General features: G+C 67.0%; 54 protein-coding genes (1 of these 54 running past the window's edge). 23 read left to right on the forward strand and 31 right to left on the reverse strand.

Annotation, left to right across the window (positions count from 1 at the left end; translation table 11 throughout):
• The first annotated feature begins 548 nt into the window (after positions 1-548).
• Positions 549-1526 (forward strand): PEP-CTERM sorting domain-containing protein, encoded by a 978-nt coding sequence (locus ACTIFF_RS16025; protein WP_439537728.1) that lies wholly within the window; start codon positions 549-551, stop codon positions 1524-1526.
• 68 nt (positions 1527-1594) lie between these two features.
• Here the strand turns inward: ACTIFF_RS16025 and ACTIFF_RS16030 are convergent, their stop codons facing one another.
• Positions 1595-2080: a MarR family winged helix-turn-helix transcriptional regulator gene (locus ACTIFF_RS16030; protein ID WP_439537729.1), complete on the reverse strand. Its 486-nt coding sequence runs from the start codon at positions 2078-2080 to the stop codon at positions 1595-1597.
• A 198-nt stretch (positions 2081-2278) separates the two neighbouring features.
• Here ACTIFF_RS16030 and proC point away from each other — a divergent pair, with 198 nt between their 5' ends.
• Positions 2279-3091, forward strand: a complete 813-nt coding sequence (gene proC / locus ACTIFF_RS16035) for a pyrroline-5-carboxylate reductase (RefSeq protein ID WP_439537730.1) — start codon at positions 2279-2281, stop codon at positions 3089-3091.
• Between the two features lie 54 nt (positions 3092-3145).
• Positions 3146-3712 (forward strand): YggT family protein, encoded by a 567-nt coding sequence (locus ACTIFF_RS16040; RefSeq protein ID WP_439537731.1) that lies wholly within the window; start codon positions 3146-3148, stop codon positions 3710-3712.
• Positions 3713-3805: 93 nt separating this feature from the next.
• On the opposite strand, the gene ACTIFF_RS16045 is transcribed toward ACTIFF_RS16040, so the two are convergent.
• Genes ACTIFF_RS16045 through ACTIFF_RS16065 form a run of 5 tightly spaced genes read right to left on the reverse strand, consistent with a single transcriptional unit; the run spans position 3806 to position 7617 of the window.
• The gene (locus ACTIFF_RS16045; RefSeq protein ID WP_439537732.1) at positions 3806-5104 is read right to left on the reverse strand and encodes a dihydroorotase; all 1299 of its coding nucleotides are present in this window, start codon (positions 5102-5104) and stop codon (positions 3806-3808) included.
• A gap of 46 nt (positions 5105-5150) precedes the next feature.
• Complete coding sequence (locus ACTIFF_RS16050; protein ID WP_257097959.1) at positions 5151-6119, reverse strand: aspartate carbamoyltransferase catalytic subunit; 969 nt, start codon at positions 6117-6119, stop codon at positions 5151-5153.
• A gap of 2 nt (positions 6120-6121) precedes the next feature.
• Entirely contained in the window at positions 6122-6613 is a 492-nt protein-coding gene (gene pyrR, locus ACTIFF_RS16055) for a bifunctional pyr operon transcriptional regulator/uracil phosphoribosyltransferase PyrR (protein ID WP_439537733.1), read from the reverse strand.
• Positions 6600-7046 (reverse strand): Holliday junction resolvase RuvX, encoded by a 447-nt coding sequence (gene ruvX, locus ACTIFF_RS16060; RefSeq protein ID WP_439537734.1) that lies wholly within the window; start codon positions 7044-7046, stop codon positions 6600-6602. Before ruvX ends, pyrR begins: the two co-directional genes overlap by 14 nt.
• On the reverse strand, positions 7039-7617 hold the full coding sequence (locus ACTIFF_RS16065; RefSeq protein ID WP_257097963.1) for a YqgE/AlgH family protein: 579 nt from the start codon (positions 7615-7617) through the stop codon (positions 7039-7041). The genes ruvX and ACTIFF_RS16065 overlap by 8 nt, the downstream gene beginning before the upstream one ends.
• An 87-nt stretch (positions 7618-7704) precedes the next feature.
• Here ACTIFF_RS16065 and ACTIFF_RS16070 point away from each other — a divergent pair, with 87 nt between their 5' ends.
• Positions 7705-9147 carry a cryptochrome/photolyase family protein gene (locus ACTIFF_RS16070; RefSeq protein WP_439537735.1) on the forward strand — a complete coding sequence of 481 codons (1443 nt, stop codon included), beginning with the start codon at positions 7705-7707 and terminating at the stop codon, positions 9145-9147.
• A gap of 138 nt (positions 9148-9285) precedes the next feature.
• On the opposite strand, the gene ACTIFF_RS16075 is transcribed toward ACTIFF_RS16070, so the two are convergent.
• The gene (locus tag ACTIFF_RS16075; protein WP_439537736.1) at positions 9286-10053 is read right to left on the reverse strand and encodes a BPSS1780 family membrane protein; all 768 of its coding nucleotides are present in this window, start codon (positions 10051-10053) and stop codon (positions 9286-9288) included.
• Between the two features lie 198 nt (positions 10054-10251).
• Here ACTIFF_RS16075 and ACTIFF_RS16080 point away from each other — a divergent pair, with 198 nt between their 5' ends.
• The 3 genes from ACTIFF_RS16080 (at position 10252) to ACTIFF_RS16090 (ending at position 12140) form a co-directional block, all read left to right on the forward strand.
• Positions 10252-10617, forward strand: a complete 366-nt coding sequence (locus ACTIFF_RS16080; protein WP_439537737.1) for a hypothetical protein — start codon at positions 10252-10254, stop codon at positions 10615-10617.
• Between the two features lie 75 nt (positions 10618-10692).
• Positions 10693-11205 carry an acyl-CoA thioesterase gene (locus tag ACTIFF_RS16085; protein WP_439537738.1) on the forward strand — a complete coding sequence of 171 codons (513 nt, stop codon included), beginning with the start codon at positions 10693-10695 and terminating at the stop codon, positions 11203-11205.
• Complete coding sequence (locus tag ACTIFF_RS16090) at positions 11202-12140, forward strand: MBL fold metallo-hydrolase (RefSeq protein WP_439537739.1); 939 nt, start codon at positions 11202-11204, stop codon at positions 12138-12140. Before ACTIFF_RS16085 ends, ACTIFF_RS16090 begins: the two co-directional genes overlap by 4 nt.
• A 33-nt stretch (positions 12141-12173) precedes the next feature.
• Here ACTIFF_RS16090 and ACTIFF_RS16095 read toward each other — a convergent pair whose 3' ends face one another.
• Positions 12174-12347, reverse strand: a complete 174-nt coding sequence (locus ACTIFF_RS16095; RefSeq protein ID WP_439537740.1) for a hypothetical protein — start codon at positions 12345-12347, stop codon at positions 12174-12176.
• Positions 12348-12524: a hypothetical protein gene (locus ACTIFF_RS16100; protein ID WP_439537741.1), complete on the reverse strand. Its 177-nt coding sequence runs from the start codon at positions 12522-12524 to the stop codon at positions 12348-12350.
• A 146-nt stretch (positions 12525-12670) separates the two neighbouring features.
• Here ACTIFF_RS16100 and ACTIFF_RS16105 point away from each other — a divergent pair, with 146 nt between their 5' ends.
• Positions 12671-13990, forward strand: coding sequence for a short-chain fatty acid transporter (locus tag ACTIFF_RS16105; protein WP_439537742.1), 1320 nt, complete (start codon positions 12671-12673; stop codon positions 13988-13990).
• Between the two features lie 112 nt (positions 13991-14102).
• On the opposite strand, the gene ACTIFF_RS16110 is transcribed toward ACTIFF_RS16105, so the two are convergent.
• From ACTIFF_RS16110 to ACTIFF_RS16135, 6 genes are all read right to left on the reverse strand, one after another.
• The gene (locus ACTIFF_RS16110) at positions 14103-14546 is read right to left on the reverse strand and encodes an OsmC family protein (protein WP_439537743.1); all 444 of its coding nucleotides are present in this window, start codon (positions 14544-14546) and stop codon (positions 14103-14105) included.
• 52 nt (positions 14547-14598) lie between these two features.
• Positions 14599-15669 carry a flavodoxin family protein gene (locus ACTIFF_RS16115; protein ID WP_439537744.1) on the reverse strand — a complete coding sequence of 357 codons (1071 nt, stop codon included), beginning with the start codon at positions 15667-15669 and terminating at the stop codon, positions 14599-14601.
• Positions 15670-16186: 517 nt separating this feature from the next.
• A complete protein-coding gene (locus ACTIFF_RS16120) occupies positions 16187-16657 on the reverse strand; it encodes a DM13 domain-containing protein (protein WP_439537745.1) in 471 nt (156 codons plus the stop codon).
• A gap of 71 nt (positions 16658-16728) precedes the next feature.
• The gene (locus tag ACTIFF_RS16125; protein ID WP_439537746.1) at positions 16729-17067 is read right to left on the reverse strand and encodes an ATP-binding protein; all 339 of its coding nucleotides are present in this window, start codon (positions 17065-17067) and stop codon (positions 16729-16731) included.
• Positions 16959-18026, reverse strand: a complete 1068-nt coding sequence (locus ACTIFF_RS16130; RefSeq protein ID WP_439537747.1) for a sensor histidine kinase N-terminal domain-containing protein — start codon at positions 18024-18026, stop codon at positions 16959-16961. The genes ACTIFF_RS16125 and ACTIFF_RS16130 overlap by 109 nt, the downstream gene beginning before the upstream one ends.
• Positions 18016-18687, reverse strand: a complete 672-nt coding sequence (locus tag ACTIFF_RS16135) for a response regulator (protein WP_439537748.1) — start codon at positions 18685-18687, stop codon at positions 18016-18018. Before ACTIFF_RS16135 ends, ACTIFF_RS16130 begins: the two co-directional genes overlap by 11 nt.
• Positions 18688-18933: 246 nt before the next feature.
• On the opposite strand from ACTIFF_RS16135, the gene ACTIFF_RS16140 reads away from it, so the two are divergent.
• Positions 18934-20100 (forward strand): TolC family protein, encoded by a 1167-nt coding sequence (locus ACTIFF_RS16140; protein WP_439537749.1) that lies wholly within the window; start codon positions 18934-18936, stop codon positions 20098-20100.
• Between the two features lie 19 nt (positions 20101-20119).
• Here ACTIFF_RS16140 and ACTIFF_RS16145 read toward each other — a convergent pair whose 3' ends face one another.
• The 8 genes from ACTIFF_RS16145 to ACTIFF_RS16180 all read right to left on the reverse strand — a co-directional run bounded on the left by ACTIFF_RS16145 (position 20120) and on the right by ACTIFF_RS16180 (position 28785).
• Positions 20120-22039 carry a B12-binding domain-containing radical SAM protein gene (locus ACTIFF_RS16145; RefSeq protein ID WP_439537750.1) on the reverse strand — a complete coding sequence of 640 codons (1920 nt, stop codon included), beginning with the start codon at positions 22037-22039 and terminating at the stop codon, positions 20120-20122.
• A gap of 223 nt (positions 22040-22262) precedes the next feature.
• Positions 22263-22847, reverse strand: coding sequence for a PqiC family protein (locus ACTIFF_RS16150; RefSeq protein WP_439537751.1), 585 nt, complete (start codon positions 22845-22847; stop codon positions 22263-22265).
• Complete coding sequence (locus ACTIFF_RS16155) at positions 22844-24481, reverse strand: intermembrane transport protein PqiB (RefSeq protein ID WP_439537752.1); 1638 nt, start codon at positions 24479-24481, stop codon at positions 22844-22846. Before ACTIFF_RS16155 ends, ACTIFF_RS16150 begins: the two co-directional genes overlap by 4 nt.
• A complete protein-coding gene (locus ACTIFF_RS16160; RefSeq protein ID WP_439537753.1) occupies positions 24474-25118 on the reverse strand; it encodes a paraquat-inducible protein A in 645 nt (214 codons plus the stop codon). Before ACTIFF_RS16160 ends, ACTIFF_RS16155 begins: the two co-directional genes overlap by 8 nt.
• Positions 25119-25132: 14 nt before the next feature.
• Positions 25133-25792, reverse strand: coding sequence for a paraquat-inducible protein A (locus ACTIFF_RS16165; RefSeq protein WP_439537754.1), 660 nt, complete (start codon positions 25790-25792; stop codon positions 25133-25135).
• Between the two features lie 72 nt (positions 25793-25864).
• A complete protein-coding gene (locus ACTIFF_RS16170) occupies positions 25865-26329 on the reverse strand; it encodes a TerB family tellurite resistance protein (protein WP_439537755.1) in 465 nt (154 codons plus the stop codon).
• Positions 26330-26427: 98 nt separating this feature from the next.
• Positions 26428-27204 carry an MOSC domain-containing protein gene (locus ACTIFF_RS16175; protein WP_439537756.1) on the reverse strand — a complete coding sequence of 259 codons (777 nt, stop codon included), beginning with the start codon at positions 27202-27204 and terminating at the stop codon, positions 26428-26430.
• Positions 27205-27309: 105 nt separating this feature from the next.
• Positions 27310-28785, reverse strand: a complete 1476-nt coding sequence (locus ACTIFF_RS16180; RefSeq protein ID WP_439537757.1) for a putative nucleotidyltransferase substrate binding domain-containing protein — start codon at positions 28783-28785, stop codon at positions 27310-27312.
• A 125-nt stretch (positions 28786-28910) separates the two neighbouring features.
• On the opposite strand from ACTIFF_RS16180, the gene ACTIFF_RS16185 reads away from it, so the two are divergent.
• From ACTIFF_RS16185 to ACTIFF_RS16195, 3 genes are read left to right on the forward strand one after another with little or no spacing between them, the layout of a single operon-like run.
• Positions 28911-29249 (forward strand): ArsR/SmtB family transcription factor, encoded by a 339-nt coding sequence (locus ACTIFF_RS16185; protein ID WP_439537758.1) that lies wholly within the window; start codon positions 28911-28913, stop codon positions 29247-29249.
• The gene (locus ACTIFF_RS16190; RefSeq protein WP_439537759.1) at positions 29246-29680 is read left to right on the forward strand and encodes a YeeE/YedE family protein; all 435 of its coding nucleotides are present in this window, start codon (positions 29246-29248) and stop codon (positions 29678-29680) included. The genes ACTIFF_RS16185 and ACTIFF_RS16190 overlap by 4 nt, the downstream gene beginning before the upstream one ends.
• Position 29681: 1 nt before the next feature.
• Complete coding sequence (locus tag ACTIFF_RS16195; RefSeq protein WP_439537760.1) at positions 29682-30098, forward strand: DUF6691 family protein; 417 nt, start codon at positions 29682-29684, stop codon at positions 30096-30098.
• Here ACTIFF_RS16195 and ACTIFF_RS16200 read toward each other — a convergent pair.
• The 4 genes from ACTIFF_RS16200 to gcvT form a co-directional block, all read right to left on the reverse strand.
• Complete coding sequence (locus ACTIFF_RS16200) at positions 30079-31320, reverse strand: NAD(P)H-dependent flavin oxidoreductase (protein ID WP_439537761.1); 1242 nt, start codon at positions 31318-31320, stop codon at positions 30079-30081. The two genes, ACTIFF_RS16195 and ACTIFF_RS16200, sit on opposite strands and share 20 nt — an antisense overlap.
• A gap of 105 nt (positions 31321-31425) precedes the next feature.
• Entirely contained in the window at positions 31426-33003 is a 1578-nt protein-coding gene (locus ACTIFF_RS16205) for a choice-of-anchor I family protein (protein ID WP_439537762.1), read from the reverse strand.
• 336 nt (positions 33004-33339) lie between these two features.
• Positions 33340-36240: an aminomethyl-transferring glycine dehydrogenase gene (gene gcvP, locus ACTIFF_RS16210; protein WP_439537763.1), complete on the reverse strand. Its 2901-nt coding sequence runs from the start codon at positions 36238-36240 to the stop codon at positions 33340-33342.
• Between the two features lie 126 nt (positions 36241-36366).
• Positions 36367-37491, reverse strand: coding sequence for a glycine cleavage system aminomethyltransferase GcvT (gene gcvT / locus ACTIFF_RS16215; RefSeq protein WP_439537764.1), 1125 nt, complete (start codon positions 37489-37491; stop codon positions 36367-36369).
• Positions 37492-37666: 175 nt separating this feature from the next.
• Between gcvT and ACTIFF_RS16220 the strand changes: the two genes are divergently transcribed.
• Genes ACTIFF_RS16220 through ACTIFF_RS16245 form a run of 6 tightly spaced genes read left to right on the forward strand, consistent with a single transcriptional unit; the run spans position 37667 to position 44876 of the window.
• Entirely contained in the window at positions 37667-38377 is a 711-nt protein-coding gene (locus tag ACTIFF_RS16220; RefSeq protein ID WP_439537765.1) for a TetR/AcrR family transcriptional regulator, read from the forward strand.
• Positions 38370-39407, forward strand: a complete 1038-nt coding sequence (locus tag ACTIFF_RS16225) for an efflux RND transporter periplasmic adaptor subunit (protein ID WP_439537766.1) — start codon at positions 38370-38372, stop codon at positions 39405-39407. Before ACTIFF_RS16220 ends, ACTIFF_RS16225 begins: the two co-directional genes overlap by 8 nt.
• Positions 39404-42535 (forward strand): efflux RND transporter permease subunit, encoded by a 3132-nt coding sequence (locus tag ACTIFF_RS16230; protein WP_439537767.1) that lies wholly within the window; start codon positions 39404-39406, stop codon positions 42533-42535. The genes ACTIFF_RS16225 and ACTIFF_RS16230 overlap by 4 nt, the downstream gene beginning before the upstream one ends.
• Before the next feature lie 17 nt (positions 42536-42552).
• Positions 42553-43206 (forward strand): protein-L-isoaspartate O-methyltransferase family protein, encoded by a 654-nt coding sequence (locus ACTIFF_RS16235; RefSeq protein WP_257079889.1) that lies wholly within the window; start codon positions 42553-42555, stop codon positions 43204-43206.
• 10 nt (positions 43207-43216) lie between these two features.
• Positions 43217-43540: a rhodanese-like domain-containing protein gene (locus tag ACTIFF_RS16240; protein WP_069039138.1), complete on the forward strand. Its 324-nt coding sequence runs from the start codon at positions 43217-43219 to the stop codon at positions 43538-43540.
• Between the two features lie 4 nt (positions 43541-43544).
• On the forward strand, positions 43545-44876 hold the full coding sequence (locus ACTIFF_RS16245; protein ID WP_439537768.1) for a TolC family outer membrane protein: 1332 nt from the start codon (positions 43545-43547) through the stop codon (positions 44874-44876).
• Between the two features lie 22 nt (positions 44877-44898).
• Here ACTIFF_RS16245 and ACTIFF_RS16250 read toward each other — a convergent pair whose 3' ends face one another.
• From ACTIFF_RS16250 to ACTIFF_RS16265, 4 genes are all read right to left on the reverse strand, one after another.
• A complete protein-coding gene (locus tag ACTIFF_RS16250; RefSeq protein WP_439537769.1) occupies positions 44899-45285 on the reverse strand; it encodes a hypothetical protein in 387 nt (128 codons plus the stop codon).
• A gap of 2 nt (positions 45286-45287) precedes the next feature.
• Positions 45288-47417, reverse strand: a complete 2130-nt coding sequence (locus ACTIFF_RS16255; protein WP_439537770.1) for a protein kinase domain-containing protein — start codon at positions 47415-47417, stop codon at positions 45288-45290.
• Positions 47418-47419: 2 nt separating this feature from the next.
• On the reverse strand, positions 47420-48292 hold the full coding sequence (locus tag ACTIFF_RS16260) for a c-type heme family protein (protein ID WP_439537771.1): 873 nt from the start codon (positions 48290-48292) through the stop codon (positions 47420-47422).
• A gap of 191 nt (positions 48293-48483) precedes the next feature.
• Positions 48484-48870 carry a YkvA family protein gene (locus tag ACTIFF_RS16265; protein WP_306475711.1) on the reverse strand — a complete coding sequence of 129 codons (387 nt, stop codon included), beginning with the start codon at positions 48868-48870 and terminating at the stop codon, positions 48484-48486.
• A 568-nt stretch (positions 48871-49438) separates the two neighbouring features.
• Here ACTIFF_RS16265 and ACTIFF_RS16270 point away from each other — a divergent pair.
• The 5 genes from ACTIFF_RS16270 to ACTIFF_RS16290 form a co-directional block, all read left to right on the forward strand.
• Positions 49439-51382, forward strand: coding sequence for an AMP-dependent synthetase/ligase (locus tag ACTIFF_RS16270; protein WP_439537772.1), 1944 nt, complete (start codon positions 49439-49441; stop codon positions 51380-51382).
• Positions 51383-51510: 128 nt separating this feature from the next.
• Positions 51511-52302 carry an ABC transporter ATP-binding protein gene (locus ACTIFF_RS16275; protein WP_439537807.1) on the forward strand — a complete coding sequence of 264 codons (792 nt, stop codon included), beginning with the start codon at positions 51511-51513 and terminating at the stop codon, positions 52300-52302.
• A gap of 22 nt (positions 52303-52324) precedes the next feature.
• Positions 52325-53218 carry a branched-chain amino acid ABC transporter permease gene (locus tag ACTIFF_RS16280; RefSeq protein ID WP_439537773.1) on the forward strand — a complete coding sequence of 298 codons (894 nt, stop codon included), beginning with the start codon at positions 52325-52327 and terminating at the stop codon, positions 53216-53218.
• A 30-nt stretch (positions 53219-53248) separates the two neighbouring features.
• Positions 53249-54316: a branched-chain amino acid ABC transporter permease gene (locus ACTIFF_RS16285; protein WP_439537774.1), complete on the forward strand. Its 1068-nt coding sequence runs from the start codon at positions 53249-53251 to the stop codon at positions 54314-54316.
• A gap of 39 nt (positions 54317-54355) precedes the next feature.
• A protein-coding gene (locus ACTIFF_RS16290) for an ABC transporter substrate-binding protein (protein ID WP_439537775.1) crosses the window boundary here: on the forward strand, positions 54356-55604 show its 5' portion. It continues 104 nt past the right edge of the window; only the first 1249 of its 1353 coding nucleotides appear in the window; its start codon is at positions 54356-54358; its stop codon lies beyond the right edge, outside the window.

Genomic DNA, 55604 nt, shown 5'->3' on the forward strand with positions numbered 1-55604 from the left:
TGCTGTGGGAGCCTGCTGTGGGAGCTTGCTGTGGGAGCCTGCTGTGGGAGCCTGCTGTGGGAGCCTGCTGTGGGAGCGGCGGCCTCGCCGCGATGCGCGCGCTGATCATCGACCATCGCTGCACCGATCGCGGCGAGGCCGCCGCTCCGACAGGTCGACGCTGCCACAGGAGTCACTCCAGCATGACGTCAGTCCGGCAATGGCGCCGCGACTTGCATAGCGCTGATGATATGTCGGTTTTTTTTACACAACGCGCTCATCAAGCCAGTTCGACACTCCCGCGCAGGGAGATCACAGCCGACGCCGTTCGACGCCCAATTCGAAAGTCATACGAGTATGGCATTGCTCACACATGCGTCAACGCGATAACCCATTCTCGCCACTAGAGATTCCTGCGCCGCCGCGTTGATCCCGGCAGTCGCACACTGGACGGGCAGGGCCCGCCGAACCGTGGCAACCCAACCCTTCCTGTACGAAGGAATACCGCTTGCTACCAGCGTCTCCGGGCGAAAACGTTCATCGCCATTCAGACTCGGAGATCACCAAAAATGAAAAAACGGGGTCATCAGTTCCTCGCGCTTGCGCTGTCCTGTAGCAGCTTTGCCGCCGTGGCGGCCGACCAGCTTGTGTGGTCGGAAACCTTTCAGCGGTTCACGCCGACATTCCAGACCGTCGGTTCGATCAACACGGCAACCGTACCGGGCGGCACGTCCAGCGCGCTGGTGACCGACCCGACCCGCGTCAAGGGGCCGAATGGCGTCGAGTTCGTCGGCGGACGCATCTGGTGGCCGGATCAGCAGTTGAACCGCGTCGTGTCCTCGCTGCCCGACGGTTCGGATCTGAAGTCATACAATGTTTCCGGCGCCTACGACATCGATGTGCAGGGCGGACTGCTGTATGTGACGCGGCAGAACTCGGGCGACATCCTGACGCTCGACCCGTCGCTGCAATTCCCGCCCGCCGATGTGTTCAAGAGCGGGCTGACGTCACCGTTCGCGATCGACGTGACCGCCGACAGCGTGTTCTGGAGTCAGGTGGGTACATCGAACCGCCTGATGCGCTCGAACCTCGACGGCTCGAACGTGCAGACGCTGCTGACCGGCCTGAACTCGTACGACTTCGAAGTCACCGCCAGCCACATCTACCTGACGACGACCGATGGCTTCGTGAAGCGCAGCAACCTCGACGGCAGCGACCTCACCACGCTGGCCAGCGGGCTGGGCTTCCTGAATGGCATCGATGTCACCGCCGACACGATTTACGTTTCGGCGCTGCAGGCCCTTTTCACAACACCGCAAGGCAACACCACATTGGGCGCCGGTCGCATCCTCAGCATGACGCTCGATGGCAGCGGTGTGGTGGAAGTGGTCCGGGCGCAACAGGATTTCGACCCGAACCTGCCGTTCAGCCCGTCACAGATGCGCGGTGTGGCGGTGCTCGCGGTGCCCGAGCCGTCGTCGTACGCAATGCTGCTGGCGGGACTGGCGCTGACCGGTTTCGCGGCGCGGCGGGTACGGCGGGACTGAATCAGTCTGCTGAAATGAAAAGGGGTCGCGAATGCGGCCCCTTTTCATTCATGCGCCGGCCGGCGTGCTCAGTTGCCGGCCACCGCATCGAGGTGGCGCGTCAGCGCCGAGCGCACGCCCTGCAATGCGGACACCAGTTCGGACAGTTCGCGCGCCGAACAGCCGGTGGCTGGACCGAGCACGGCCGGAATCTCACGGGCGCGCCGGCACGTGTCGTGGCCGGTTTCGGTCAGGTTCAGTTCGACCAGTCGTTCGTCGGCCGTCGACCGGCGACGGGTGATCAGCCCTGCGGTTTCCATGCGCTTGAGCAGCGGCGTCAAAGTACCTGAGTCGAGGAACAGCTGTTCGCCCAGCGCCGACACGCTCAGCGGCCGGTCGGCGTCGCCGAGTGCCAGCAACACGACGTATTGCGGATAGGTCAGGCCGAGCTCGTTGAGCAGCGGCTTGAAGGCTTTGGTCATCGTCAGCGATGACGAGTACAGCGTGAAGCACAGCTGCGCCGTGACCGGCGTGAGATCCATCGCTTCGGGAAGGGCGTCGGTTTTCGGTGGCATCGCCCAATCGTAGCAGCAATCAAATTGAGCCCAGCAACTTGTGGTGCACTGCATGATCGGCGCGACGTTCCGCTGCAAGCCGTCCGCGGACCCAGGCACGGCAACGACGTTTCGCCGCCTTGCCGGGGCCGGTTACCATAGCGCGCGGCGGCCCCGGGCAGGTGGCCCGGCGGGCCGCATTCACTTACGGGGCGGGCAATGCAGATCACTTTCATCGGCGGCGGCAACATGGCCAGTGCGCTGATTGGCGGCTGGATCAGGCGCGGTGGCGACACGGCGGGCATCAGCGTGGTCGAACCGCAGGCCGAGGCACGCGCCCGGCTGGCACGCGAATTCGGCGTACGGGCGGTTGAAGCGCCGGACGCGGCTGCGCTGCGCTGCGACCTGATCGTGCTGGCGGTCAAGCCGCAGCAGATGCGCGAGGTGTGCGCCGGGCTCGCGCCAGGGCTCGACCACCAGACCGTGCTGAGCATCGCGGCGGGCCTGCGCGCGGCAGACCTGTCGCGCTGGCTCGGCGGCTACGCGCGCATCGTGCGCGCCATGCCGAACACGCCGGCACTGATCGGTCAGGGCGTGACCGGCCTGTACGCCGACGCCGCGGTCAGCGACCGCGAGCGCGCCCAGGCGGAACAAGTGCTGGCCGCCGTCGGTACCACGGTGTGGGTGGCGGAAGAACACCTGATCGACGCGGTGACCGCCCTGTCGGGCAGCGGTCCGGCTTATGTATTCCACTTCATCGAAGCCATGGTGCGCGGCGGCGAGGCGCTCGGCCTGAGCGCCGATCAGGCGCACCGGCTCGCGGTCGCCACCTTCACCGGCGCCGCCGCGCTGGCGGCGCAAAGCCCGGAATCGCCCGGCACCCTGCGCGAACGCGTCACGTCGAAGGGCGGCACGACCGAAGCCGCGCTGAAGTCGATGGCCGCCGACGGTGTGGCAGACTCGATCGTGCGCGCACTCGCCGCGGCGGCGGCACGCGGCGCCGAGCTGGGTGACCAGCTGGGTGCGCAATAGGCGCCGACCGCGGCCCGATCCTCTTTCCTTGCTGAATCACCTCACCACGAATCCATGCTGACCGACCTGATCCTGCTCGTCCTCAACGCCGTCGCCGGCTTCGTCACCACATTGCTGCTCGCCCGTTTCTACATGCAGTGGGCGCGTGTCAGCTTCCGCAACCAGCTGGGCCAGTTCGTCATCCAGACAACAGACTGGGCCGTGCTGCCTGCGCGCAAGGTGATTCCCGCAGTGTTCGGCCTCGACATGGCGACCTTCGTCGTGGCCTGGCTGCTGCAGGTCGCGCTGCTGCTGCTGGCGGCCACGCTGCAAGGCGGCCTCGGTGCAGACAACCTGATTCCGCTGATCTTCCTGCGCGGGCTGTTCGAAGTGGCGCGCCTGTCGGTGTGGTTCCTGATCATCGCGCTGCTCGTTTCGGCGGTGCTGAGCTGGGTGTCGCCCGGCAACCCTCTGGGCGGCATCCTGGGTGCCGTGACGCGGCCCTTCCTGCAGCCGATCCAGCGCGTCGTACCCCCGATCGCCAACGTCGACCTGTCACCGCTGGTGCTCATCCTGCTGCTGCAGATCGTGCTCTACCTGATCGATGCGGCATCGCGACAAATCTTCGCACTGGTCATGTGACGCGGACGAACCCCGGCGGCATTCAAGCGGGGCGCGGGCACAGCGGGATTCATTGGGCTTCGCTGATGCATTTCGGGCGGCGCCTGGCCGCCTCTACCGGGCGGCCTTGTCGTTCGCGGGCGTCTCGTACACCACCTGACCGGACACCAGCGTCGCACACACCTTGCCGAGCAGCTCCCGACCGATGAACGGCGTGTTGCGGCCCTGACTGCGCAGCGTCGCGCGGCTGATCATCACGGGCGCATCGGGGTCGAAGATGCACACGTCGGCGGCGCTGCCGATGCGCAGGTGTCCGGCGTCCAGCCCGAGCACGCGTGCGGCGTCCGACGTGATGCGGGCGAGTGCCAGCCGCAGCGGCAGATGCATTTCGCGCGCCCATGACAGCGTCAGCGGCAGCAGCAGTTCCAGCCCCGTGGTGCCCGGTTCGGCTTCGGCGAACGGCACCTGCTTGGCGTCGTCATCGACCGGCGTGTGGTCGGAACACAGCGCGTCGATGCGGCCGTCGGCCAGCGCGGCGCGCAATGCCTCGCGGTCGAACTGCGCGCGCAGCGGCGGAATGGTGCGGCACTGCGGGTCGAAGTAGCCGATGTCGACATCGCACAGGTGCAGCGAGTGGATGGCGACGTCGCAGCTCACCTTCAGCCCGTCGAGCCGTGCCTGATCGATCAGCATCAGCCCGGCCCGGCTGGAAATGCGCGCCAGATGCAGGCGACAGCCGGTGGCGCGGGCCAGTTGCAGCATCTGTCCGATGGCCAGCGTTTCGGCGAGTATCGGTATGCCGGTCAGGCCGAGCCGAGCGGCCACTTCGCCTTCGTGCGCCACGCCATCGGACGACAGGTGCAGATCGGTCGGCTGCAGCCATACGGTGTAGCCGAACGTGGCGGCGTACTGCATGGCGCGGAACAGCACCTGCGTGTCGGCCACCGGCACATTGGCCTGGCTGAACGCAATGCAGCCGGCGTCGAACAGCTCGCCCATTTCGGTGAGCCGCTGACCTTTCAGACCCATGGTCAGCGCGCCGTGCGGATACACATGCGCGAGGTTGAGCATGCGTGCGCGGTGCTTCAGCATTTCCACCAGCCCCGGCTCGTCCAGCACCGGGTCGGTGTCCGGCGGGCAGGCCAGACTGGTGATGCCGCCGGCGACCGCAGCGGCCATTTCGGATTCCAGCGTGGCGCGGTACTCCAGCCCCGGCTCGCGCAGCCGCGCGCACAGGTCGATCAGGCCCGGCGCGACGATGCGCCCGGTGGCGTCGATCACGCGGTTGGCGTGGAAGCCGTCCGGCGCGTCGCCCAGCGCCACCACCTTGCCGGCGGCGATGTACAGGTCGGTCGGCGCATCGATGTCCTGCGCCGGGTCGATCAGGTGACCGCCCTTGATGTGGATCTTCATGCGTTGACTCCGGCGGAGGTCTGTCGAAATGAGTCGAGGGGTGCCATCACGCTTCAACAGACCCCAGCATCGCCATGACGGCCATCCGCACGGCGATGCCGAAAGTGACCTGCGGCAGAATGACGGCCTGCCGGCCGTCGGCCACCGCCGAGTCGATTTCGACGCCGCGGTTCATCGGCCCCGGGTGCAGCACGATGGCGTCCGGCTTGGCCAGCGCCAGCTTTTCCTGCGTCAGGCCGAAGAACTTGAAGTATTCCTGCGGGCTGGGCAGCAGCGAGCCCTGCATGCGTTCGTTCTGCAGCCGCAGCATCATCACGACATCGACGCCGCGCAGACCTTCCGCCATGTCGTGGAAGACGCGACAGCCGAGCCGGTCGATGTCGGCTGGCAGCAGCGTTTTCGGCGCGATGGCGCGCAGGTCGGGCACGCCCAGCGTGGTCAGTGCGTGGATCTGGCTGCGCGCCACTCGCGAATGCAGGATGTCGCCGACGACGGCCACCGACAGCTGCGTGAAGTCGCGCTTGTAGTGGCGGATGGTGTACATGTCGAGCAGGCCCTGCGTCGGGTGCGCGTGCCGCCCATCGCCGGCGTTGATCACGTGAATGTGGTCGCGGCCGGTCGCTTCGAGGTGCTGGGCGATCAGGTAGGGCGCGCCGCTGGAGGCGTGGCGTACGACGAACATGTCGGCCTGCATCGCGGCGAGGTTGTCCACCGTGTCGAGCAGGGTTTCGCCCTTGTTGGTCGAACTGGTGGCGATGTTCAGGTTGATCACATCGGCCGACAGGCGCTTGGCGGCGATTTCGAAGGTGGTGCGCGTGCGCGTGCTGTTTTCGAAAAACAGGTTGAAAACGCTTTTGCCGCGCAGCAGCGGCAGCTTCTTCACCTCGCGTTCGGCCACCACCGTGAACGGCTCGGCCGTATCGAGAATGCGCGTGATGACGTCGCGCGGCAGGCCTTCCGTGGTCAGCAGATGCTGCAGTTCGCCGTGCCGGTTCAGTTGCGGGTTGCGCGCCATGGTCAGCTCCCGGTCAGTCGCAGCGAGAGGGTGTCGCCGTCCTGCGCCAGTTTCACGCGCTGCCCGGACGGCAGGTCGAGCGTCGCGGCGCAGTAGGTCGGCGCCACCGGCAGTTCGCGCCCGCCGCGATCGACCAGCACGGCCAGTTCGACCCGCAGCGGACGGCCGTAGTCGAACAGTTCGTTCAGCGCGGCGCGCACCGTGCGGCCGGTGTGCAGCACGTCGTCGACCAGTATCAGGTGCCGGCCTTCGACCTCGAAGGGCAGCGCCGACGAGCGGGTGTCGCGCGCCAGACCGCGCTTGGCGTAGTCGTCGCGGTAGAAGCTCACGTCGAGCGAGCCGGTCGGCTGGGCCAGACCCAGCAGGGCGTGCAGTCGTTGCGCCAGCCACACGCCGCCGGTGTGCAGGCCGACCAGCGCCGTGTCGGCGCCGACCCGCGGGCGAATCTGGTCGGCCAGCACGACCAGCAGGTGTTCTGCGTCAGGCAGTGACATCGAAATAGTCCTTGAGGATGAGCTGGGCCGCGTGTGCGTCCAGTTTCTGCTTGCGGCTGCGCCAGTCGCGCACGCCGCCTTCGTCGCGCAACTGGCTGTCCGCTTCGGCCGAGGTGTAGCGCTCGTCCTGCAGCACGACCGGCAGGCGGTAGCGCCCTTCGAGCTGGCGCGCAAAGCGTTCGGCGCGCACCGTCATGTCGTGCGGCACGCCGTCGGGCGACAGTGGCAGACCGACCACCAGCGTGACCGGTTTCCATTCGTCGAGCAGTCGACCGACGGCCGACCAGCGGGCGTCGTTGGTTTCGGCATCGAAGGTGAGCAGCGGACTGGCGCTGCGCAGTTCGCATTCGCCCACGGCAACGCCGATGCGTTTTTCGCCGAAGTCGAACGCCAGCACGGTACCGCGCGCAGGAAGACCACCCGGTTCAGGCATGCCCGGCCACGTCGGACAGCGACGCGAAATCGACGCCGAGCAGCTGCATCGCGGCGACCAGACGTTCTTCCGGCGGCAGGTCGAAGATGATGCCGCTGTCGGCGCGCACCGTGAGCCAGGCGTTCTGCGCCATTTCCCATTCGATCTGGCCCGCCTGCCAGCCGGCATAGCCGAGCGTGACCAGCACATCGTCCGGCTCGATTTCGCTGCCCAGCGCCTGCAGCACGTCGCGCGACGAGGTCAGGCCCAGCCCGTTGCCGACATCGATGGTGGATTGCCATTCGCCGACCGGGCGGTGCAGCACGAAGCCGCGGTCGGTCTGCACCGGGCCGCCGAAGTAGACCGGCTGGCCCTGGAAGCGCGGCGATTCGAGCGTGAGTTCGATGCGCTCGAACAGGTCTTCGAGCGACATGTCGATCGGCCGGTTGACGATGACGCCGAGCGCGCCCTGGTCGTTGTGCTCGCACACCAGCGTGAGCGTGCGGGCGAAATTCTTATCCGCCATGGCGGGCATGGCGATCAGGAAGTGGCCGGTGAGATTGACCGTGGAAGTCGGTGCGTGCGCGTGCATGGCGGGATTTTATCCGTGTTGTGCGTTTGTCGCAGAACCTGTGCGACCCTCGCGACTCGAAAACGCGATCGAATCGTGGAGGTGGGTGTGGCAAAGAGTTCGTCCCGGCTGGTGTGGTTCCGTCGCGACCTGCGGGTGGATGACCACGCCGCGCTGTATTACGCGCTGCGCGAAGGCGGCCCGGTGTGGTGCGCATTCGTGTTCGACACCGAAATACTGGACGAACTGCTGCGCGAAGGCTGGCGCGCCGACCGGCGGGTCGAATTCATCCACGCCGCGATCGTGGAGCTGGATGCGGCCCTGCGCGACCTCGGTGGCGGCCTCATCGTGCGCCACGGTCGCGCGCGCGACCTGGTGCCCGCGCTGGCGCGCGAGCTGGGTGTGGACACCGTGGTCTGCAACCGCGACTACGAGCCGGCGGCACGGCTGCGCGACGCCGAGGTCAGCGCTGAACTGGCGCGGCACGGCATCGGCTTCGAACAGTACAAGGATCAGGTCATTTTCGAGTGCGACGAAGTGCTGACGCTGGCGCACAAGCCGTTCTCGGTATTCACGCCGTACAAGAACGCCTGGCTGAAGAAGCTCACGTCGTATCAGCTTCAGGCCTATCCGGTACGCCGTCACGCGGCCGCATTCGCTGCGGCGCCGACCGCCGCCATGCCGTCGCTGTCCGACATCGGGTTCGAGCCGACCAATCTGGCGACGCTGAAGCTGCCCATCGGGGCGTCCGGCGCCGAAACGCTGTTCGATGAATTTCTCGACCGCATCGACCGCTACAAGCAGACGCGCGACTTTCCGGCGGCCAAGGGACCGAGCTATCTGTCGGTGCATCTGCGCTTCGGCACGATATCGGTGCGCCGGTTGGCACGCGAGGCGCATGCGCGCGGTGGCGCCGGTGCCGAAGGCTGGCTGAACGAACTGATCTGGCGCGATTTCTATTTCCAGATCCTGTGGCACAACCCGCACGTGCTCAACGGCAGCTTCCGGCCCGAATTCGATGCGGTGCGCTGGGTGGACGACGAGGCGCGCTTCGCCGCGTGGTGCGAAGGACGCACCGGTTATCCGCTGGTCGATGCGGCGCAGCGCCAGCTGGCGCAGACCGGCTACATGCACAACCGGCTGCGCATGGTCAGCGCGTCCTTCCTGACCAAGGATCTGGGCATTTCCTGGCGGCGCGGCGAGCACTGGTTCGCGCGCACGCTGAACGACTTCGATCTGGCGGCCAACAACGGCGGCTGGCAGTGGGCGGCATCGACCGGCTGCGACGCCCAGCCCTGGTTCCGCATCTTCAACCCGGTCACGCAGTCGGAGAAATTCGACGCTGATGGCCAGTTCATCCGCCGCTACTGCCCGGAACTCGCGAAGTTCGACCGCAAGCGCATCCACGCGCCCTGGCTGGCGACGGCGCTGGAACAGCAGATGGCGGGCTGTGTGATCGGCCGCGACTACCCGGCGCCGGTGGTGGACCACGCAGCGGCGCGCGAGGCGACGCTGGAACGGTTCAAGGCAGTGAAGGGGGGCGTGGCGTAGCGGGGGCTTGTTGGGCATCGCTGCGCTCACCCCAACCTACGGGTGACTTGGCGCGGGTGTTGTTGGGCATCGCTTCGCTCACCCCAACCTACAGGTTTGGCAGGCAGGTCAGGCGGTGCGACAGTCCTGAACGACGCCTCAGTCCTGCCGGAACACGTCGCGATAGCTCGCGTAGATCGCGCCGAAGGTGACCGGCAGGAGTACCAGCCAGCCCAGCATGGCCGGGATCGACGCCAGTACGACGAGCACGATGTAGATCAGCGCGAACACCAGAAAGGCCGGCGCGTTGCGCAGGCAGGCGTAGAAGCTGACGCGCATCGCTTCGATGGCGGTCATGCGGTGGAACATCACCAGCGCGGGCGCGAACCACACGGCCATCAGCACGGGCGCCATCAGCATCACGGCAATCACCAGCAGCAACGAGGTTGCGGCCGACACGACCAGCAGCGCGGCGAATGCAGCAAGCCCGGCCAGCCCGGCGACGATGGCCGACATCAACAGCACGAACAGTGTCACCGCGAGCATCGCGCCCAGATACCAGCCACCCAGCGCGAGCAGCGGATTGACCCGTTCTCCGAAGCCGGCCCACAGATGCGCCAGCTCGAACGGTTCGCCGCGCGACAGCGCGCGGCAACCGTGCATGATGCCGCCCAGCGTCACCATCGCCAGCAAGGTCGCCGCGATGGTGCCGAACAGCGGCACCACATTGAGCGCCACCAGCCCGACCGTCCAGATGACGGTGATGACGATCCACAGGCCGGGCGCGGCCAGGAAACACTGCCAGCCCTGACGCAGCCATTCCACGCCGCGGCCGGCCGGCAGGCCCTGCGACTCGGGCGCCGTGACGTCCGGTACGACGACCGGCTGCGGCGCCGGCTCGAAGGGGTTGTGGCCTGAGCTGTTCATGGACAACATGATTCCACATCCGCGCGCTGTGTCGTGCGCCGGCTGTCGCGCGCCGTCCACACCGACGCGCTGCACCGGCAGGACCTCACACGATGCACGCGCTTGCAACGGGCGCGCGGCCCATGTTCCACTAGACTTCAGAAGTGTTCGCCGACGCTGCAGCGGGTCTGTCGCGCCGCGCCCCTCCGGGAGACCTTCATGAAACTGACCACCTTGTGCGCCGTGTCGGCGCTGCTCACGTCGTCCGCCGCGCTGGCCGGCGGCATGGGCCACGTGCCCGTCACGCCGATCGGCGGCGACCCGTACGGACCGGACACCGGTATCGGCGGTGCCGGACCGGGCGGCATGATCGGCCAGCATCCGCGCGACCTGATCCGGCCGAATGCGCGCAGCCGCACGACCCACATCTATCCGACACTGCGTGGCACGCAGATCCGCGACTATTCGCGACCGGGTGTGCGCATCGAGGAAGATGCCTACGGCACCCGCGTGTATCCCACCGCGCCGTACGGCAATGTGCGCGACTACCGTCAGCCCGGCTGGCGCATCGAACAGGACCGCTGATCCGCAGCCGCCCCGCCCGGCGGCGCTTCCTTCAACCTCACGACACGCCGGCCGCGCAGCCGGCGCCCTCCCCCGATGACCGAACTTCCGAAACACGAACTGACCATGACGGTGCTGATGACACCCGACATGGCGAACTTCTCCGGCAATGTGCACGGTGGATCGCTGCTCAAGCTGCTCGATCAGGTGGCCTACGCCTGTGCGGCGCGTTTTGCACAGAGCTATGTGGTGACGCTGTCGGTCGATCAGGTCATCTTCCGCAGCCCGATCCACGTCGGCGAACTGGTCACCTTCCTCGCGTCGGTCAATTTCACCGGTTCCACGTCGATGGAAGTCGGCGTCAAGGTGATGACGGAGAACATCCGCGAACACACGACGCGTCACACCAACACCTGCTATCTGACCATGGTGGCGATGGACGAGGCGCGCCGCCCGTGCCGCGTGCCCCCGCTGACACCGGCCACGCCTGAGCAGCGGCGACGCCAGACCGCCGCCAAGGTGCGCCGGCAGATGCGGCTGGAATTCGACCAGCGCTTCCATGAACTGATGCAGGCCGAACAGGCGAAAGCCGGCGAGGTGAACGAATGATCGATTACGAGCACGATGTATCCGCCATCGATGCTGCGCTGATCCGGCATGGCATGGCGTCCATCCACCTGCTGCGCGCCGGTGACGAGGCGGCGCTGGTCGACTGCGGCACCGGCCATTCGCTGCCCAATGTGCTGGCCGCGCTGGCGCACAAGGGCATCGCCGCCGAACAGCTGCGCTACATCATCCTGACCCACGTGCATCTGGACCACGCCAGCGGCGCCGGTGCCGCGATGCGCGCGTTTCCGAACGCGCAGCTGGTGGTGCATCCGCGCGGCGCACGCCACATGATCGATCCGTCGAAACTGATTGCCGGCGCCACCGAGGTCTACGGCACGCAGGCGATGGACGACATGTATGGCGACATCCTGCCGGTCGACGCCACGCGCGTGATCGAAACGCATGACGGTTACATGCTCGACTTCAACGGCCGCACACTCGAATTCATCGACACGCCGGGCCACGCGAAGCACCATCACTGCATCTGGGACGCGCGCGCCCGCGGCTGGTTCACCGGCGACACCTTCGGTCTGGCCTACCCGGAATGCACGGTCGATGGCCGCGCCTTCATCTTCCCGACCACGTCGCCGGTGCAGTTCGATCCGGTCGCGATGCGCGCGTCGGTCGAGCGTCTGCTGTCGCGGCAGCCGGAGGCGATGTTCCTGACCCACTACGGCAAGGTGACCGGCGTACCGGCGCTGGGCCGCGCGCTGCTGTCGCGCATCGACGCCCACGTGGCGATCGCCAGGGCGGCCGACAGTGCCGGCGACGGCCGCAAGCAGGCGCTGCTGGCCGCGCTGACCGCCTATCTGATGGACGAACTGCGCGCCCACGGCAGCCCGCTCACACGTGACGAGGCGATGGCCGTGTGGGGGCTGGACATCGAACTCAACGCGCAGGGTCTCGAGGTGTGGCTCGACACTGCACAGGCCTGATGGCGTGCACTTGATCCCCGCTTGGCGCGGCGATCAGTCGTCGCGCTCGAAATGACGCTGCCAGCGCGCGCACCCCTCGCGGATCATCGTCAGCTTGTCGTCGCGCAGACCCGCCAGATCGGCTTCGTCCAGCCAGCCCTCCGCGCGCAGCAGCAGCACAAAAAGGGAAATCAGTTCCGAGTATCGGAATTCGTACTTCCTGCCCATTTAGCCATCCCGCTCGGCCAGAAACCGGTAGACCGCCCACATGTCATGCTGCGTCGCAGCCGCCGCGGCGCGCGCCTTGAAATCCGCCAGCAGCGATGCCTCTTCGCGGGCCAGCGCCGTGTCGAACGCCTGTCGCGCGATCTTCCTCTCGCTGTTCGACCAGGTGATGCGGTCCATGCAGCATGCTCCTCTCCGGATCGGGAAGGCCTCGACGTCACACCGGTGACGACTGGGCTATCCTCGCGCTGCGCGGCATGTCTGCGCACGCCGACCGCCCGCCCGCCCTCGATGGCCGGCGCAAAAAATATAAACAGGAGACTTCCATGCTGCAACGTGTCACGTCGCTGTCCGTCCGGCTGGTCGAAAGATGGCTGCCCGATCCGTTCGTGCTGGTGCTGCTGCTGACGCTGCTCGTGTTCGCAGCCGGCATCGGTGTCGAGGGACAGTCGCCAGTGGCGATGCTTGAGCACTGGGGCAAGGGCTTCTGGAACCTGCTGCAGTTTTCGATGCAGATGGTGCTGATACTGGTGACCGGCTGGGTGCTGGCGACGACGCTGTTCTTCCGCCGCATTCTCGAGGCGATCGCAAAGCTGGCGCACACGCCGGGGCAGGCCATCCTGCTGGTGAGCGTGGTGTCGCTGGTGGCAAGCTGGCTCAACTGGGGTTTCGGCCTGGTCATCGGCGCGATGTTCGCGCGCCAGCTGGCGCGCGGCGTGACGGGCGTCGACTACCGTCTGCTGATCGCCAGCGCCTACAGCGGCTTCGTCATCTGGCATGGCGGCCTGTCGGGCTCGGTGCCGCTCACGCTCGCCACCGCCGACCACTTCCTTGCCGCCCGCACCGGTGTCATCGCCACCGGCGACACGATCTTCTCGACCTTCAACCTGCTCATCGTGCTGGCGCTGTTCATCTGCGTGCCGATACTGAACCGGCTGATGATGCCGCGACCCGAAGACACGGTGACGGTCGATCCGGCGCTGCTGATCGACGTCGAATTCGTGCCCGACACCACCACCGACACGCCGGCCGCGCGGCTTGACAACAGCATCCTTCTGGCGCAGTCGGTCGGCATCATGGGCCTGGTGTTCTCCGGCTATTACTTTCTGGTCAGCGCCGGCACCCTGAACCTGAACATCGTCAATTTCATGTTCCTGTTCCTCGGCATCATGCTGCACGGCCGACCCAGCCGGTTTCTGGCGGCGATCGGCGACGCTGCGCGCGGTTCGGGCGGCATCATCGTGCAGTTTCCGTTCTATGCCGGCCTGATGGGCATGATCGTCGGTTCGGGCCTCGCGGTGACGATGTCGAATGTGTTCGTTGCCGTGTCGACCGATGCCACCCTGCCGCTGTTTGCCTTCCTCAGCGCCGGCCTGGTCAACATCTTTGTACCGTCCGGCGGTGGTCAGTGGGCAGTACAGGGGCCGATCATGGTCGAGGCCGCCGCCAGCATGGGCGCCGATCTGCCGCGAGTGGCGATGGCGGTGGCCTGGGGCGACGCATGGACCAACCTGATCCAGCCCTTCTGGGCCCTGCCCGCGCTGGCCATCGCAGGACTGCGCGCGAAGGACATCATGGGCTACTGCCTGATCACGCTGTTCATGTCGGGCGTGGTGATCGGCCTCGGGCTGACATTCATGCCGTGACGAAGCGGCCGGAGGATCCGCATCACGCGATGACTTCCGCATGCCGAAGCGACGGTGATCGGCGAAGGTGGCGCGACGACGAAGTCTGCGCCCATCGCCGAGTGAGCAGCGCTCAGCCGCTTGACCGCAAGGTGGCCAGCAAGGTGATTTCAGGCACGCTGCCGAGTGCCTTCGACAACGGGCAGTCCCGTTTTGCCGCCTGTGCGATCCCCTGGAACCGGGTCTCGTCAAGGCCGGGCACGGAAGCTTCCAGCGTCAGGGCGATGCGGTCGATCACGAAACCGTCTCCGGCGACGCTCAGGCGCACGCTCGCACGGGTGTCGAGCAGGGTCGTGCCGAAGCCGGCCTTGTCGCAGGCAAACGAGAAGGCCATCGTGAAGCAGGCTGCGTGCGCGGCGCCGAGCAGCTCTTCCGGATTCGTGCCCTGGCGGTCGTCCTCGAAGCGGCTCGCGAATCCGTATGGATACGCCTTGAGCGCGCCTGTTTGCGTGCTGACCTGGCCCTTGCCCTGCTTGCCCCGGCCTTCCCAGTGAATGTGCGCAGTCTTGTCGTTCATCGTGATTCCTTTCGGTGGGTGATCGGTGATCGGGGCGATCGCTGCGGCCTCGTCACTTCAGACGCGGCGCGAGCAGGGATTTGTCGGGCTGACTCAGGCGTCCGGCGCGCAGCTCCGTTACCGCGGCTGCAACGGACCTTGCAACGTTGCGCACTTCTTCCTGCACCGCCAGATCCTCGTCGAGCGCAGCGTGGCTTTCGCAGTACAACCCGTAGTAACCGATGTAGCGGTCGAGCTTTGCTGTCGAGCCGGCATCGATGAGGCCCATCCATTCGAGCCAGTCAGTCAGATTGCGACGATGGTCTTCGACGCCTGCGACGTCGCCGTGGACCACCACGCCGAACGTACGCCCCGCCAGGTGTTTGGGATAGGCCCAACCTGACTGCTCGAGCTGTCTGGCTTCGTCCAGATGCTTGCCGTGCGTCGTGGTCGGGTCCGCATTGCCGCCGTCCGCGCACACCATGCGGTCCATCATCAGTTTCAGCGGGCTCGGCGCCTGATACCAATAGGTCGGCGCCAGCAGAATCACACCGTGCGCCGCAACCCATTTCTCATAGATATCGGCCATCCAGTCGTCGGCCTGGGCCAGTGCATGGTTGGGGTAACATGTGCAAGGCCAGTGGCACAACGGCATCGCGCTCGACACGCAGCCCTTGCAGGGATAGATGTTGCGTCCGTACTCCGACGTCACCAGACTCAGGTCGAGCACATCGGTGTCGACACCGGCCGCGTTGAGCACCTGCTGCGCAATGCCGGTCAGTCGCCAGGTTTTCGACACCTCTCCCGGACAGGTGCCGTCGTTGCGTGCGCTGCCGCAGACCAGCAGTACGCGCGACCGGGCGGCACTGTCCTGCCAGCGCGCCTGTGCGTCCTGCAAACGCCGGCGTGTATCGAGCCATTGCACGGAAAGCTCGTAGGCCGGATCGGCAAAGTCACTGCCGGCAGGCGTCGTGACGGGTGCTTTGCGCCCATCGCGCAGTGCCTGCCAGGCAATCTCCTCGAGGCGTGCGATGGCTGCGCGCTCACCGGCGAACGCCGGGTCGTAGAAACGCACTTCGAAACGGTCGTGGAACTGTTCGCGCGTCAAGGCTGCGGGCGCCTGCCCCTTGCGGATAGCGGTCATGTCGATGCTTCACTCCGGCTGCCGATCGAAGATGGGGGCCGCGCGCCGGCCGCCCTGCCATGCGTCGCGCAGCGACTTGTTCCTGCCACACCGGTCACCCGAAAGCGTCGGATGATCAAGGCGAACAACTGCAACGCTGTAGGCGATCCTTGCAGCCATGAAGGGCGCCGTCTGTGTGTCAGCGTACCGATCCGTCGGAGGCCCGGCATCCCCTGGCGTGCCGGTGAGGTCGTACAGCGCCCTGCGGCGAATGGCGGAGCCTGGACGCGGATGTGACTTTCTGACGGGCTGGCTCAAAGGCCGGCCGGTGAGTGGCTCGACGCCTGAGGGGTCTGCATTGATCCGGAGGCAACGGGAAGCATGCGCAGTCCGCGCGCACCGGTGCCGAGCGCACCCGCGAAGAAGTGCCGGCTAACCCGATGCTGGAGCAGCGCAGCGCCGAACCCGCCGAGCATGGTCCCGCCCGGCCTGATCCTGTCGGGGACGGTCGTCGGCGACCCTGCGGTCGCACAGCCGTCTATCGATAGCGCGCCGCCGTGATGAACTGGCCGAATGTTTCGCACCACACGATGACTGTCGTGTAGCGCGTGACGTCGATCGAGGGTGGCACCTCGACGACGAAATTGTCGAAGGTGCGCACGTCGCCGACGCGCACCATGGCCGGCTTCAGGCGCGCGAAATCAGCTTCGGTCTCGACGAATTCCGGCGACAGGTAGAGCTTGTAGTCCGGCCCGGGTGCCAGCCGGCCGGTCAGCGCGATGCGCTCGCCTCCGATCGACACCGTACCTTCGCCCCAGTGCAGCAGATCGCTGTCCTTCAGGTCGCGCCGGAACTGGCCGGTGAACATCGCACCTCCCGCGGCAGACGCGGCTTCGGCCGCGGTCGGTGGCGGGGGTGCCGTCAGGATGGGCAGGGCATAGATGCCCAGCGCGAAGCCGATGCCGAGCATGGCGGCATGGGACGCGGCAAGCAGGACAACAGGTTTCATGGGCTCGGAGCGTAACGCAACAGGACGGTCAGTGATTGCCGAAAAGGGACCGGACGCGCGGTCGATTGCTGTCAGGTGCCCGCGCACGTCGGCGCAGGCAGAAAGATGTCCACCCGGAGGCCGCCAAGTGTCGCGCAGTCGAGCAGGTCGAGGCGACCACCGTGGGCGAACGCGATTTCGCGCGCAATGGCGAGCCCCAGTCCACTGCCCTCCCGGCGCTCGCCCTTGCCCCGGCCGAAGCGCCCGAGCACGAGCATTCGCTGGGCCGGTGCGATGCCCGGACCGCTGTCGCGGACGCTGATCAGCGCACCCTGCTCGTGTGCGTCGGTCCGGATGACCACCTCGCCGCCGGACGGCGTGTAGCGCAATGCGTTGTCGATGATGTTCGCCAGCATTTCCGGCAGCAGCACGCGGTCGCCGTGCAGCAGGGGCAGGTCGGACGCGGATTCCATCCGCACGTCGGTGCCGCAGGCGACAGCGGTCGGAATCGCTGCGGCGACCACATCCTCGACAAGCGCGCACTGGCCGCTTCCAGATCGCGCATCACCTGCTCGCGCTGCGCCCCGTCGGGCGTGCGCAAGGCCAGCTCGGCCAGGGCCCGCAACACGGTGACCGGCGTACGCAGCTGATGGGTTGCATCGGCAATGAAGCGTCGCTGGGCATCGATCGTGCGACCCAGCCGGGCCATCAGCTCATTGATCACATGGACCTGGTCATACACTTCCGCCGGCAGGTCGGTTTCGTCGATCGGGCCGAGATCGGCGTGGCTGCGCTGGGCAATCGAGCGACTGATGCGATGCAGCGGCGCAATACCCCGGCCCACGCCGTACCAGAGCAGCAGGATCAGGCCGGCCACGAACACGGCCTGCGGCGCGAGCATGTACGCGGTGGCTTCCTGCGCCATCACTTCCCGCTTCTTCAGCGTTTCGGCGACGCGTACGAACAGGTCCTGCTCCGGCTGTTCGCTGCGCACCACGAACTGGGCCAGGCGCACCCGCTGACCCTCCACGCTGCCGTCGTAGATGACGGTTCCGCCGCCGGCGTCGGCCGGATTGCCGGGCAGGACATGACTGCCGGCCAACGCACGCCCACTGCGGTCGGTGACGCTGTAATAGACGGTATCGATCTCGTCGAACACCAGCATCTGCCGTGCAGCCGGTGGCAGATCGACATCGACGCCGCCACGTTCCGGCCGGATGCGGCCCGCCAGCGTACGCACCGTGTCTTCCAGTGCGCGGTCGTAAGCCAGATTGGCGAAGTGCAGCACGATGCCGTGGGTGGCCCAGATCCACAGTGCGGTCAGCGCGAGCACCGGTGGCAGCAGCCAGCGCAGAAGACGCAGTCTGAGCGGGGTGCGTTCAGGGCGCATCCGGCTTCTCCAGCAGATAGCCCAGGCCGTGCAGCGTGCGGATGCGGATGCCATGCGGTTCGAGTTTTCGCCGCAGGCGGTGGATGTAGACCTCGATTGCGTTCAGGCCCAGTTCGCTGTCCCAGTCGCTCAGCTTGCGCACCAGACGCGACTTGATGACGGCTTCGCCGGCACGCTGCATCAGCGCATCGAGTATCGCGGCTTCACGTGCAGACAGATCAAGCGGGGTACCGCCGGCACTGGCCTGACGGGTCGCCGGGTCGAACTCCAGCGCACCGTGGATCAGGCGACTGGCGCTGCCGCCGGTCCGGCGGATCAGCGCGGCGATGCGCGCTTCCAGTTCCGGCAGTGCGAAGGGTTTCGTCAGGTAGTCGTCGGCGCCATGCCGCAGTCCCTGAACGCGCTGATCGACACTGTCGCGCGCCGACAGCACCAGCACCGGCGTGCGATTGCCGCGCTCGCGCAGCTGCGCCAGCAGGCGCATGCCGTCGGTGTCGGGCAGACCCAGATCCAGCACCATCAGCGCATGGTCGCTCACCTGCAGCGCGGCGAGCGCGCTGCAGCCGTCGCCGACGGCGTCCACGGCATAGCCGGACAGCTTGAGTGCATGGGTCAGCGTACTGCGCAAGGCGCTGTCGTCTTCCACTACCAGAACGCGCATACCCCTCCCGTGTCGGATCCGCCCGCCGCCGCCGCTGCAGCAACGACACAAGGCGGGCGGCTGAAAGAACTTTGTAAGGCCTCGGCGGCTAGCCTCGGGTTCCTCATTCGTGTCACACCCCGCGCATTGGACACCATCGCAGTCCCATCGACTTTTGCCGGCGCAGCAACCGGTTCGACCCTGCGTCGCGCGCGCGCAATCGTGGCGACTGCCGCGCTGGCACTTGTGCTGTCCGCATCCTGCGCCATGGCAGCCGCCACGCCGCTGGATCTGCGTACCACGCTGCGCATGGCACGCGATGCCGAATTGCGCAGTGCGCTGGATTCGGCCGCGGTCGCGGTGGTCGAAGCGGAGCAGCGCAGCGCGCGCGCCTGGCCGAATCCGGTCGTGAGCTACGGTCAGTTGCGGCCCGGTCGCGCGAGCACCATGTTCGACGGATCGCGCCAGCAGGATGTCGCCGTAGAGCTGCCCCTGCTGCTCGGTGGCAAGCGCGCGGCGCGGATCGATGCCGCGAGCAGTGCACTCGACGCGGCGCTCGCACGCAAGGCCGTCGCCCGGCTGGAACGTGCTTCCGAAGCGGGTCTGGCGTTTGTCGCCCTGCAGGCCGCCCAGGCCAGGCGTGCCGCCGTGGTCGATGCGGAAAGTACGCTCGCCAAGCTGTCCGGGCGCCTGCGCCTGACCGACAGTCGGGCGCAGGCCTACCGAGACTTCCGGCTCGACTTCGAATCCGCCGACTGGCGGGCCGAACTGTCGGCCGCCGATGCCGAACTGGCGGCCGCACAGCAGCGACTGGCCGACATGGTGGATATCGACGACTGGCGCAGCGTCGTTGTCGAACCGCTGCAGCCGCTCGCAGCGCCCGCCGACGCTCGAGCACCGGCGGAGCATCTGGCCATCCGCGCCGCCCGACTCGACGAATCCGCCGCTCAGGCCGCGATCCGTTCCGCGCGTGCTGAACGCTTTCCGCAGGTGTCGGTCGCGCTGGTGCGCAGCTGGACCCACGACCCCTATGGCACTGCGGATGGCGTGGGCATGTCGATCGAGCTGCCCCTCTTCGATTCGCGCAGCGGCGCCGTCGACCGTGCCAGCGCCCTCGCAGCGGGTGCGCGACTGCGGCGCCAGCTGCTCGAAGTCGAAACCGATACGGATATCCGCAGCCAGCAGACCGAGGTGGACCTGCGGCTGGCGGCGCTCGGGTCGTTTGATGCCGAAGTGGCGCCACGCCTCGCCGCACTGTCGCAGCTTGCCGGAGACGCCTATGCGGAGGCGCACACCAGTCTGGCCGATGTGCTCGACGCGGTACGCACGCAGCAGCGGGCACGACTCCGCCGCATCGAGCTGGAAGCCGGTCTGGTGCGCGCACAACTGCGCCTGCTGGTGGCACGCGGCGAATTGTCCCGCCTCGCCGACTGAATCTGCCACGCGCCGCGGGTCAGCCCAGTGCGCGCTCGATGAAGTGTCGCGGTACACGCGCCTTGGGCGTGCGGTCGGCGAACCAGCTGCGCACGTCCTCGTCCAGTCCGATGCCGTGCATGTAGTTGTACAGCGCCTTGTTGAGCGCGATGCCCAGCGCGTCGTGGTCGGTACCGACCGGGTCGACGAAGCCGACGTCGTTCTTCGCAAAGGTGACCGGCGGCAATGGCAGCAGTGTGACGCCGTAGTCCTCCGGATGGAGACCGACCGGCGAATGCACGGTGCACACGAAGCGGTGGAAGAAGCCGGACTGGATGCAGCCGGCGGCGAACAGCTGGCGCACGTACTCGAGCGCATCCACCGTGTCCTGCACGGTCTGGGTTGGAAAGCCGTACATCAGATAGGCATGCACCAGGATGCCGGCATCGGCGAATCCCTTGGTGACGCGCGCCACCTGATCGACCGACACGCCCTTCTTCATCAGCTTCAGCAGCCGGTCGCTGGCCACTTCCAGCCCGCCGGAAATCGCGATGCAGCCGCTGTCGGCCAGCTCCAGGCAGAGCTCGGGCGTGAAGGACTTTTCGAAGCGGATATTGCCCCACCATGAAATGCTGACGTCACGCCGTTTCAGTTCGGCGGCGAAGGCGCGCAGCGATTTCGGCGGTGCGGCTTCATCGACCAGATGGAAGCCGGTCTGGCCGGTTTCGGCGACGATGGCCTGCACGCGGTCGACCAGCGTGGTCGCACTGGCGGCGTCGTAGCGCGAAATGTAATCGAGACTCACGTCGCAGAAGCTGCACTTCTTCCAGTAGCAGCCGTGCGCCACGGTGAGCTTGTTCCAGCGTCCGTCCGACCACAGCCGGTGCATCGGATTGAGCATATCCAGCAGCGACAGGTAGCGGTCGAGCGGCAGGCCGTCCCAGGTCGGCGTACCGACGTCGTCGAAGGCGATGTCGGGCTCGACGAAATTGACGTACTGCACCGCACCGGTGGCATTGCGCACGAAGGTGCGCACCAGCCGCTGCGCGGAACGCCGGCCGGCCAGATGATCGAGCAGTGCGAGCAGCGGGCGCTCGCCGGCGTCAAGCATCACGTAGTCGAAGAAGTCGAACACGCGCGGCTCGGCCAGCTCGCGCAGTTCGGTATTCACGTAGCCACCGCCCAGTACGGTGACGATGGAGGCGTCATGCGCCTTGATCGTCTGCGCGATGCGGAAGGCGGCATACACCGCACCCGGAAAGGGCACCGACAGCAGCACGATGCGCGGTGCGTGACGCTCGATCGCGGCGAGTGCGAGCCGCTGCAGCGCACCGTCGATCAGCGTCGGCGGCGCGGCCAGCGCCGCCGCCAGCGGGTCGAAGGTGGGCTGGCTCTGCGCCAGCGATTCGGCGTAGCGCACGAATTCGAATCGGTCGTCGACCGCCAGCCGGATCGCGTCGGCGACGTCGTTCAGATAGAGCGTGGCGAAGTGGCGGGCGCGGTCCTGCACGCCAAGCGCGCCGAACGCCCAGCCCAGCGGGTCGCCACCGCCCTCGTCGATATAGATGTCCAACGATTCGAAACGCGGCCCCTCGGGCAGGAAGCCGCGCGAGGCGATGCGATGCGCCAGCGTCGGATCGCGCCCCTGCAGGAAACCGAGGGTGGCGGCCATCGTCGCGGCGTAGCGATCGAACTGCACGAAGAAGCTCGTCAGGCTGGGCGAGCAATCACGATCCGGCAGCGCGGCGACGGCGTCGCGCACGGCGCGCAGGCCGTCGGCCGACAGCAGATCGAGCACCAGCGCAAGCGCCAGGTCCTCCTGTACCGCGTCGATACCCTGCGCGCGCAGAAAGCCCGTCAGGTAGGCGGTGGACGGATAGGGCGTGTTGAGCTGGGTCATCGGCGGGATGACGGACAGCACGCGCGGGCGGGTGAATTCAGGGGAATGCGTGGCAGTCATGGTCGATGGGCGCCGCAACAGACGGCGCCGGCGCAGGGTAACCGAAGCCCGACGGCGCGGGAATGGGCGGCGCGGCGCTCACTGCAGCCTGCGGTCGGCTTGTCGCGGGGGCTTGTGGGGCATCGCTGCGCTCAGCCCAACCTACAAAGGGAGGGGGCGGTCACGCAGGTTGGGGTGAGCGCTGCGATGCCCAACGAACAGGCCCGCGCAGGCATCCGCTCGTTCAACGTGCCGGCGTGACCGCCGGGACCGACTGTGCGATGTCGCGGGCAAGTGCGTCGATGAGTCGGCCGTGGGCGGCAGCGAGGGCTTCGTAGCTGGCTGTACCGATGGTTTCGCTGACGGTGAAGCGGCGGCTCGCGATATCGCGGCCGTCGCGGCGCAGGGTCCATACGGCGTCCAGCGTCACGCGCTCGAACCCGTCGGCATCGAGGCGCAGTACATCGATCGGCAGCGTGTAGTCGGGCCGGGCGATGCTTGACTGCGGCACGGCGACGACGCGCGCAAGACCGCGCTCGCGGGCCAGCGCGGCGGCCAGCCGGCGGCCCATTTCCGCCTTCAGCGAGCCAGCCCAGCGATGGCCGTCGGCCGGTTCGCTGCGCGTGCCGTCGATCCGGCGCACGATCTGCAGCCGGTCCACCGCTTCGGGCAGGCCGATGGGGCCGACGACGATGCTGGGCGCATCGGCTTGCACCGACGCCGGCGCGGCCACGGCGCCCAGCGTGTAGTAGCGCACCGGCGGCGAACTGCCGCAGCCCGCCAGCGCCAGCGTGGCGGCGATCCAGCACAGGGAGCGAAGATGGATCACGGTTTCTCCTCGGGCTTTCCGCGCAGCAGCGCTTCGGGGTGGCGTTCCAGCGTGTCGGTCAGGTGGCGCAGCGACTGCGCCGCGCGCGACAGTTCCTGCAGGCTGTCGCGCAGGTCCTGCTGCAGCGGCGCGTCGCTCGACAGCAGATGGCGCGTATCGGCGATCGCCGCGCGCGCCTCGGCCATCGTGCGCTGCGTTTCGGTCACGGCGGCGCTCACTTCGTTCGACGCAAGGCCGTCGAGCCGCTGCATCAGCTGATCGGTGCGCTCGACCGCGCGCGCCAGCCCGGCGATCGCGGCACGGGTCTCCTGTGCGATGTCGTCCAGCGGCAGGCGGTCGAACTTGCCGGCGATGCGCGACAGCGTGGCCTGCAGTTCGTCCAGGCTGCCGCGCTGGGTCGGCAGCTGCGGCGGTCGGGCAGCCCAGTCGACCTTCTGCTTGCCTGCCGGCGGGAAGAAATCCATCGCCACATAGAGCTGGCCGGTCACCAGATTGCCGTTGCGCAACTGTGCGCGCAGACCGCGCGCCACCAGCCGGTCGACGAAGGTGCGGAAGGCGGCTTCGTCGAAATCGTCCTCCGGCTTGCCGCCCGCGCGCGGACGCATGCGGCCGGGGAACACCGCGATATCGACCAGCAGGCCGACATCGGCGGTATCGAGATCGACATCGGGTTCGAGCGCAATCACTTCGCCGATCTGGGTGCCGCGGAAATCGACCGGCGCGCCGACCGACAGGCCACGCACGCTTTCGGTGAAGCGCAGCCGCACGATCTGGGCGTCCGATCCGGGCTGCTTCAGGGCTTCGGCGCGCGTGCCGAACAGCTTGAAATCGAGCCCGGCGGGCGCCGGCTCGGCATCGCCATCGTCCGGCGTTTCGAACGCCAGCCCGCCGGCCAGGATGGAGGTGGCCGATTCGGTGTTGATCTGCAGTCCCTCTGCGCCGAGCTTCACGTCGATGCCGCTGGCGTTCCAGAATCGGCTGTCGGTGGTCACATAGCGGTCGTACGGCGACTTGATGAACACCTGGATGTCGAGGTGCTGACCGGTGTCGTCGAGCTTGAAGCCGGTGACCTGGCCGGCCGGAATGCGGCGGAAGTAGATCGGCGTTCCGACATCGATCGAACCCAGTGTTTCGGCGTGCAGCGCAAAGGCGCGCCCGGGCACGTCCAGCGTGATGACCGGCGCCTCGTCCAGCGCGACGAAGCGGCGACCGGGTTCGGTCGACTTGCCGGCGTCCATGCCGACATAGGCGCCGGACAGCAAGGTGCCCAGACCGGTCACCGCGCTGCCCGATACGCGCGCGCTGACCACCCAGAAGCGCGTATCCGCCACCAGCAGCCGGTTCGCTTCACGCACCAGCTGCGCCGTGGCGATGACGTGTGCGCCGTCGTCGGCCAGCGCCACCGCACTGATCTGGCCGACATCGACGTCCTTGTACTTGATGCGCGTCTTGCCCGGCTCCAGCCCGGCGCCGCTGGCGAACTGGATCGTGATGGTCGGCCCCTGTTCGTACCAGGCGCGCGCCGCGAGGAACACGCCGATCAGCAGCGCGACCAGCGGAATGATCCAGACCAGCGGGATGCGGAAGCGGCGCGGCGCGTCGACCGTGGCGGTCGGCAGTTCGGGTTCAGTCATGGTGTGCAGTGTGGGGGTCGGCAGACCTGCCGGCCAGCGGGTCCCAGATCAGTCGCGGATCGAAGCTCATGGCGGCGAACATCGTGAGCACCACGACGGCGCCGAAGGCGATGGCACCCGGGCCGGCTTCTATCGTCGCCAGTCCGCGGAAGCTCACCAGCGCGACCAGCATCGTGATCACGTAGATGTCGAGCATCGACCAGCGGCCGACGAATTCGACCAGCCGGTACAGCCGGGTGCGCTGCAGCAGGTTCTGCGTCGAGCGGCGCTGCACCGACAGCGTCAGATACGCCAGCGCGATGATCTTCAGCAGCGGCACCATCACGCTGGCGAAGAAAACCACCGCCGCCAGCGGCCATGAACCCGACTGCCACAGGAAGACGATGCCGCTCATGATCGTGTCCTGCTGGCTGCCGAGCAGCGATGTGGTGGTCATGACCGGCAGCAGGTTGGCCGGCAGGAACATGACGATCGATGCGATCAGCAGCGCCCAGGTGGTCGACACGCTGGCCGGCTTGCGCAGGTGCATCGGCGCGCGGCAGCGCGGACAGCGCAGGTTGTGCGCCGTGCCTTCGGGCGGGCGCGCCAGCTGACCGCACACATGGCAGCTCAAGAGCCCCGCCTCGCGGGCGGTCATCAGCGCGCGCCCACTCACCGGCTCGCCACCAGGGCGTCTTCCGCTTCGTCGAGCAGCGGGGTCTGCCACAGCAGACGCGTGTCGAAGGCCCGGCCGGCAAAGGTGAGCGCGAGGATGAGTGCAGCCGTGGCCCAGAACGCGGTACCGAGGATGACCGTCGCCAGATGCGACAGCTTGACCAGCGACACGAGCATGCCGAGCAGGAACACCTCGACCATGCCCCAGGGCTTGAGCGAACGCACGAGCCGGAAGAAGGGCGCCATGCGCGGTGTCACGCGCCCCAGCCGCAGCGGCACCAGCACGAGCAGGATCATCACCAGTTCGAGCAGCGGAAACAGGATGGCGGTGCCGAACACGAGCGCAGCGACCGGCATCATGCCGTCGCGCCACAGCACCTGCACCGCTTCGAACAGCGTCACCGCGACCACACGACCCTGCATGTCGAGGCCGACCAGCGGCCAGGCGTTCGCGATCACGTACAGCACCAGCGCCGTCAGCGTGAGCGCCAGCGTGCGGTCGAGGCTGTCCGGCGGGTTGCGTGCAAGAAAGGCGTCGCAGCGCACGCAGCGCGCGGTCTGCCCGGGCAGCAGTGCCGGCTCGGTCTGCAGCAGGTCGCACTCGTGGCAGGCGACCAGGTCGGCAGGCAGTTTCAGGTGCGCGGCGGGTGCGGGCATGACCGGTGGTGTCAGGAAGAACCGCGATTCTGCGGTGCCGCGCAGACCGGTGCAATGACCCTGGCGTGGCAATCAGGCGGCCGCCGCCGCGTCGCGCGCTCGCAGCTTGGCGGTGATGTAGTCGGCGTGCGGGATGTAGAGCAGATCGGCCACCTTGCGCATCACGTGCGATTCATGGGCGTGCAGGTGGCCGTCGGCGTAGGCGACCTGCCACATCAGCTCGACGATGTGCACCTTGCGCTCGGCGTCGAAGGCCTGATTGATCAGCGCCGTGAAGCGCTGATAGTCGTAGGCCTCGCGCGCCGCGGTGGTCGCCAGCTCGATCAGGCGCTCGATTTCGTCGTCGGTCAGGGCGAACTTGCCGCGCAGTGCGGTCATGGCCGCGGCGCGCTCGGCGTCGCCGATGTCCGGGTCGGCGCGCATCACTTCGACCAGCAGCACCGCGGTGGCCAGCTGCAGCTGGTGTTCGGTGGCGGCGGCGTCAAGCGGGGCCGGTGCGGCAAAACTGTCGAACAGGTCTTTCAGGGTACGGAGCATCGTGTCCTTCGTCGGCGGAGCGCGGGCGCACCGTGCGCCCGCGTCACAGCGGACCGGTGAAAGCCGGTCGGCGTTCCCGCTGCGGCTGTGCCCGGATGTTACGGCAGCGGCGTCACGACGGCACCCGGCGCGAGCGTGCCGCCGTCGAGCACCTGCAGATAGACGCCCAGTTCGCGGTGGCCGTAGCGCTCCATCATCGTCGCCGGCAGCGTCATGTCGCGCTCGGCGGTCACCGGATTCACGTTGGTCGCGCTGCAGCGCGGCGTGCGCATGACGACCCGCGCGCGCACCTCACCCACCGTGACCTCGCGGTCCAGCCAGGTTGATTCCTCCCACGGCTCACCGCCGTCCATATAGATGTTGGCGCGAAAGCGCATCGGGTCGATGTCCGTACCGAGCGCCGCGCCGACTTCGCGCACCGTGGCCAGATTGATCAACGACACGGCATTCATCATGCCGTGCGACAGCACGCTGACGTCGGTGAAGCGGAAGCCCTCGCCGCTGACGAAGGCCGGCGGGCCTTCCAGCCGCGCGTTGATGTGCTGCGCGATGAAGCGCGCCAGTCCGCAGCAGGCGGCCGGGTCATCGACATCGATGCGCAGATGGCGTCCGTCGGGTGCGCTGACGTGCAGGCAGTTGCCGGCGTCGTCGTAGCGCGTGGCCAGCGACGCAAGTGCGGCGTGATCCATCAGCGCGATGAAATCGGTTTTCGGACGCGGCGCATAACTGCCGGCGTCAAAGGTCCAGCTGCCGTTGGTGAGCGCCCACTGGCGGTCGAGCGGCACGCCTTCGCCGGTGCGCAGCGCGATTTCACCGAGCGGTTCGGCCGACAGACCCTTGACCGGATACCGGTACAACTGACGAACGGTTCTCATGGCAACTCCAGCTTGAAAGGTTGGCTGGATGCTCGGTCCTGCGTGCCGCGGCGGCAATAAGTCGTTTGCCGGAGGCGGGGCCGGAACGACGCGCGACCGGCGGGTTCAGAAGCGGCCGGCCTGATAGCGCTGGCCGAGCACGCTCTGCAGCGTCTGCACGACACCGAACGCGTTCTTCAGCTGGCCGCGTTCGAAATTCGACAGTTCGTCCGGCTTCAGGAAGTTGTCGGCGCCGGCGCCGCCTGCCAGCTGGCGAGCCTGATGCTGGATGCGCAGCGTGGCGATGTATTCGAGCGCGTCGCGCAGGTCGTGCGCGCTCTGTTCGCTGATTTCGCCGCTGGCCGCGGCGACGGCCAGCCGGTCATGCGTGTTCACCGCGGCGTGCCCGCCGGCCAGCGCATAGACCCGCGCCAGATCGACGATGGGCACGATGCCGCTGTGCTTCAGATCCAGCGTGCCCCGGTGTTCGCCAGAGCGCAGCGTCGACATGCGGTTGAACAGGCCGAGCGGCGGCTGGTGCTTCAACGCATTGCCCACCATGTAGGCGAGGAAGATGCGGTTGCCGCGCGTGCGCGCCAGCACGTCCTCGCGCAGCGTGTCGAGCAGCGCGGTCTGTCCGTGGATGGCGCGCAGGTCGAAAAACACGCAGGTGAGCATCAGCGCCTTGGGTTCCGGCTCCGCCGTCCATTTGCGGAAGTACTGCGCCCAGCGCGCCTTCGGCTGCCGCCACGGATCGGTCATCGCCATCATTTCGCCCGGACAGTGGATGTAGCCGCAGGCGGCCAGACCGTCGCACACGAAGGTGGCCAGCGCGCGGAAGTAATCACCGTGCGCGACCGGATCGTAGGCGTCGTCGATGACCAGACAGTTGTCCTGGTCCGATTTCGCCGTCTGTTCGTTGCGCGCCTGTGATCCGGCGGCCACCCACACGTAACCGACCGGTGGCGGACCGAATTGCGCTTCGCCCAGTTGCAGCAGACGGCAGGTCAGGGCATCGGTGATGGCGGTGATGATGTGACCGGTGCTGTATGCCGTGGCGCCGGCGCCGGCCAGACTTTGCTGCAGGGCGCGCACCTGCAGGGCGGCCTCGGCCAGCCCCTCGACGCTCGTCTGCTTGTAGATGTCGCCCGCCAGATGCACCGCCGACAGATTCTGCTGCGCGCTGACGTCGGTCGCCGTGATCATGCCGACCACGCTGTCGCCGTCCATCACGGGCACGTGGTGGATGTTGTGGCGCGCCATCAGCAGCAGGGCGTCGAAGGCCGGCTTGCGCACATCCATGGTCAGCGGATCGAGCGTGGCGATGTCAAGCACCGGCCGCGCGCTGTCCAGCCCCTGCGCGACGACGCGGTTGCGCAGATCGCGGTCGGTCACCACGCCGATCAGCCGGCCCGCTTCGACCACCAGCACCGACGACACGCGCTGCGCGCTCATCTGCGTCGCCGCATCGCGGATGGTGGTCGCGGGCGACACGGTGATCGGCGCGCGCCGGACCAGACTGCGCACCGGCGTGGTGATCAGGTTCAGGTGCGGGTCGCTGCTGTGCGCGACATCGGGCAGGGCGGGGAGATCGGATGTCATCGGACGGGTCATCGGTTCGTGAGGAGGCCGCAACACGCATCATCGCGCTGAACGGCCGCTTGCGCGACCGCACTGCCTCATTTCAATTTACTTCAATATAATTTATTTGATGATATATTGTCTGGATGGACAGCACATCCGACACGACCATCGATCTCGACACGCTGCGCGCCGCCGCCGGCCGTGCCTGCGCACTGCTGCGCGTGCTGGCGCATGATGACCGGCTGATCCTGCTGTGCCAGCTGGCGCAGGGCGAACACTCGGTGGGCGAACTCGAAACGCGGCTCGGCATTGCGCAACCGACGCTGTCGCAGCAGCTGGGCGTATTGCGACGCGAAGGGCTGGTCAACACGCGGCGCGACGGCAAGCACATCCATTACCGCATCGCCAGCGACGACGCACTGGCGCTGATGCACACCCTGCACGCGCGCTTCTGCGCCGCGCCACACGGAGAACACACATGAACATCGCCTGGGACACCTTCACGCCCTGGACCTCGCTGGCCGGCGGCGCGCTGATCGGCCTCGCGGCCGCGCTGCTGATTCTGGGCAGCGGCCGCATCGCCGGCATCAGCGGCATCGTGGGCGGGCTGTTCAGGCCGGCTGCGGGTGACACGGGCTGGCGGATCGCGTTCGTCGTCGGCCTGCTCGCGGCGCCGCTGGTGTGGGGGCTGTTCGCCACCCTGCCCGCCGTGCAGTCCGACGCCGGCACCGCGACGCTGGTCATCGCCGGCCTGCTGGTCGGCGTCGGCACCCGTTACGGCTCGGGCTGCACCAGCGGTCATGGCGTGTGCGGGCTGTCGCGCCTGTCGCCGCGTTCTCTGGCGGCCACGCTGGCCTTCATGGGCGCCGGTTTCGTCACCGTATATCTCGTCCGTCATCTCGCGGGAGCCTGACATGAAAACCTTCATCGCCCTGCTCTCCGGACTCGTGCTGGGCATCGGCCTGCTGCTGTCCGGCATGGCCAATCCGGCCAAGGTGATCGCCTTCCTCGACCTCGCCGGTGCGTGGGACCCGTCGTTGGCGCTGGTCATGGGCGGCGCCATTGCGGTGGCCTTCCCCGCCTTCACGTGGGCGAAGTCACGGTCCGTCGCCTGGTCGGGCGACCGGCTGCAGCTGCCGACCGCGCGCCAGATCGACGCGCCGCTGGTGCTCGGCAGTCTGACCTTCGGGGTCGGCTGGGGCTTGGCCGGGTACTGCCCGGGACCGGCACTGGTGTCGCTCGGCATGGCGTCGCAGCCGGCCATCGTGTTCGTCGTTGCAATGGGGGTCGGCATGGCGGCCCACGCCCTGCTCACGCGGCCAAAGGCGTAAGCAGATAGTCGATCAGCGTGCGCACGCTGACGATGCGCTGGCCGAAAGGCAGCGCGCCGCGGCCGCGGAAGAACAGGCCGGTCTTCAGGTCACCCCGCAAGGCGGCGGCCAGTTGGTGGTCGATGCAGAACTGGCCCCAGCCGACCAGACCGTCGCGCAGACCGCACTGCGCCAGGCAATCGAAGTGCTTGGCGCAGCGCGAGCGCTGATGCACCACGGCCTGCGTGCGCGCCAGCACCGCCAGATATTTCTGCAACCAGGGCGTGCGCACGGCGCGCGCCGGCAAGCCGGCCACGCTGGTGAATTCGACCAGATCGTCGTCGCCAGCGTCGGCCAGAACATGCTTGAAGGCGTCCGAGGCGTCGCATTCTTCGGTCACGGCGAAAGCGGTGCCGAACTGCACCGCCGCTGCACCCAGCGACTGCATGCGCCGGATGTCGTCATGCGTGCGCAGGCCGCCGGCCACGATCAGCGGCACGCGGCCTTCCAGACCGGCGCTGCGCAGCCAGGCCAGGGTTTCCGGCAGCACACGCTCGAAATCGAAGCGCTCGTTCGACACGTCGGCCACCTTGGCAGCACCGAGATGACCGCCGGCCCAGCCCGGGTGTTCGAGCACGATGGCATCGGGCACGCGCTGCTTGCGTTCCCACTTGCGTACCAGCAGCTGCACGCCGCGCGCATCCGACAGGATGGGGATCAGTGCCGCCGAGGGGTGCTCGCGCGCGAGGTCGGGCAGGTCGAGCGGAAGACCGGCGCCCACCACCACGGCGTCGATGCCGCATTCGAGCGCGCAGCGCACCTGCGCCGCATAGTCGCTCACTGCCCGCATCACGTTCACCGCCAGCAGGCCGCGCGTGCCGGCGATCTGTCGCGCCGCACGGATTTCGCGCGACAGCGCTTCGAGATTGCTGGCGTTGATGTCGGTCTTCGCGCGCTCGCCCGACAGGCCGCGCGTGCGTTCCATCAGATCCGGGTGCAGCCGGCGCAGGTCAACGGACGAAAGCGTGCCGACGGCGCCCAGTGCGGCGACATGGCCGGCGAGCCGGTGCGCCGATACGCCCACGCCCATGCCGCCCTGCACGATGGGCAGCAGAATGCGACCGGCGAGCTTCAGCGGCGCAAGACCGCTGTTGCGCAGGCGCTCAGCGGGTGATCCGGACGGGAGCGGTGCAGCCGTAACGGCTGCGGGAGGCGGGAGGACTGCAGTCGGCGTTTCTGTCATGGCAAAGCGGAGCGGCGGCAAATGGGCTGCGCCACCTTAACCGCCTGCCCGCCGCCCGGGCTTGACCTTGCTCAAGCCCGGGTGCCGAGGTGTGACAGGCGTGTTTCAGCCGCGACGACGGCGCGCGGCGAGACCGATCAGGCCCAGACCGGCCAGCAGCATGGCGTAGGTTTCGGGTTCCGGCACCGGCGTGATCGAGAACAGCGAGGTGGTGCCCGTCCCTTCGTTGGCCGTGGCCAGGAAGTAGCGGCCGCCGAACTCGTACGCAGTCAGACCTTCCACGGCGTTCGATTCCGCATCGACGATGAAATCGACGAAAGTGGCTGCGGTCGGGTTGGTCACGTCATAGATCGCAATCACGCTGTCGAACGTACGTTCGAAGCCGATGAAGGCCAGCGTGCGGTCACCCAGTTCGAGCACCGTGACACCTTCGGGTTCGACACCCTTGTTGTCGCTGCGGCCGTCGTCGATCAGTGCGCGCAGTGCCGGATCGGCGAACAACAGCGCTTCGAGCTGGTTGCCGCTGTCGAACACCTGATTGCCGTTCTCGTCGAGGATGGAGAAGGAGCGGCCGCCGAACACGTGGATCTGGTCGTAGTCACCGTCGCCATCCAGATCGCCACCGGATGTCGTGACGGTCAGCCGGCCGAGATTGCTGTCCGCCTTGAGCGCGGCGGCATCCGGGAAGGCCGTCGGATCGAGCACATAGCTGGCGGAGCCCACGCGCACTTCCTCGTTGAATTCGCCATCGACGAAATCTGTCAGATTGCGCGAATCACCCTCGTTGGCGGTGATGTAATAAGTCTTGCCACCTGACGCGTACGAGGCGATCGCGTCCGGCATGTACATGCCGAACACCGGCGCATTGCGGTAGTTGCCGGCGATCGACGTTCTGGGAGAGGTGATGTCGCGATCCGTGGTGTCGAGTTCGTTGCCCGGCAGGCTGTGATCCTTCAAGCCAAGCGAAGTGACCGACACGATCTGCTGCGACATGAGGTCGATCTTGGCGACCGCATTGGCTTCCTGCAGCGTCACCATGGCGAACTGGCCGTCCTTCGACAGGGCGATGTACTCCGGCTCCCAGTCGATCGACGGCTTCGCGCCCGGCGACACGATGCGGCCGAGCCCGGTGGTGCCGTCATAGCCGCTGAAGCCCAGCGTGGTGACCGAATCCTTCGTGGTGTCGATGATGCTGATCGAGCCGCGTGCCTCGATGGTGGCGAAACCCGGGCGGGCCAGCGGCTCGCCTTCGTTGGCGGTCATGATGCGGCCGTCGGCGGTGAAGGTGACCATGTCGGGCAGCGCGCCCACCAGATAGCTCTGCTGGAAGCTGCGGCTCGTGGTGTCGAAGGTCAGCACCGAGCCGGCGTCGGTCTTGATCGGCGCTGCAACGGCGAAGGCGGCCACACCATTGCGGATGGCCACACTGTTCAGTTCGCCGAAGGCGGTGGTGTCGATGTGCTGCACGAAGCTGCCGGTGGCGGCATTCAGGATGTCCACACCCTTGAGCCCGGCCACCCACAGCTCGTTGTTCAGGCTGTCGAAAGCGAGGATTTCCGACGTCTGGCCCGCGACGCTGGTGCCGGCACCGTGCTCGAAGGTCCACAGCTTTTCCCAGCCGGCCGCCTGCACGACCGGCACGAACAGTGCCGCAATCGCCGCGGCTGCACTCTTTCTGACCATTATTGATTCTCCTGTTGTCAGCGGGCCGGCAGTCCGGCCGCATTGACCCGACACGACAACAGGGGAAGGTTGCAGACGTGTTACAGCACTGTCACGTCACTGAAATTTACATTCATTCGTGCGCGAACCGGATCGCGCCATGTGGGTTCCGGCAGCAGGAGCGGCACTGTGGGAGCGGCGATCCACTGCTGGCCCTGCATGGCCAGCCGGCTCTGCGGGCGGCGAGCAGTGCTCGCCGAAACCCCCGCTCCGCCCTCGCCGCGATACGCACTTTGCAATGTGACCATCGCGGCACTGATCGCGGCGAGGCCGCCGCTCCCACAAAAACCTCACCGGTCAGCTGGCCGCCTCGTACTCCGACATCGGCGGGCAGGTGCACACGAGGTTGCGGTCGCCGGCGACGTTGTCGACGCGCGCGACCGGCGGCCAGTACTTGTCGCGGTCGATCGACGGGTGCGGGAAGAAGGCTTCGCGGCGGCCGTAGGGGCGGTTCCACTGGTCGGCGATCAGCAGCTCGTGGGTGTGCGGCGCGTGCTTGAGCAGATTGTCTTCGCGGTCGGCGCGGCCGGCTTCGATTTCGGCGATTTCGGCGCGGATGTGGATCATCGCGTCGCAGAAGCGGTCGATTTCGGCGCGGTTCTCGCTCTCGGTCGGCTCGATCATCATCGTGCCCGGCACCGGGAAGGACACGGTCGGCGCGTGGAAGCCGTAGTCCATCAGACGCTTGGCGACGTCCTCCACCGTGATGCCGCAGGCGTCCTTGATGGCGCGCAGGTCGATGATGCATTCGTGCGCCACGCGGCCATGCTTGCCGCTGTACAGGATGGGGTAGTGCGGCGCCAGCCGGTGCGCGATGTAGTTGGCGTTCAGGATGGCGACCTGGGTGGCGCGGCGCAGGCCGGCCGCCCCCATCAGTGCGATGTAGGCCCACACGATGGGCAGGATGCTGGCCGAACCCCACGGTGCGGCCGATACCGTGCCGATGGTGCCGTCCGCCCCCGCCACCGGGTTGACGCCCTGCACCACCGGATGGTCGGGCAGGAAGGGCGCGAGGTGCGGCGCCACGCCGATCGGCCCCATGCCGGGCCCGCCGCCGCCGTGCGGAATGCAGAAGGTCTTGTGCAGGTTCAGGTGGCACACGTCGAAACCGATGTCGCCCGGACGCACCAGCCCGACCATGGCGTTCATGTTGGCGCCATCCATATAGACTTGGCCACCGTGCGCGTGGATCAGCGCGCAGATGTCGCGCACGCCTTCTTCGAACACGCCGTGCGTGGACGGGTAGGTCATCATCAGCGCGGCCAGCCGATCGGCATGCTGTTCGGCCTTGGCTTTCAGGTCGGCGGCGTCGATATTGCCGAGCGCGTCGCAGGCGACCACGACCACCTCCATGCCGGCCAGCACCGCGCTGGCCGGATTGGTGCCGTGCGCCGACGCCGGGATCAGGCACACGTTGCGATGCAGGTCGCCGCGCGTGCGGTGGTATTTGCGGATCACCAGCAGGCCGGCGTATTCGCCCTGCGAGCCGGCGTTCGGCTGGAACGACATCGCGGCGAAGCCGGTGATTTCGCACAGCCGCTCTTCCAGTTCCTCGAACAGTTGCTGATAGCCCTGCGCCTGTTCCAGCGGCACGAAGGGATGCAGTGCGGCGAACAGCCGGTAGGTGACCGGCGTCATTTCGGTGGTCGAATTGAGCTTCATCGTGCACGAGCCGAGCGGAATCATCGCCCGGTCGAGCGCGATGTCGCGCGTGGCCAGCCGGCGCAGGTAACGCATCATTTCCGTTTCGGAGTGATAGCGGTTGAACACCGGGTGGCTCAGGATGGCGCTGTCGCGCTGCAATGCTGAAGGAATGCAGTCGATCACGCGCGCATCGAGCTGCGCCAGGTCGAGCAGCGCATCGGCGCGCGTCGCGAACACCGCCAGCAGATTCTTCAGCTCGCTGCGACGCGACGTTTCGTCGAAGGTGGCCGACAGGTGGTCGGCATCGATCACGTGCAGGTTGAAGCCCGCGGCGCGGGCGCGCGCCGATATGCGGCGTGCGAGCCCGGGCACGCGTACCTGCACCGTGTCGAAGAAGCAGTCATGCACGACGTCGAAGCCGAGTTCGCGCAGGCCGAGCGCAAAAATCGTCGCCATGCGGTGCACCCGGTCGGCAATCGTGCGCAGGCCTTTCGGGCCGTGGTACACCGCATAGAACGCGGCGATCACCGCCAGCAGCACCTGTGCGGTGCAGATGTTGCTGTTCGCCTTCTCGCGCCGGATGTGCTGTTCGCGCGTCTGCAGCGCCATGCGCAGCGCCGGCTTGCCGAGGGCGTCGGTCGATACGCCGATGATGCGGCCGGGCATCTGCCGCTTGTGTTCGTCGCGGCAGGCGAAGAAGGCGGCATGCGGGCCGCCGTATCCCATCGGCACGCCGAAGCGCTGAGCGCTGCCCAGCACGATGTCCGCGCCCATCGCGCCCGGCTCCTTCAGCAGCACCAGTGCCAGCGGATCGGCCGCGATCGCCGACAGCGCGCCGGCGGCGCGGGCGGCGGCGATCACCGGTTCCGGATCGCGCAGCCGGCCGCTCGAACCCGGATAGCTCGCCAGCACGCCGAAGTAGTCGCCCTCGACGCCGGCCCACGGATCGCACACGACGACTTCGATGCCCAGCGGCTCGGCGCGTGTGCGCACCACGGCCAGCGTCTGCGGGTGGGTGTCGGCATCGACGATGAAGCGCGGCGACTTCACCTTCGAAATGCGATGCGCCATCGTCATCGCCTCGGCCGCCGCGGTCGCCTCGTCGAGCAGCGACGCATTGGCGACCGGCAGGCCGGTCAGGTCAATCACCATCTGCTGGAAGTTCAGCAGCGCCTCCAGCCGGCCCTGCGAAATCTCGGCCTGGTAGGGCGTGTAGGCGGTGTACCAGCCCGGGTTCTCGAGCACGTTGCGCTTGATGACATTGGGCGTGATGGTGTCGTGGTAGCCCATGCCGATCAGGCTGGTGTGCAGTTCGTTGCGCGCGAACATGCGACGCAGCGCGTCATCGACGACGCGCTCGGAGCGCGGCGGCGGCAGGTTCAGCGGCGTGTCCGACAGGATGTCGTCCGGAATGGTCTGGGCGATCAGTTCGTCCAGACTGGCAACATCGAGTGCCGCCAGCATGACGGCAATATCGCGTTCGTCGGGGCCGATGTGGCGGCGGATGAAGTCTCCGCGGTCTTCCAGCGCTTCGAGGGTGGGGCGTTTGGTCATGTTCAACAGTCCTTTCCGGGCCGCTTTTGGCAGTCCCTGTCTGAAGGTACCGGTCGCCGCTCCCCGTGAAGGGCGGTGACCGGAGTCGAGTGGGGAATTCGGGGCAATGTGGGGCAGTGTGGCGGTTCAGCGTTGGTAGCGGGTGGGCACGAAGGGCATGGAGGTGAGGGAAACGGACACCGACTGTCCGCGCGAATCGATGTGCAGCGCTTCGCCGGACAGTTTCACCGCCCGGTCGAGATAGCCCATGGCCACCGGCCGACCCAGCGTCGGACTGTGGTTGCCGCTGGTGATGACGCCGACTTCGCGGCCGTCGGCGCCGAGCAGCTTCGTACCGGCGCGCTGCGGCGCGCGGCCGTCAGGCAACAGTCCGACGCGCACGCGCGGCGGCGGTTCCTGAAATTCGCCGAGAATGACGGCTGCACCGGGGAACCCTCCTGCACGCGTACCACCGGCGCGGCGCGCGGCACCGACCGCCCAGCCGATCGATGCCGACACCGGCGTCGTCGTGTCGTCGATGTCATTGCCGTACAGGCACATGCCGGCTTCCAGGCGCAGCGTGTCGCGCGCGCCCAGTCCGGTCCAGCGCACGTTTTCGTGGTCGAGCAGGCGCTGCGCAAACGCGGCGGCCGAGACAGCAGGCAGCGAAATTTCGAAGCCGTCCTCGCCGGTGTAACCGCTGCGGCTGATGCGCAGCGCCACACCGCCGGACGACGCGGTGCGCACATCCAGAAAGCGCATGCCGGCCACGTCGACCAGCGGCTGCAGCACGCTCTCGGCCAGCGGACCCTGCAGCGCGAGCAGCGCAAGGTCTTCGCGCAGCGCGTAACTGCAATCTGCGCCCGGCGGGTGTGCCGCGAGCCAGGCCAGCACGTCGGCGCAGCGCGAGGCGTTGCACACCACGTGAAAGCCGTCGCCCAGCCGCTGGATCATCAGGTCGTCGATGAGGCCGCCGGCCGTGTTGGGCAGCAGCGAGTAGGTTTGCCGGCCGGGCGCCAATCCGGCCAGATCGGCGGTGGTCAGCGATTCCAGCCAGGCGCAGGCACCGCTGCCGGTGACGTCGATCTGCCCCATGTGCGACACGTCGAACAGCCCGGCCTGGCTGCGCGTGTGCAGATGTTCCTGGAGGATGCCCGGCGCGTACTGGATCGGCATCGACCAGCCGGCGAACGGCACCATCTTCGCGCCGGCGGCGAGGTGAAGGTCGTGGAAAGGCGTGCGCTGCAGCGCGGCCTGATCCGGGATTGCCATCGTCAGAATCTCCTGGGTGGCGGGCCGGAGGGTGACCGGTCCGCGGGTCTGCCGGCCGGGTAGGCCAGCGAGGGCGCGATGATGCCACGCTCGGCCGGCACGCAACGCATGCCGTCTGATATTGACGCGACCCGATTATTAACTGAACATTCAGTCATTAAAAGTGCGTCACCCCATGTCAGAGCACTCGCCCCTGCTTCCCGTTCCGCACGCCACCGATGTGCACGCTGCCGACGCGCACCCGCTGGTCCGGCGCGGCCGCCCGGCACTGGTCGACCCGGCCACCCTGGTGGCGTGTGCGCTCGACCTGTTCGTCGAAAAGGGTTATGCGGCGACCCGCCTCGAAGACGTGGCGCTTGCCGCCGGCGTATCGAAAGGTACGCTCTATCTGTATTTCGATTCCAAGGCCGCACTGTTCGCCGCCGTCGTGCGCCAGGGTCTGGTGCCGGCCCTGGCCGGCGGAGAAGCGCTGCTGGACAGCCATCGCGGCAGCGGCGCCGATCTGATGCGCGAGCTGCTGTGGGGCTGGTGGCGACTGATCGGCGCCACGCGGCTGGGCGGGCTGCCCAAGCTGATGGTGGCCGAAGCACGCAACTTCCCGGACATCGCGGAGCTCTACCACCGCGAAGTGATGGCGCGCGGCTGCGCGCTGATCCGGCGCGCCATCGATTACGGCCATGCGCGCGGCGAATTCCGCGTGGCCGGCGACCCCTGCACGGTGCAGGCCGTCATGGCACCCCTGCTGCTCCGCGTGCTGATGAAACATTCCTTCGGCTGTGTCGATCACGCTGTGCCCGCGAATGACCCGTCGGCGGCCGCGCAGGCGGAATCGACCGACATCGCCGCTTCCATCGAATTCGTCATCCGGGCGCTCGAACATGACTGACTTACACCGGCAGGCGGCACGCGCCGCCGCGTTCTGCCTCGGCTTTGCCGCCTGCGCCAGCCATGCGCAGACCGCGGTGGCGCCCTCGCCCACGGTCGCCTTCAAGCCCTTTGCCGAGGTCGCCACCTACCCCGGACGCGACGCGCCGGCGCAGGCGGTGGCGTTGAACCGCACCCAGCTCGCGGCCGAAGTGAGTGCCCGCGTGGCATCGACGCATGCCGACCCGGGCGAGCGGGTGAACAAGGGGCAGGTGCTGGTGCGGCTCGACACGCGTGACTACCAGCTCGCGCTGGAGCGCGCGCGGGCGCAGCTGAAGGCGGCCGAGGCGCGTCTGGCGCAGGCCGACGCGCAATTGCGCCGCACGCGCGCGCTGCAGGCGCAGAACTTCGTGTCGCCCGAGGCGCTGACCCAGCGCGAAACCGAAGTCGAAGTGGTGCGCGCCGACGTGTCGGTGGCGGCCAATGCGGTCGATCTGGCACAGCGCAATCTGGACAAGTGCGTGCTGCGCGCGCCTTACGACGCCATCGTGCGCACGCGCGACGCGTCGGCCGGTTCGCTGGCCGGTGCCGGCATGGTGCTGATGACGCTCGAGGATGCGACGCGGGTCGAGGTGAGCGCCCGCGTGGCGCCGCGCGACCTGGCGTCGCTGCGCGCCGCGAAGTCGGTCGAATTCGTGTCGCCGGCCGGACGCAGCGCGGTGCGCATCGCCCGCGTGTCGCCGGCCATCGACGATGCCAGCCGCACGCACGAGGTGCGCGCCGCCTTCACCGGCACGCGTGCGCCGGCGGGGGCCGAGGGCCGTCTCGCCTGGACCGATCCGGCGCCGCACGTGCCGGCCGAGCTGGTGACCCGGCGCGACGCCAGCGGCGGCAGCCTGCTCGGCGTATTCGTGCTGCGCGACGGCGTCGCCCGCTTCGTCGAACTGCCGGGGGCGCAGGAAGGCCGTCCTGCGGCGAGCACGCTGCCCGCCGATGCGCGCATCGCAACCGACGGCCGCAACAGCCTGCGCGACGGACAGAAAATGCCATGAGCGCCTACGCGCGTTTCATCAGCAATCATCCGCTGGCCAACATCACCTTCGTCGTGGTGCTGCTGCTCGGCCTGATCAGCTACTTCGGGCTGCCGCGCGAGCAGGACCCGGAAATCAATTTCAACTGGGTGCAGATCACCGCCGCCCTGCCCGGCGCGTCGCCGGAAGACGTCGAGAAGCGGGTGCTGCAGCCGCTCGAGGATGCGATCAAGAACGTGTCCGACATCCGTTTCATTTCGTCGGCGGCGCGCGACGGACTGGCCGGCATCCTGGTGCGTTTCGACGACATCGAGCCGGCGGTGTTCGACAAGCGCATCAATGACCTGCGGCGCGAGATCCAGAACAAGGCGCGGGCCGAACTGCCGGTCGAGGCGAAGGAACCGCAGATCATCGAAGTGACCAGTTCGAACGGTTTCCCGACCGCGCAGGTGCTGCTGACTGGTCAGGCGGATGACGAGGTGCTGCGCGCCATCGGGCGCGAACTGCGCACCGATCTGGAACGCATGCGCGGCGTCGACCGCGTGTTCGCGCTCGGCCTGCACGACCCGGAACTGCGCATCGAATACTCGGCGCAGGCGGCGCAGGCGCGCGGCCTGCTGCCGACCGACATCGCCGATGGCGTGGCCGGCTGGTTCCGCGACGTGTTTGCCGGCCGGCAGCGCGCCGGCGAGCAGGAATGGCTGGTGCGCGTGGTCGGTCAGGACGCCGATCCGGCGTGGCTGGCCGATGTCGGCGTCGCCTCGTCGGCCCGGGGTGGCGCGATGGTGAAGCTCGACGAGGTGGCGGGCGTCGTGCGGGCGCGTGCCCGGCCGACCCAGATGGTGTCATCCGGCGGACAGGCCAGCGTGCTGTTTTCGGTCAGCAAGAAGGCCGGCGTGAACACGCTCGCGATGGTCGAGCGCATCAGCGACTACGTCGAACGCAAGAACGGGGTGCTGGCGCAGCAGGGCCTGAAGCTCGAGCTGATGGACGACCAGACGGTGCCGACGCGCGAAGCCATTTCCATCATGGAATGGAATGCGCTGTACGGCCTGCTCATCGTCATCGGCCTCTGCTGGATCTTTCTCGGCACGCGCATCGCGCTGCTGGTCGGGCTCGGTGTGCCGTTCTCGCTCGCCGGCACCTTCGCCGTGCTGTCGGCCACCGGCGACACGCTGAACATTTCGGTGCTGCTGGGCGTGGTGATCGCGCTCGGCATGCTGGTGGACGATGCCGTGGTGGTGGTCGAGGCGATCTACTACCGGCTGCAGCGCGGCGCCTCGCCGATCGACGCGGTCGCCGACGGCGTGCGCGAGGTGTGGACGCCGGTCGTCGCCTCGGTCGCCACGACGATGGCCGCCTTCCTGCCGCTGATGCTGCTGCCCGGCATCGTCGGCGACTTCATGTTCGTCATTCCGTTCGTCGTGACCCTGGCGCTTGCGATCAGCCTGATCGAGGCGTTCTGGATGCTGCCGGCACACGTGCTGTCGCTCGGTCCGGTGGCACGGGCGCCCGGCCGCGAACAGCGCGCGCGCATCGCCTTCACGCGCGTGCTCCGCCACCGCTACGCGCAGGCGCTGGCCTGGGCGGTGCGCCACTGGATCGTGCTGTGTCTGATCGTTGCGTCGCTGATCGCCGCCGCCATCGGCGCGGCCGCGACCGGCCTGATCCGGGTGCAGTTCTTCGCCTTCGACCCGATGCGCATCTTCTACGTCAATGTCGACATGCCCGCCGGCAGCCCGATCGGCGCCACCCTGGCGCGGGTGGAACAGCTCGAAACCGAAGTCCGCCGGCAGATGCAGGACGGCGAGGCACGGCGCATCGCGTCGATCGCCGGCGCCAAGTTCACCGATGCCGAAGCCCTGTTCGGCGATTCCTACGGTCAGGTGGTGGTCGCGCTGCTGCCGCGTGCCGGGGACGGACGCGAGGTGGGCGACATGGTCGAGGGCATGCGCGCCGCCGTCACCGCCCTGCCCGGCCCCGGCACGGTCAGCTTCACCCAGCTGTCGGGCGGGCCGCCGGTGCAGAAGCCGGTCAAGATCCGCGTACGCGGCGACGACCTGACCGAACTGCGCGCGGCGACCGCCGAAGTGCGGCGCATCCTCGAATCGATGGATGGCACGCGCGACATCACCGACGACGACACGCCGGGCCGCCCGCAACTGGCACTCAGGCTGGACCGAGACGCGCTGCGCGACGCCGGTCTGAGCGCCTCGCAGGTGGCGCGCGCGGTGCGTCTGCAGGTCGAGGGCGAAATCGTCGCCATCACTCGCGATCAGGGCGCCAAGCTGGAGGTGCGCGTGGCGGCCGCCGGCGTGACCGACGACGCCGACGTGATGCGCGTGCTCGACGCACCGATCGCACTGCCCAATGGCGGTGCCACCACGCTGCGTGCGCTGGTCGGCAGCGAATCGACGCGGGGGCCGGGCGTCATCAAGCACTACAACCTGCGCCGCACCATCACGCTGGAAGCCAACCTCGACACCGAGAAGCTCAATTCGCTCGGGGTCGCCGAGTCGGTGCGCGCCGCCTGGGAAGCCCAGCGCACCCGCTTCCCGCGCACCGATCTCGACTTTTCCGGCGAACTGGAAGACGTGCAGGAAAGCCTGGACGCGATGAAGGTGCTGTTCCTGCTCGGCGTCGGACTGATCTACCTGATCCTCGCCGCGCAGTTCCGCAGTTACTGGCAGCCGATGATGATTCTGGCCACCGTGCCGCTGGCGTTCACCGGCGTGGCGGTCGGCCTGCTGGTCAGCGGGTCGCCGCTGTCGCTCTACACGCTGTACGGCGTGATCGCGTTGACCGGCATCGTCGTCAATTCGGCCATCGTGCTGATCGACGCCGCCAACGAGCGTCTGAAGGCCGGCATGAGCGTGATGCACGCGGCGATCTACGCGGCGCGCCGGCGCGTCGTGCCCATCATCATCACGACCAGCACGACGGTCGGCGGCCTGTTTTCGCTGGCCGCCGGCATCGGCGGCTATTCGATGCTGTGGGGACCGGTGGCCGGCGCCATCGTGTGGGGGCTGGGCGTGGCCACGGTGCTCACGCTGTTCGTAATGCCGGCGCTGTACATCGCGTGCATGCGGCGCAGCGTGCTGCTGCGCCGGGTCGCTGACGCAGCGCAGCAGGCTACAATCACGGCTTGACCGAGGGGATGGAAACAATGGATATCGAGCAGGCTCGCTTCAATATGGTGGAACAGCAGATCCGGCCGTGGGACGTGCTGGATCAGGACATTCTTGACCTGCTGTTCGTCGTCCGACGTGAAAATTTCGTGCCGGCCGCGTTGCGCGACCTGGCCTTCGTCGATACGCCGATTCCGCTCGGCCACGGCGCGGAAATGCTGGAGCCGAAGATCGAAGCCCGCGTGCTGCAGGAACTGCATGTGCGCAGCACCGACACGGCGCTCGAGATCGGCACCGGCTCCGGCTACATGGCCGCACTGCTCGGCGCACGCGCCAGTCAGGTGACGACCGTCGAAATCGAACCGGCGCTGGCCGAGCGCGCGCGCGAAAACCTGATCGCCTCCGGTGCGCTGAACGTGCGCGTCGAAGTCGGCGATGCGGCGCAGGGCTGGCCGGTGCATGCGCCGTACGACGTGATCCTGGTGTCCGGCGGCCTGCCGGTGCTGCCGCAGGAACTGGTCGCGCAACTGCGTCCGGGCGGCCGGCTCATCGCCTTCATCGGCGAAGCTCCGTTGATGAACGCCACGCTGGTGACGCTGAACGCCGACGGCAGCCAGACGCAGGAAATCCTCTTCGAAACGCTGTTGCCGACGCTGCGCAATGCGCGCGGCGCCCAGCGTTTCGTGTTCTGAGACACCGTCGATGAAGCAGATGACGGTGGCGGAGCTGGCTGCGTGGCTGGCCGAACCGCAGGGCGAGAAGCCGCAGTTGCTCGATGTACGCGAAGCGCACGAGTGGGCGATCTGCCGGGTCGAAGGCAGCCAGCACATCCCGATGGGCACCATCCCGTCGCGCCTCGACGCACTCGATCCGGCACGACCGCTGGTGTGCATCTGCCACCACGGCGGGCGCTCGATGCAGGTGGCGATCTTTCTCGAGCGCAATGGCTTCGGCGAGGTGTACAACCTGGCCGGCGGGGTTGACGCCTGGGCACTGCAGGTTGATCCGTCGATGGCGCGGTACTGATGCAATGACCCTGCTGCGGCGTCGGTCGATGTATGCCCTGCTGTCGGTGTGCTTCGCGTTCAATCCAGCGGTGCATGCGGCCGACGATCTGGTCGCGGTCGCGCGCGCTGCGCTGGCCAACGATGCGCAGTACCAGTCGGCCCGTGCGCAAAGTCTGGCGACTTCGGAAAAGCTGCCGCAGGCGCGTGCCGGCCTGCTGCCCAGCCTGACCGTCAGCGGCACCACGCAATGGAATGACGTGACCGTGAAGCAGCCGGTCAACGCCGCCTCGCAGCACAACTCGCACAACTTCAACTTCCAGCTGACGCAGCCGCTGTTCCGCTGGGCCAACTGGGTGCAGTTCGAACAGGGCAAGCTGCAGGTCGCCGCCGCCGAGGCGCAGCTTGCGCAGGCGCGGCAGGACGTGCTGTTGCGCGCCGCCCAGGCGTACTTTGACCTGCTGTACGCACACGACGTGCTGGCGTCGATCGAAGCCCAGAAGGACGCTGCCTCGCAGCAGCTCGCGCTGGCGCGCAAGAGCTTCGAAGTGGGCACCGTCACCATCACCGACGTACATGAAGCGCAGTCGCGCTTCGATCTGGCGAACGCACAGGGCATCGCGGCGGCGAGCGACATCGAAGTGAAGCGCCACGCGCTGTCGCTGATCACCGGCGGCGCGCCGGCCGAACTGCGCCGCATGCGGCGCGACGTCGCTTTCGCGATGCCGGAACCGGCGCGCATGGACGACTGGGTGGAACGCGCGCAGACCGACGGACTGGCAGTGCTGACCCAACTGGCCAATCAGGAAATCGCGGCGCGCGAAATCGAGCGCCAGCGTGCCGGCCACTATCCGAGCGTCGATCTCGTGGCCACTTACGGCCAGAACAAGAACGTGGTCACCTTCGCCGGCAATCCGATCTCGAACCAGACTGAATCGGCCACCGTCGGCGTGCAGGTATCGGTGCCGATCTTCCAGGGTTTCGGGCAGGAATCGCGCGTGCGCGAAGCGGCCTACCTGCTCGACCGGGCAAGCGCCGAGGTTGATCTGGCGCGGCGCAACGCCGCGCTGCAGGCACGCCAGGCCTATCTGGGCGTGGCCAACGGCATCGCGCAGACGGCGGCCCTGCGCGCCGCGCAGGTGTCGTCGCAGTCCGCGCTGGATTCGAACAAGCTGGGGTACGAGGTCGGCGTGCGCATCAATATCGATGTGCTCAACGCGCAGCAGCAATTGTTCGCCACGCGGCGCGACATGGCGAAGGCGCAGTACGACACGATGCTTGCGCAGCTCAGGCTGAAAGCCGCGGCCGGCCAGCTCGGCGAAGAGGAAATCGCCGTGGTGAATGCGTTGCTCGAGTAGCGCGGCCGCGCGCGATCGCTCGTCAGCCTGCGGTGCCGCGGCTGAACCACCACCACGAAAAGCCGACCGCCAGCAGCGCCACGACAGCGATGGCGATATTCCGCTGCATCGGGTAGCGCTCCAGCTTCACCAGTCCGGTGTGGAAGCTGATGTACAGGAAGCCGCCGATGAACAGCGCCAGCACGCCCAGCAGCGTCCACCGGTTGCCCAGACGGCCGGCTGCACGCAGCAGCGTGCCGCATACCAGAATCAGCACGAAGAAGGACAACAGCGACAGCGGCGTGATGCCGGTGCACGAGCGTCCGCCGCAGGCCGGACAGATGGCCGGCGCCCTGGCGCGCGCCATCAGCTTGACCAGACGCGCAATCGTGTCCTGTCCGCAGTGCGGACAGCGTGAGAGTTTCGCCACCGCTATTTGCCCGCGACGAACGCCGCGCGCTGAACCGGGTCGGGAATGTCGCGCGCCAGCTCTTCCAGCAGCGCCGGCTCGGTGCTGGTGCGCTTGAGCGCGCGGCCGACCAGGATGCGCGCCACCGGGCCGATCAGCCTGGCCAGCCGGCGCTCGATGTCGGCGATCACCGTGTCATCCAGCGGCCGCGGCGCAGACGACACGTAACGGCTCGACGTGCCGGTCGGCGGCAGGCTGCTGCGCGACGTCGACATCGCGCCGGAAGCCGCGGCACCGGACATCGACTGCGATGAGCGCGACGTCGTCGCACCGGTCTGCACGACGTGGCGCTTCGCCTCGATCAGGAAGCCGGCGCGCTGCGCATCGTTCGGAATGTGAGCCGCCAACTGTTCGATCAGCTGCGGCCCCGATGTTGCCTGCGGCGCGATGCGTGTCACCAGCACGCGTGCCATCGGCCCGATGTGGCGCGCCAGCAGCGATTCGAGCAGCGGCGTCAGTGCGTCCGGCGCCAGTAACGGTTGCGCGACGTCAGTGCGCCGCGTGATGCCGCTGCGGCTGTCGAGTTCGAACACCTCCTGGCTGCGCGAGGCGATTTCGACCCGCTGGCCGGTGATGTGCAGGCCGTCCGGCGCGCCGCTGCCCAGCGCCGACACGGTTTCGTAGTAAGCGCGCGACACGAGCACCTGACCGGCATGCGCCAGACTGGCCAGCGCGCGCGCGGCGTCCAGACCGTCGCCGTGCAGGTCGAGCGCACCGCTGCCGGAGCGCGACACGCGCACCGGACCCAGATTGATGCCCTGCTTCAGACCCTGGCCGGTCGGGCCGCCGTCATCTGCGAAGTCGAGCTTGCGCAGATGCTGGGCGACGACGCAGGCGTCTTCCGGCTGGCCCAGCAGACACAGTGCGGTGCCATCCGGCGTGTCGAGAATGAGCCGACTGTCGGCGTCGACCGAGCGCGCGGCACGCGCCAGCGCGTCGTCGAGCTCCGACTTGCAGGCCAGCCGTTGCGCCGTGTCCAGCCGCTGGCTGTCGCCGATCTGCGCATACAGCACGCTGCACACGATGGTGCGCCGCTCTTCCGACGCACCGATCGCGCGCACCGGCGCGGCGGCCGGCGCCGAGGCCGCGCCGGCCGCCAGCGGGCCGCGCGCCGTGGCCGGCGCTGCGGTGAATACCCGACGGAAGTCGGCGATGCTGCGTGGTCGCTTCGAATCGTGCGGCTCCAGCCCCCAGTCGATGGCGCGCAGCAGCGAGGCGCCGAACACCGTCGCGTCGGCCAGTCGCGACGCGGGAATCAGCGGGTCGTTCTGGATGCGCGCGGCCGATTCGACCGGCCGCTGGCCGGTGACCAGCCAATACATGACGGCCGACAGCGAATAGATGTCGGTCCACGGCCCCTGATTGCCATGCGAGTGGTACTGCTCGAAGGGCGCAAAGCCGGGCGTGACGATGGCGGTCAGCGTGTGTTCGGTGTCGTGATAGCGGCGGGCGGCGCCGAAGTCGAGCAGCACCGGCGTACCGTCGTCGCGGATGCATATGTTGGGCGGCTTGATGTCGCGGTGCAGGAAGCCGCCGTCGTGGATCACCTGCAGGCCTTCGAGCAGCGGCCGCACGATGGCCAGCAATGTGGCGCGGTCGATGCGCGCGCCGCGCTCGCGCACCCACTGGTTCAGCGGCCGGCCCCGCTCGTAGTCCATCACCATGTAGGCACTGCCATTCGCCTCGAAGAAGCGGCTGACGCGCACGATGTGCGGGTGACGGAAATTGGCCAGCGCACGCGATTCGTCGAGGAAGCGGCGCAGGCCCTGTTCGAACATTTCGACCGCCGGACCGCTGCGCGGCAGCACGCGCTGGCCGTCGCCGCGGATCGCGATGTCGGTCGGCAGGAACTCCTTGATGGCGACCTTGCAGTCGAGCAGCGTGTCATGCGCCAGATAGGTCAGGCCGAAGCCGCCACCACCGAGCAGCGATTCGATGCGGTACTCATTCAGCGCCCAGCCGGCCGGCAGTGCGCCGGGGCTGGCGTTGGCGGTCGGCAGGAAGCCGCTGCCCGCCAGCACCTCGGCGTTCACGCTGTCTTCGGTGAACGGTTCGTCGTCCCCGGCGTTCGACGGCGGCAGACCGGTCGTCACGGTCAGCTGTCTATCATGCGCATCGCCGTTTCAAGGCTGCGCCGCATGCGGTTGAAGGATGCGCCGAGCACCGACACTTCGTCCCTGCCCGAATCACGGAACTCGGGCACCGAAAAGTCGCCGGTGCTGATCTGGTCGGCCGCGGCCGACAGCCGGGCCACCGGGCGGATGATCAGCCATTCGAGCATCAGGTTGAGCGCCACCATGACGAACACGAACACGCCGAGCAGCGACAGCATGAAGGTGTTGAAGGCGCGGTCGGCATTGGTCACCGGCAGCGTCATCGGCACCGACACCACCTGCGCACCGATGATTTCATTCAGCTTCCAGCCGAAGCCGTTCGCCTCGCCATACACCTTCACCATCGTCGGCGGCGCCGTGGCGGCCGTGTTGTGGCAGGCCAGACAGGCCGGATTGGTGATGCGGATCGGCCGCGCGATGTACATGTGGCGACCGGTCGGCGTTTCGCGCACGCCGGTCAGCTCCTTCGTGTCCTCGGCGTTGCGGAAGCTGGTGACGATGTCCGTTTCCCAGTCCGACGCGCGGTCGCGCGGATTGGTCGGGTTCAACGTCGCTTCCTTGTAGGCGTACTCGGGATGGTTCTTGCGCAGCTCGTTGATCGTTTCGGTCGCGGCATAGGCCGGAACGGTCTGCGGCAGAAACTGTTCCGACAGCAGCGGATCGAGGTGCGGCTTGATCTGGCTGACCGTATAGGCGCGAATGGCGAGCGCGGTTTCCATCATCAGCCGCGCATTGCGCTCGACCTCGGCGCGCGCATTGTCGTGCAGCAACTGGTGCGACAACGCGGCGCAGGCCGCCAGACCGATCGCGAACACGCTGATCAGCACCAGGTTGAACTTGAGTCTAAGTCCCATCTTCGCAAGGCCTTTCGGTCAGGTGTGGGTGGTTCGCAGCGCGTTCCCGGCACGCGCATCACCCACCCGCATTCGACCTGCGGACATGGCGACGCCGGATTGTAAAAGATTGACACCCGGGGAGTAAGGCCGTCGCCCGTCGGTGGGCCACCGCCGCAAACAGAAGGCGGGCAGCGCGGATCGGCTGCCGCTCAGCGACCGGCTTGACCGGCGTCCTGATAATTCATCCACCACCATGCGATGGCCGCGATGCTGGCCGCCCACAGCAGCAGCACGATCACGCCGGCGATCCAGTTGGCCGGCAGCTTGCCCTCGCGCGCCCGCGCCCGCGCCGCTTCCATCACGTCCGGCGGAATCATGCCGACCACGATCCAGACGCCGATCGGCAGCAGGATGACCTCGTCGAGCAGGCCGAGCACCGGGATGAAGTCCGGAATCAGATCGATCGGACTGGCCGCGTAGGCGAGCAGGAACAGCAGCAGCACCTTGGCCATGCGCGGCGTTCGCGTGTCCTTCGCAGCAACGGCGAGCGCCATCAGCTCCTGCTTGATGGCAACGATGCGGTCCTTGAGTCCCATGGCAACCAAGTTCTGTCAGTGTTTCGAGCGCGAACCCGATCAAACCACAAAACACGCCCCGCCGTCAGCCACCGCGCCGGGAAATCGGTTATCGACTGTCACGTACAGGCCACCGGAAACGTTGCTGCACCGGCTTGGGGCGTTGGCGGCGACTGTCCGCGATGGAAGTCTGCCGCAAACCCGGCATCCGGAAGGACCGTGTCCGAACACACGGACCACGGCCGCTCGCCACCCTGTCAAAACTTTTCAGGGTGGGTGATCACGGCGGGTCAGCTTTCGATGCGAGCCATCCATGCGTGTAGCGCAATTCTCCTTGTCCGCCGCCAGCTTGACATCGGAATTGACATTCGCGACACATTCGCGGGAACATGCCGACGCGCCGGTTCCGGCTCATTGGTTTTGCCGAAGCATCTGAACGATCTATCGATGCCTACCGTAATGGTTCGTTCAGTGCAGAGACCACTTGAACGCCGCGCGATGCAGTGTGCCCTCCGGTTCAACGCGGATTCGGAGCAAAGAGCTTCCATGCAAGTTGTTTGAGTCCGGAAAGGACCATGCGGCGAACAAGATGAAGACAGACACTTTCCCAAAGCTTCTGCTGCGGCACGCGCAGGAGCGTGGCGACCGCCCGGCCTTGCGGGAGAAATCCCGCGGCATCTGGCAAACGCTGACGTGGCAGCAGTTGGCTGACGAAGTTGCGACGCTTGCCGCGGGGCTGGCTGCGCAAGGTTTCCAGCGTGGAAACCATATCGGCCTGCTGGGCGAGAACCGGCCTCGCCTGTTCGCCGCGATGGCCGCTGCCCAGTGGCTTGGCGGGGTGGTTGTGCCTTTGTTTGCCGACACCACGGCTGAAGAGATTGCCGGGCCCATCCGGTCGGCCGACGTCGCCTACGTTTTTGCGGAGAACCAGGAACAGGTCGACAAGCTGTTGTCGCTGCTGCCGCAGTGTCCGGCAATCCAGCACATCTTCTTTGACGACGACCGCGGAATGCGGCACTACTCACAGCCACAGCTGCTCGGGTACGACGTGCTGCTGGCGCAAGGTCGTGAAGGTCTGGCCAGCCGCGAGGCCCTGCTTGACGCCGAACTTGCACGCGGCTGCGCGCAGGATCCGGCGGTCTTGTTCTTCACTTCAGGCACCACGGGTCCCGCACGCGGCGTACTGCATTCGCATGGGGCCTTGATCGACCGCGCGCGCGCTGCCGCACAACTGGACGGTCTGGGAGACACTGACGTGACCCTGGCCTACCTGCCCCCTGCCTGGATCGGCCAACACGTCATGGCATATGCCGTACCCATGGTTGCCGGGTCATGCGTGTGTTGCCCCGAATCGTCCGAAACCATGCTGCATGACATGCGCGAGATGGGACCCAGCATCTTTCTGGCGCCACCGCGCGTGCTGGAGGCGCTGCTCACGCAGATCACCATCCGTATCAACGACACGGGCGGCATCAAGCACACGCTTTACTCCTACTTCATCGGCCTCGCAGAACGCGTCGGTGAACGTATCCTGGCCAGAGAGACTGTCGGCTTTTCTGACCGCATGGCTTACCGCCTGGGCAACGTGCTGATCTACGGACCGCTGCGCGATGTACTGGGCATGAGCCGTCTGCGCGTGGCGTACACAGCCGGCGAGGCGGTGGGTCCCGACCTGCTGCGCTTCTACCGTTCGATCGGCATCAACCTGAAGCAGCTTTACGGCTCGACCGAGACCGGCTTGTTCGTCACCATGCAGCGCGATGACCAGGTCATCCCGGATGCGGTCGGCCCGGCTGCGCCCGGCGTTGAACTGGCTGTCAGCCCGGAACGCGAAGTGCTTGTGCGCTCTCCGGGCTTGTTCCTGGGCTACCACGGCGATGCCGAGGGCACCCGTCGGGCCATGGACGCCGATGGCTGGTTCCACACTGGCGACGCGGGCTGGATGGGCGATGACGGGCAGTTGCACATCATCGACCGTCTAAAGGACGTCGGCACCCTGGCGGACGGATCGCTCTTCGCACCCAAGCTGGTGGAGAACAAACTCAAGTTCTCGGCTTACATCAACGAGGTTGTGGCTTTCGGCGACGGTCGGGATCGTGTCTGCGCCTTCATCGACATCGACCCCGATGCGGTGGGAAACTGGGCTGACAGACAGGGCCTTTCTTACACCGGTTTTGCCGACCTCAGCACCCTCGACGAGGTCTACATGCTGATCGGGGACGTCATCGCCGAGGCCAACGCCGAAATGGCCGCCATTCCCGGACAGGCGCAGGCGCAGGTGCACCGCTTCCTGCTGCTGCACAAGCGCCTGGAGGCCGACGATGGCGAACTGACCCGCATGCGCAAAGTGCGTCGCGACGTCATCGCCCAGCGTTTCGGCAGCCTCGTGACGGCCTTTTATGACGGCAGCCTGTCGGGCCGTGTAGATGCCGAGGTGAGATACGAAGACGGGCGGGTCGGCATCGTGTCGGCCGATGTCAAGATCAGGGACGCAAAAACCTTCCCTCCCCGGACAATGGACAAGGCAGCTTGAAATGACCACTCCGAAGTCTGCGCTTTCGCGCCCTCCGGAAGCGACCCTCAACGGCTTCGGCACGACCGGGCGATATTGAAATGGACATGGCGATCCACGAACCTGAAAGCCAACCCGTTGCAGCCTCGATGCCGCAGCGCGGATATCCCATCGGCGGCACCATTCTCGACCTGGACTCGGTTTCGCTGCGCTTTGGCGGCGTAAAGGCGCTGACCAACATCTCGTTCAACGTGCGTGAGCACGAAATCCGCGCCATCATCGGCCCCAACGGGGCTGGCAAGAGCTCGATGCTCAACGTGATCAACGGTGTCTATCGCCCTCAAGAAGGAACGATCACCTTCCGCGGCGAGACGCTCTCCGACATGACACCCAACCGCGCTGCGCGCCTGGGCATCTCGCGCACCTTCCAGAACATTGCGTTGTTCAAGGGCATGACGGTGTTGGACAACATCATGGCGGGCTGCAGCCTGCGCGAGCACGCCAACTTCCTGGAGGTCGCTTTCCAACTGCCGCGCGCGCGGCGCGAGGAAACAACCAATCGCGAGAAGATTGAGGAAATCATCGAATTCCTGCAGATCGAGCACATCCGCAAAACGCCGGTCAAGCGACTGCCTTACGGGTTGCAGAAGCGTGTCGAGCTGGGCCGTGCACTGGCGGCCGAGCCGAAGATCCTGCTGCTTGACGAGCCCATGGCAGGCATGAACATCGAAGAAAAACAGGATATGTGCCGCTTCATCCTCGACGTCAATGACCACTACGGGACGACAGTCTTGCTGATCGAACACGATATGGGCGTGGTGATGGACCTGTCCGACCGCGTCGTGGTGCTTGACTATGGCAAGAAGATCGGTGATGGCACACCGGACGAGGTGCGCAGTAATCCGGACGTGATCAAGGCGTATCTGGGCGTAGCTGACTGACCATGGAAGAGGGCCAATCGAGATGAGTTTCTTCCTCGAAGTGCTGGTCGGCGGTCTGCTGTCCGGCATCATGTATTCGCTGGTCGCCTTGGGCTTCGTACTCATCTACAAGGCTTCGTCGGTGTTCAATTTCGCGCAGGGCGCAATGGTTTTTTTTGCGGTGCTGTCCTTCGTCGGGTTCATGGAGCTGGGTCTGAACTTCTGGGCTGCACTGCCGGTAACGATAGGCTTGATGGTCGCCGTCGGCGTCATGACCGAACGCTTCGTGCTGCGACCGCTGGTGGGCCAGAACGAAGACACGCTGCTGATGGCCACCATCGGTCTGGCCTTCATCGTCGAAGGCGTTGCACAGCTCGCATGGGGTGTCGAAGTGCGCCGGCTCGACCTGGGTATCCGCGATGAGCCCATGGGATGGCTGGCCGACAAGGCCGACATTCTGGTCAGCCAGCTGGACATCGCTGCAGGTTTGGTGGCTGGCATCCTGGTTGCCGTGCTCGCTCTGGTGTTCTCCAAGACCAAGGTTGGCCGTGGCTTGCGCGCGGTGGCTGACGACAACGCGGCAGCCCTCTCCATCGGCATTCCATTGAAGCAGATTCTGGTGCTGGTCTGGGCCACCGCCGGTGTGGTGGCGCTTGTGGCCGGCATGCTGTGGGGGGCACGCAGTGGCGTTCAGTTCGCGCTGGTCGGCGTGGCACTGAAGGCGCTGCCGGTATTGATCATCGGTGGCTTCACCTCGGTGCCAGGGGTGATCGTGGCAGGCCTTATCGTCGGTGCTGCCGAAAAGATGGCCGAGGTCTATCTTGGCCCCTATGTCGGCGGCGGCATCGAGGGCTGGTTGCCCTATGTGCTTGCCGTAGTGTTCCTGCTAGTCAGGCCCGAGGGCCTGTTCGGCGAGAAGATCATCCGGCGCGTCTGACGCAGCTGCCCAACCTGGACTTGCAAAGACATGTTCTACAGAGAAGCCGGCCAGTATTCGACGAGCTACGCGCAGGACAGGCAACTGCTGACCCTGCGTCAAGACCGTCTCGGGATGCTCGTTATGTTGGCAGTGGGCCTTGTGGGCATACCGCTCTTTGCCAGCGACTACTGGCTGAGCGCCATCCTGATACCGTGGCTCGTGCTGGCGCTGGTGGCGCTGGGGCAGAACATCCTGATGGGCTATGCCGGCCAGTTGTCACTCGGCTCGGCCGGCTTCATGGCGGCCGGTGCTTTCGCCTGCTACAACCTGATCCTGCGCGTGCCCGACATTCCCTTCCTGGCAGCGGTCCTTCTGTCGGGGCTGATCGCGGCAGCCGTTGGAATTCTTTTCGGACTGCCCAGCCTGCGCATACGGGGGCTTTACCTGGCAGTGGCAACACTGGCCTCGCAGTTCTTCATCGTTTGGGCGCTGGACAAGTTCGGCTGGTTCAAGAACTACGACACCTCCGGCATCATCAATGCACAGGCAATAGTCATTTTCGGCCACACCATGGCCTCGCCGGCACAGAAGTATCTGGTGGTGTTCGCCATCGTCGCGGTGCTGACGCTGCTGGCCGCCAACATGGCACGCGGCAGCACCGGACGCGGCTGGCGCGCGGTGCGCGACATGGACGTCGCAGCCGAGGCGATGGGCCTGTCGCTGTTGCGTACCAAGCTGCAGGCCTTCGCGATCAGCTCCTTTTACTGCGGCGTCGGCGGCGCCCTGTTCCTGTTCGCGTACCTGCAGACGGCAGAGCCTGCGGCGTTCAGCATTGATCTGTCGTTCCGCATACTCTTCATGGTCATCATCGGGGGGCTGGGCACCATCCTGGGTCCCTTTCTGGGTTCGGCATTCATCCTTTTGCTGCCCATCTTCCTGAACATCTTCTTCCACGCGGTCTTCGGCCGAGCCGTGGACGCCACCATCACCTCGGCACTTGAGCAGGTGATCTTTGGCGTTCTGATCATCATGTTCCTGATCTTCGAGCCGCTGGGCCTGGCGCGCCTGTGGCAGGTGACCAAAGAGCGGCTTCGCCTGTGGCCGTTCAAATACTGAAGTTTCCAAGCGCCCCGCAAACAACAAGGAGACATGAGCATGAGTGTGAATGTGAAAGTCGGATCGATTCTTGGCTGGGTCAAACGCGGCTTGCTAGGCGTGGGGCTTGTGATAGCGACCGCCACGCCCACCGCCCTGATGGCCCAGGAGCAGTACTTCGGAATTCCGAGCAGCCGCGTCGGGCCCTATTCGGCGATGGGCACTGGCTACTATGGCGGCATCATTGACTACCTGAACTACGTCAATATGAAGTTCGGGGGCGTCAACGGCGTCAAGCTGACCTGGGAGGAATGCGAAACCGAATACAACGCGGCGCGCACCGTTGAGTGCTATCAGCGTCTGCTGACCAAGGGTGACCAACGCATGGTTGTCTTCGACACACTGGGCACGCCCGGTGCCTATGCGGTGATCAACCGCATGGAACCCGACAAGGTGGTGCTGGCACAGTATGGTTACGGCCGGACCGATGCGGCAGACGGCACCGTCTGGCCCTGGGTCTTCAATGCCGCCGGCCACTACTGGGGTCAGGTTGCCGTGCAACTGTCCTTCATGGCTCAGCAGGAAGGCGGCATCGACAAGATGAAGGGCAAGACCGTCGTCCACCTGCACATCGACAGCGCTTTCGGCCGCGAACCGCTGCCGGCGATGCGAGAGATCGCCAAGCAATGGGGCGTGAAGCTGATCGAGATCGCGGTGCCACCACCGGGACTGGAGCAGCAGTCGCAATGGTTGCAGATCCGCCGCGAAAAGGCCGACTGGGTGACCTTCTGGGGCGCAGGCTCGGGCATGAATTCCACCGCCATCACCAACGCGGCTCGCGTCGGTTTCCCGCGCAACAGGATGATCTATGTGTCATTCGGCGGCGCCGAGGAAGACATGGTCCCAGCGGGCGACACGGCCAAAGGAACCTACGTGACCGCCAATGCCGTGCCGGGCAAGTTCCCGCTGATCCAGGACATCGAAAAGGTGGTCTACGGTGCCGGCAAGGGCAATATGCAAAACCCGGCTCGCGTAGGCACCGTCTACTACAACCGCGGTGTGGGTGCAGCCGTGACGTGGGTCGAGGCCTTGAAAAACGCGCAGCGCATCCACAACAAGGCCGGCAAGACCGTCACCGGCCCGGAGTTTCGCGACGGTTACGAGGCACTGGATCTGACCGACGCCAAACTGACGGAGATCGGCATCCAGGGTATGTCGGCCCCGTTCAAGATGTCGTGTTCGAAACACGACGGTTCCGAGCGCTTCCGCGTGATGCAATGGGACGGCGCCAAGTTCGCGCTGGTGACCG

Source organism: Methyloversatilis sp. (assembly GCF_051861465.1).
In the GTDB taxonomy this organism is placed as follows: Bacteria; Pseudomonadota; Gammaproteobacteria; order Burkholderiales; family Rhodocyclaceae; genus Methyloversatilis.

Excerpts from the sequence above, each read along its gene's own strand:
- pyrR (WP_439537733.1), bottom strand. The coding sequence starts at position 6,613 with ATGTCACTGCCTGACGCAGAACACCTGCTGGTCGTGCTGGCCGACCAG.
- ACTIFF_RS16080 (WP_439537737.1), top strand. The coding sequence starts at position 10,252 with ATGAAACTGACCACCTTGTGCGCCGTGTCGGCGCTGCTCACGTCGTCC.
- ACTIFF_RS16065 (WP_257097963.1), bottom strand. The coding sequence starts at position 7,617 with ATGCACGCGCACGCACCGACTTCCACGGTCAATCTCACCGGCCACTTC.
- ACTIFF_RS16145 (WP_439537750.1), bottom strand. The coding sequence starts at position 22,039 with ATGACTGCCACGCATTCCCCTGAATTCACCCGCCCGCGCGTGCTGTCC.
- ACTIFF_RS16165 (WP_439537754.1), bottom strand. The coding sequence starts at position 25,792 with ATGCCCGCACCCGCCGCGCACCTGAAACTGCCTGCCGACCTGGTCGCC.
- ACTIFF_RS16050 (WP_257097959.1), bottom strand. The coding sequence starts at position 6,119 with ATGGCGCGCAACCCGCAACTGAACCGGCACGGCGAACTGCAGCATCTG.
- ACTIFF_RS16085 (WP_439537738.1), top strand. The coding sequence starts at position 10,693 with ATGACCGAACTTCCGAAACACGAACTGACCATGACGGTGCTGATGACA.
- ACTIFF_RS16200 (WP_439537761.1), bottom strand. The coding sequence starts at position 31,320 with ATGACAGAAACGCCGACTGCAGTCCTCCCGCCTCCCGCAGCCGTTACG.
- ACTIFF_RS16095 (WP_439537740.1), bottom strand. The coding sequence starts at position 12,347 with ATGGGCAGGAAGTACGAATTCCGATACTCGGAACTGATTTCCCTTTTT.
- ACTIFF_RS16180 (WP_439537757.1), bottom strand. The coding sequence starts at position 28,785 with ATGACATCCGATCTCCCCGCCCTGCCCGATGTCGCGCACAGCAGCGAC.
- ACTIFF_RS16205 (WP_439537762.1), bottom strand. The coding sequence starts at position 33,003 with ATGGTCAGAAAGAGTGCAGCCGCGGCGATTGCGGCACTGTTCGTGCCG.
- ACTIFF_RS16100 (WP_439537741.1), bottom strand. The coding sequence starts at position 12,524 with ATGGACCGCATCACCTGGTCGAACAGCGAGAGGAAGATCGCGCGACAG.
- ruvX (WP_439537734.1), bottom strand. The coding sequence starts at position 7,046 with ATGCCTGAACCGGGTGGTCTTCCTGCGCGCGGTACCGTGCTGGCGTTC.
- ACTIFF_RS16135 (WP_439537748.1), bottom strand. The coding sequence starts at position 18,687 with ATGCGCGTTCTGGTAGTGGAAGACGACAGCGCCTTGCGCAGTACGCTG.
- ACTIFF_RS16195 (WP_439537760.1), top strand. The coding sequence starts at position 29,682 with ATGAAAACCTTCATCGCCCTGCTCTCCGGACTCGTGCTGGGCATCGGC.
- ACTIFF_RS16130 (WP_439537747.1), bottom strand. The coding sequence starts at position 18,026 with ATGCGCCCTGAACGCACCCCGCTCAGACTGCGTCTTCTGCGCTGGCTG.
- ACTIFF_RS16155 (WP_439537752.1), bottom strand. The coding sequence starts at position 24,481 with ATGACTGAACCCGAACTGCCGACCGCCACGGTCGACGCGCCGCGCCGC.
- ACTIFF_RS16285 (WP_439537774.1), top strand. The coding sequence starts at position 53,249 with ATGTTCTACAGAGAAGCCGGCCAGTATTCGACGAGCTACGCGCAGGAC.
- ACTIFF_RS16075 (WP_439537736.1), bottom strand. The coding sequence starts at position 10,053 with ATGAACAGCTCAGGCCACAACCCCTTCGAGCCGGCGCCGCAGCCGGTC.
- ACTIFF_RS16220 (WP_439537765.1), top strand. The coding sequence starts at position 37,667 with ATGTCAGAGCACTCGCCCCTGCTTCCCGTTCCGCACGCCACCGATGTG.
- ACTIFF_RS16045 (WP_439537732.1), bottom strand. The coding sequence starts at position 5,104 with ATGAAGATCCACATCAAGGGCGGTCACCTGATCGACCCGGCGCAGGAC.
- ACTIFF_RS16160 (WP_439537753.1), bottom strand. The coding sequence starts at position 25,118 with ATGACCGCCCGCGAGGCGGGGCTCTTGAGCTGCCATGTGTGCGGTCAG.
- ACTIFF_RS16170 (WP_439537755.1), bottom strand. The coding sequence starts at position 26,329 with ATGCTCCGTACCCTGAAAGACCTGTTCGACAGTTTTGCCGCACCGGCC.
- ACTIFF_RS16280 (WP_439537773.1), top strand. The coding sequence starts at position 52,325 with ATGAGTTTCTTCCTCGAAGTGCTGGTCGGCGGTCTGCTGTCCGGCATC.
- ACTIFF_RS16040 (WP_439537731.1), top strand. The coding sequence starts at position 3,146 with ATGCTGACCGACCTGATCCTGCTCGTCCTCAACGCCGTCGCCGGCTTC.
- ACTIFF_RS16110 (WP_439537743.1), bottom strand. The coding sequence starts at position 14,546 with ATGAACGACAAGACTGCGCACATTCACTGGGAAGGCCGGGGCAAGCAG.
- ACTIFF_RS16230 (WP_439537767.1), top strand. The coding sequence starts at position 39,404 with ATGAGCGCCTACGCGCGTTTCATCAGCAATCATCCGCTGGCCAACATC.
- ACTIFF_RS16140 (WP_439537749.1), top strand. The coding sequence starts at position 18,934 with ATGGCAGCCGCCACGCCGCTGGATCTGCGTACCACGCTGCGCATGGCA.
- ACTIFF_RS16115 (WP_439537744.1), bottom strand. The coding sequence starts at position 15,669 with ATGACCGCTATCCGCAAGGGGCAGGCGCCCGCAGCCTTGACGCGCGAA.
- gcvT (WP_439537764.1), bottom strand. The coding sequence starts at position 37,491 with ATGGCAATCCCGGATCAGGCCGCGCTGCAGCGCACGCCTTTCCACGAC.
- ACTIFF_RS16235 (WP_257079889.1), top strand. The coding sequence starts at position 42,553 with ATGGATATCGAGCAGGCTCGCTTCAATATGGTGGAACAGCAGATCCGG.
- ACTIFF_RS16175 (WP_439537756.1), bottom strand. The coding sequence starts at position 27,204 with ATGAGAACCGTTCGTCAGTTGTACCGGTATCCGGTCAAGGGTCTGTCG.
- gcvP (WP_439537763.1), bottom strand. The coding sequence starts at position 36,240 with ATGACCAAACGCCCCACCCTCGAAGCGCTGGAAGACCGCGGAGACTTC.
- ACTIFF_RS16225 (WP_439537766.1), top strand. The coding sequence starts at position 38,370 with ATGACTGACTTACACCGGCAGGCGGCACGCGCCGCCGCGTTCTGCCTC.
- ACTIFF_RS16090 (WP_439537739.1), top strand. The coding sequence starts at position 11,202 with ATGATCGATTACGAGCACGATGTATCCGCCATCGATGCTGCGCTGATC.
- ACTIFF_RS16120 (WP_439537745.1), bottom strand. The coding sequence starts at position 16,657 with ATGAAACCTGTTGTCCTGCTTGCCGCGTCCCATGCCGCCATGCTCGGC.
- ACTIFF_RS16190 (WP_439537759.1), top strand. The coding sequence starts at position 29,246 with ATGAACATCGCCTGGGACACCTTCACGCCCTGGACCTCGCTGGCCGGC.
- ACTIFF_RS16105 (WP_439537742.1), top strand. The coding sequence starts at position 12,671 with ATGCTGCAACGTGTCACGTCGCTGTCCGTCCGGCTGGTCGAAAGATGG.
- ACTIFF_RS16030 (WP_439537729.1), bottom strand. The coding sequence starts at position 2,080 with ATGCCACCGAAAACCGACGCCCTTCCCGAAGCGATGGATCTCACGCCG.
- ACTIFF_RS16025 (WP_439537728.1), top strand. The coding sequence starts at position 549 with ATGAAAAAACGGGGTCATCAGTTCCTCGCGCTTGCGCTGTCCTGTAGC.
- ACTIFF_RS16260 (WP_439537771.1), bottom strand. The coding sequence starts at position 48,292 with ATGGGACTTAGACTCAAGTTCAACCTGGTGCTGATCAGCGTGTTCGCG.
- ACTIFF_RS16270 (WP_439537772.1), top strand. The coding sequence starts at position 49,439 with ATGAAGACAGACACTTTCCCAAAGCTTCTGCTGCGGCACGCGCAGGAG.
- ACTIFF_RS16265 (WP_306475711.1), bottom strand. The coding sequence starts at position 48,870 with ATGGGACTCAAGGACCGCATCGTTGCCATCAAGCAGGAGCTGATGGCG.
- proC (WP_439537730.1), top strand. The coding sequence starts at position 2,279 with ATGCAGATCACTTTCATCGGCGGCGGCAACATGGCCAGTGCGCTGATT.
- ACTIFF_RS16275 (WP_439537807.1), top strand. The coding sequence starts at position 51,511 with ATGCCGCAGCGCGGATATCCCATCGGCGGCACCATTCTCGACCTGGAC.
- ACTIFF_RS16185 (WP_439537758.1), top strand. The coding sequence starts at position 28,911 with ATGGACAGCACATCCGACACGACCATCGATCTCGACACGCTGCGCGCC.
- ACTIFF_RS16245 (WP_439537768.1), top strand. The coding sequence starts at position 43,545 with ATGACCCTGCTGCGGCGTCGGTCGATGTATGCCCTGCTGTCGGTGTGC.
- ACTIFF_RS16240 (WP_069039138.1), top strand. The coding sequence starts at position 43,217 with ATGAAGCAGATGACGGTGGCGGAGCTGGCTGCGTGGCTGGCCGAACCG.